The following is a 54,761-nucleotide window of genomic DNA, read 5'->3' as shown; positions in this document are numbered from 1 at the left end:
GTGATAGGCTTAAGCTCGTGAACGAACTGCTTATCGGCTGGGAAACAGTTGAGGGCGAAGACTACTCTGGTAGGCGATGGCGTGAGATCGCTGTCACTGAAAGCAATGTCCTAAACTGCAACTTCAGTGGGATCATCATGAGCCGCTCGGCCACTCTAGGGAATGGACGAAAGCCGAGCACATATCTAGACTGCGTGTTCGACGAGTCTCGCTGGGATCGAGTCCTCCCGGGTCGGGCTACATTTATTGGCTGCTCGTTCCATAATGTCCATATAAGTAACGTTACATTCATAGATGCCGAATTCGTCAATTGCGTTTTTAGTGGAACGCTTGAGCATGTAACATTCTCCGCGCGCCCTCGCGAACTAGATGCGGATTTGGGTCGGCAGGTTAACGCCTATCGCGGCAATGATTTCTCGGGGGCTCAAATGATTGATTTCGCTTTTCGTGGAGGAATAGATCTGGATCAGCAAATACTTCCAGGGCCTCCGAATTATGTCACTATCCGGAATGCCAGAGCAGCCCTAGCTCGCACGAGGAGTGAGATTCAACACCTGCCCTCCATTGCGAACAACCGCCAATGGCAAACAATGCTTATGACGCTGAACGATGAGATGCAGACCGGCCAGAAAGATCTTTTCATTCCAAGGAGTTTTCTGGAAGAGAATCTTCCGCCTCATCTGGTTAACCAATTGATTGCTATATTGACTCGGTCGGGCACTGGCTCTGCATCTGACGGCGTGTCTTAGCGGGTGTTAGCCTCGATTCTTCAGCTGGTCGGGGTGCGTGAGTGGCTCCGCGGGTTTCGCCCGTAATGTCCCCGAGGCGGTTGGGGCGGGCCGTCGCATGACGCTGCGGGGGCGCCGGGTTCCACGGGCCCGGAGGAGGCTCCTTCCTGGATCGTCGTGGTCGGGTCCGGCTCTCAGGTGAGAGCGGGCAGGTTGGTGAGGCGCTGCCAGGCCAGGACGAATGCCTGGGCCCAGGGCCAGGTCCGCTCGATGCGCAGGTGGCGGCGGCGGGCGTGGGCGGCCAGCCGGGCGGGCAGGTGATAGGGCCGGTAGCGCATGGTGTCCGGCTCGGCGCGGTCCAGCCCGGGCTGGTCGTGCAGGGTCAGCAGACGCAGCCAGCAGTCCAGGTCGTGGCCGAGGTTGGCGGCCAATACCCATCCTTGGTTGACGGTCCAGTCCTTGCTGGGCAGATTACGCAGGCCCATCGCCTTACCGACGCGGACACGGTCCTCGACTACGGCGTGGGCACGGGCCAGCGCGTCCAGCCATTGCGGGTGGTGAGAGCCGGCGATGCCCCACATCCGGCCGATGTTGGTCACGATGATCGAGTACTTCCAGCCGGTCCGGGTTTCGAAGGCGGTCAGGTTCTTGCGGTGGCGGGCCGAGGGGCGGACCCGGCGCACCAGCAGCCGCATGCCCTCGGGCCAGCCGGTGCGCTGGTTGAGGCCGGTGAGTTCGGCCACGTGGTAGCCGGGCTGCAGGTCGCCGTCCTGGTCGAGGGAGTCGGTCCAGGCGGTGGCGGGCAGCCGGGCGATGGCCTGCTCGTCGAGGTCGGTGATCATCCAGCCGACCAGGTACCGCACCGTGCGGCGAGCGGTGTTCAGGCTTTCCAGATGAACCAGCAGATCGTGAGTGGCGCCCGCGCCGTCCACCCGGACCAGGATCTTGGCCTGGCAGGAGTTCGGGATCTGGGCCAGCGCGTCGGTGAGCACCCGCAGGTGGTCGGCCACGGTGTTGCTGCCGGCGTTCCCGGGCCGCAGCAGCATCGCCAGCGCTTCCTGGGTGTTGGCGCACCAGCAGGCCAGCGGGTGAAAGCCATACGTTTTCTTGAAGGTGACCGCCGCGCCGTGCTTGTCGGAGGTGGCGGTGATGACGGTGGCGTCGATGTCGATGACGATCCAGCCGCGCAGCCGTTTGCCGGCCACCGTCAGCCAGGGAAAGCCGCTCGGCCGCAGGTGGTGCCCGTCAGGTCTTCCGACTTGGTGTTCCGTTGATCTTCGCGCGGGTCTGGCTTGGGAAAAGGCCCAAATCGGGGTCCGGAACACCCGGCCATGTGCCGGAACCGTGCCGAAGAGCAACCAGCGAGCAACCAACGGTGTGTCTCGGCCTCGCCGGAGGCCCTCGAAATCGAGAAATCGCAGGTCGAATGGGTGTGGGGTGGTAGGGCGCCCGGGGCTCGAACCCGGAACCTACGGATTAAAAGTCCGCAGCTCTGCCAATTGAGCTAACGCCCCATGCACAGCAAGGGTACAGAGATTACCGCCAAGTACGCGACGCGGTTCCCGCCCCTCACAGTAACGGATCGAGATGCCCGCCTGTTTCCTGACCAAGCCAGGACACGGCGCTCAGGCCCAGGTCCACCGGTACGCGGCGGTGCCCCGGGCGTACGCCACGATCAAGAACGTCAGCTCAACGATAGGCGGCGATCCCGGTGAGCGCCTCGCCGAGCACGAGCGTGTGGATCTCCTGAGTTCCTTCGTACGTCAGGACGCTCTCGAGATTGTTCATGTGCCGGATGACCGGATACTCCAGGGTGATCCCGTTCCCGCCCAAGATCGAACGAGCCTGTCGGGCGATGTCCAGCGCTGCCCGTACGTTGGCCAACTTGCCGAAGCTGATCTGCCGCGGCTCCAGGCGCCCCGCGTCCTTCAGCTCACCGAGATGCAGCGCCGTGAGGCCGGCCTGGGCCAGTCCCACGTACATCCATGCCAGCTTCTCCTGGGTCAGCTGGAAGGCTCCGATCGGCTTGTCGAACTGTACGCGGGTCTTCGCGTACTCGACGGCCGCCTCGAGGCATGCGCGGGCGGCGCCGACGACGCCCCAGATGATGCCGAAGCGGGCCTCCGAAAGGCACGACAGCGGTCCCTTCAATCCGACGACCCCGGGGAGCACGGCGGACTCGGGGAGGCGCACGTCGTCGAAATAGAGGGATGAGGTGATGGAGGCGCGCAGGGACATCTTCTTGTGGATCTCCGGGGCGGAGAACCCGGGGGTGGAGGTGGGGACGACGAAGCCGCGGATGCCCTCGTCGGTCTGGGCCCAGACCACGGCCACGTCGGCGATCGAGCCGTTGGTGATCCACATCTTGGAGCCGTTCAGGATCCAGTCGGATCCGTCCTTTTTGGCGTAGGTCCGCATGCCGGCGGGATCAGACCCGTGGTCCGGCTCCGTCAGGCCGAAGCAGCCGATGACCTCGCCGGCGGACATCCGGGGCAGCCACTCCTCCTTCTGCTCATCCGAGCCGTACCGCCAGATGGGGAACATGGCCAGCGAGCCCTGGACGGAGACGAACGAACGCAGCCCGGAGTCGCCTGCCTCGAGCTCCCGGCAGGCCACGCCGTACGACACCGCGTCCGTCCCGGCGCAGCCGTACCCGTGCAGGTGCATGCCGAGCAGGCCGAGCGAGCCGAGCGCGGGCGCGAGGTCGCGCGCGGGGAAGGCCGCCTCCTCGAACCAGTCTCCGACGTGCGGGAGGATGCGGTCGGAGACGAAGGATCTGACCGTGTCGCGGATCAGCCGCTGGTCGGCGTTGAGCCGCTCGTCGAGGCGAAGCAGGTCGTCCATCGCGGATCCTCTCCTTACACGTAAGGGGTTACCAGGGTTCTACCAGGGGGAATCCCGATGTGCTAACACCGGGTACGCGGGCAGTCTTGAGACATGAGCGAATACCACGAGCACAACGTCAAGAAACTCCGCCGTACCCAGAAGGGCCGGATCGTCGCGGGCGTCTGCTCCGGCATCGGGGAGTACGTCGGGATCGACGCGAACATGATCCGCATCGCACTGGCGATCGCCACGCTGTTCGGCGGCCTGGGCGTCGGCGTCTACGCGATCGGGTGGCTCCTCATGCCGGACGAGCACAGCGACACCTCGATCGTGCAGGACCTGATCAGCAAGCAGCAGAACCGCGGTACGAACACCGACTGGAGCGGCGAGCACAAGCCCCAGCCGTGATCAGGCCGCGGCCTGGGCACGCACCCGGGCGGTCCTTTCACCCCGAGACTCGGTCCAGATCATGGCGAGCACGGCCGCGCAGGTGACCCCGGTGATCCCGGCCAGCGCGACCACCGGCTCAGGGCCGAGTCTCTCCGCCGCGAACCCACCAACCAGGATCCCGATCCCCTGTACGGCCATCAGCCCCGACTGCACGATCCCGAACGCCTGGGCGCGACGTTCGGGCGGAACGGACTGGACGAAGGCGGCATTGGCCGCGAGCTGGTAAGCCCCGCCGATCCCCGACAGAACCCACGCCGCCAGCACCACGGCCAGCGGCGGTCGCATGGCGGTCACGACCAGGGGCGCGCAGCTCAGCATGGCCATCCAGCCCATGAGCCGGAGCCGCCGCGGCGGTGACACGAACCTGCTGAAAAGGAACGCCCCCACCACCGTCCCGGTCGGCATCGCCGCCATCAACAGCCCGGTGATCACGGGGACCGGCAGCGTGCCTGTGTCGAACGTGGCCGCGTACGGCACGGCGATGCCTTCGGGCAGCACGTAGAAGCCGCACAACCAGGCGAACAGGACCAGCGTCCGGAGCTTCCTCGACCCGAAGACCAGCTTGGCCCCCGCCCTGGTCATGGTCCACATGGAGGGCTTCGACTCGCCGTTGGCGGCGGGGCGGCGGCGCACGCCGGAGATCAGGATCAACGCGGAGCCGAGGAACGTCGCCGCGTTGATGGCCAGCGCCCGGTACGGGCCCATGGTGGCGATGAGCGCTCCGCCCGCCGCGAAACCGAGCATCTGAACGGCCTGGTTCGTCATGTTCTGGAGGGCCGAGCCGATGACGTACCTGTCGCCTTCCAGGATTTCGGGCACCAGTGCGGCCCGCGCGGCCGAGAACGGCGCGCTGAGCAGCACCACGACGAACACCAGCGAACACAGCGCCCAGAACGGCAGACCGGGCACCGCCATCGCGGCCACCAGCCCGGCCCGGATGAGATCGCAGGTCAGCATGACGGCCCGGCGCGCGAACCGGTCCGCGAGGCCCGCCAGCAGCGGCCCGCCGACGATCGACGGGAGGTACGTCAACGCGTACACGCCCGCCGTGGCGAGCGGCGATTGTGTGCGGTTGTAGACCAGCACGGCGAGCGCGACCTGTGCGAGCTGGTCGCCGAGGAGTGACAGGCCCTGGCCGTACCAGAGTGCCCGGAACTCCCTGATCGCGATGACTTCTCGATAGGTGGCTTGTGGTGCGTCCGCACGTCGATGTCGTCCCGGCGCCCGTCGCGCCCGCATGGCCCCCATTGGACTCCGATGTGCCTGACTCACAGTGTTCGCTATGTCACCTAAGGTGCCCGATCACTTGGTCAGCCGCAACCCAAAGAAGCCAACCAAAAGCAAAGGGTTACCACCCCAGCTCGTGGAGCCTGGCGTCGTCGATCCCGAAGTGGTGCCCGACCTCGTGGACGACCGTGATGCGCACCTCGTCGATCACGTCTTCCTCGGATTCGCAAATTTGGCATATGGGATTGCGGTAGATCTCGATGGTGTCGGGCAGGACTCCTGAGTACCAGTCGCCGCGTTCCGTGAGGGGGACACCGGTGTACAGGCCGAGCAGGTGGGGCTCCGGCGGATCATCGACCACGACGACGACGACATTGCTCATGGCTGCCGTGAGATCGGCGGGAATCGTGTCCAATGCCTCGGCCACGAGTTCCTCGAACTTCTCCCGCGATACCTCGATCACACTTGCCATTCTGCCCCTACGGTCAGGTAAGCAAGAAACTGTATGAAGTTCGTCCACAGGTCAACGGCAATTCTCCGATCCAGGCCGGCGCGCGCGGCGGCCGTGCTACTCGTGGCCGCTGCGGGTGCGTGGCTGGGGATCTTCTTCAGCGGCACCGTACGTGCCCAGGTGGGTCCCGTCGAGACTGGTATGTCCCTCCGACCGGCCTGGAACGGCGAGACGGTCGTGGACGCCAGCCCGCTCGGCACACTCACGTTCCGCACGCATGACGCGCCGCTCCGGCTCCGCATCACACTCGAGAACATCGACCAGGAGCGCGCGAGGGCCTTCATCGAGGATCCGCGCCTGGCCGACCGGCTGCCCGAGCTCATCGAGAACGATCTGCTGGACGGCGTGCGGGACCTCGTCATCCGATCGCTCCTGTGCGCAGGCGCCGGCGCGCTGATCGCCGTCCTGATGGTCTACAGGCGCCCGCGCGTGGCCCTGCTGGGCCTCCTGGCGGCCTCCGTGGCGCTCGCCGGGACTGGCGTGGTCGCCGCGGTCACCTTCCGCCCGAACTCGCTCGTGGAGCCCCGCTACTCGGGTCTGGTCGCCGCCGCGCCGTCCCTGGTGGGCAGCGCGGAGTCGATCATGACGCGCTTCGAGTCGTACCGGTCGCAGCTCACCAAGCTCGTGACGAACGTCTCGAAGCTTTACGACACGGTCTCCACCCTCCCGCTGTACGACGTCGACCCCAAAACCATCCGCGTCCTCCACGTCTCCGACATCCACATCAACCCGATCGCCTGGAACGTCATCCGCTCCCTCAAGGACCAGTTCGCCGTGGACCTGATCGTCGACACAGGCGACATTTCCGACCATGGCACCAAGGCCGAGAACAAGTTCATGGACGAGATCAGCCGCCTCGGGGTCCCGTACGTGTACGTACGCGGCAACCACGACTCCATGGCCACCCAGAAAGCCATCGAGAAGCAGAAGAACGCCGTCGTCCTGGACAACAGAACTGAGACGGTGGCCGGCCTGTCCATCTACGGCCTGGGCGATCCCCGCTTCACCCCGGACCTGTCGGTGCCCGTCGACTCGAACCCGGCGACTCTGGCGCGATTCGCCCGCGCCCACCGCGCCAAGGTCGGCAAGGCCGATGTGGTGGCCGTACACGACCCGGACGTCGGCAAGGGCTTCACCGGCGCAGCGCCCATGATCCTCGCCGGCCACACCCACGAGCGCAAAACGACCATGCTCCGGTCCGGCACCCGCATGCTCATCCAGGGCTCCACCGGCGGCGCCGGCCTCCGCGCCCTCGAACACGCCCAGCCCACCCCGGTCCAGGCCTCGGTCCTGTACTTCGACAAGGAGACCAAGCGCCTCCAGGCCTGGGACGACATCACGCTGGGCGGGCTGGGGGAGCAGTCCGTGTACATCCAGCGTCACGTGGAGCCCCACCCACAACGTATGATTTCTCCAGAGCCAACGGACGCCCCGTCGCCAACGGGACCGGTCACTGGCACGGCATCACCGTCCGCCGGTCCGCCGCTTTGGCATCAGGGGCAATCGTCCCCTATGCTTCAGAGGTCTCCGACGGAAGGCGACAGGGAATCCTGAGCCCCCATCGTCTAGCGGCCTAGGACACCGCCCTTTCAAGGCGGCGGCACGGGTTCGAATCCCGTTGGGGGCACCGCGAGCGTTTAGCGCACCGCACAACGGCTGGTCGAAGACCACCGAAGAGCTGGTAAGCTAAGCGAGCGCAAACAGCAAGAAACGCAAGGTCCTGTAGAGCAGTTTGGAGTGCTCGCCACCCTGTCAAGGTGGAGGTCGCGGGTTCAAGTCCCGTCAGGACCGCTCTGGGTCAGGTAGCTCAGTTGGTACGAGCGTCCGCCTGAAAAGCGGAAGGTCGGCAGTTCGACCCTGCCCCTGACCACCAGTTTTGAACAGCAGGAACGCCCCGGACGGATCGTCGTACGGGGCTTTTTGATTTGCTGTGGCAGCAACAGTGACTGCTACGTCGCCCGTCGCTTCATCGGATGGTCGGCCCTTGCCGTGGCGAATGATCGTTCTGGTCTACTTGGTGGTCCGACTTGTAGATCTTGTGTAGACGCATAGCTCCTGAACGGCGCTCCGGCCCGAAGACAAGGTGGACATCTTGCTGGCGGGTTCGGATACCGCGGGCATTGTCATCTACGACGATGCCAGGGGCTTCTTCCCGATCACATCCAGCCGTGTCCAGGGCGTCAAGGACGTCTGGCAGGTTGAGCCCAGCGGGGACGGCTCGCTCCCAGCCGGACAGCGCGGTGGGGAGGGCAACCTTGTCACGCCACAGGGGTACTCCGATATCGATCACAAGCCCATGGCAGATCAGGATCTCAAGGTCGTCCCAGAAGTAGAGGCGGGGCCGCCATCGGCGAGGCTTGGAGTCGTGCAGGCGGTCGTGGAATGGCCCGATCAGGGTTTCTATCTCCTGCAAGGGCATGCCGCAGTGCAAAGGGCCGACCTGGCCGCTCATGGCGAATCGGACGACGAAGTCAAGAGTTTGGGCCATGTCGGCAGTGAAGCAGCCCTTCAACGATCTCTCACATCAATAAAGGGTCCGGAGCGGCGGTACGGAGGCCACCGACCCGAGGGTGCGTCGCGCACGTCCTGAGACCCGACAGTGGAGCAATGCTTGCGACCTGTGGATCGGTTCGCCGCGCGAGGTTCATGAGCACGGCGGCGGGACGTGGGAGGGTCGTGGAGGGGCTGCCGCCGCACCGGCTGAAGCCGCCACGTGTGTCGATCTCTGAGGGTCGAGATCTATTGCCTCCGAAGGCAAGCCGATTTCGGGGAGGTCCCGTGAGCCTCCCCGAAACAACGCCCGTCAGGTCGCCGCCAAGGCCTCCGTGGGTGACAGGCGGGCCGCGCGGATCGCCGGGTACAGGCCCGCGATCGCGCCGATCACCACCGTCGCGCCGACGCCACCCGCGAGGACCCACAGCGGCACGACCGTGGGCCACTTCTGCGTCGTGGCGTACATTCCGGTCACCAGATAGCCGAGCAGCGCTCCGAACGCGCCGCCGAGCAGCGACAGGAGCAGCGACTCCGCGACGAACTGCGTACGGACCTGGCCCTTTGTGGCGCCCTGCGATCTGCGCAGGCCGATCTCCGAGCGCCTTTCCAGCACCGAGATCACCATCGTGTTGGCGACGCCGATCCCGCCCACGAGCAGCGCGACCCCGCCCAACCCGAGCAGCAATGCGTCAAAGGCCGCGTTCGTGGCCCGGCGCGCGGCCAGCGCGTCGGACGGCTTCGACACCTGCACCGCGCCCGGCGCCGACGGGTTGGCCGTGGGTGCGAGCACCGCACGCACCGCCTCCACCCGCGACTCCACCGACCGCGTGTAGACCGTCGTCGGATGCCCGTCAAAGCCCAGGTACGTCGTGGCCGCCGGCCATCCCATGAGCACCGCCGAGTCGAGCTCCGGCGCGAGCAGCACGTTCTGCAACACCCCGACCACGACCCACCATCGGCCACCGATGTAGACGGCGGGCACGTTCCCGAGCCGCTCGGCCGCCGTCGCGCCGAGCACCACCGCCGGATACCGGTCGGTCGCCGCGTTGAGCCAGGCGCCATGGTCGAGCGTGCCGCCGACCGTCTTGAGCAGGTCGAGCTTGGCCGCGAGCACGGACAGGCCGCCGGACTGCGCCGCCGGGATCCGGTCGTTGCGATAGGCGTACGTGTCACTGAGCATGCCGGTCGCGGTGGCCGACTGCACCGGGCCGATCCGCTTGATCATCGCGACCGACTCGTCGGGCAGCGTGGCCTGCTTGCCGAACATCGTGTTGCCGGGAGACACGGTCAGCATGTTGGTGCCGAGTTGCGCGAGCTCCTGGTCGAGGTCGGCGCGGCTGGAGGCGGAGATGCCGACCACCGCGGTCATCGCCGCGATGCCGATCGCGATGCCCAGCGCCGACAGCACGGCGCGCAGCGGGCGTGAGCGCAGGCCGTATCCGCCGAGCCGGGCCAGGTCCGACAGGCGCAGCCGGGCGGGCCGCAGCGACATCTCAGATCACCTGCCCGTCGCGCATCGGCACCTGCCGCGGCAGGCTGTCCGCGATTTCGCGGTCATGCGTGATGACCAGGATCGTCGTGCCCGCCTCGTTAAGCTCGCGCAGCAGATCCATCACCCCGGCGCCGGAGACCGAGTCGAGGTTGCCGGTCGGCTCGTCCGCGAGCAGTAGCGGCGGGTCGCCAGCGACCGCGCGGGCGATGGCCACCCGCTGGCGCTCGCCGCCGGAGAGCTGGTACGGGCGGTGGGTGAGCCGCTCGCCCAGGCCGACCCGCACCAGCGCGGCCTCGGCGCGCTGCTCGCGTTCCCGCTTGCCGACGCCGGTGTAGAGCAGGCCGTCGGCGACGTTGCCCAGCGCGTCCCGCCCCGGTGCGAGGTGGAACTGTTGGAAGACGAAGCCGATACGCCTGGCGCGCAGCGCGGAGAGCTGCCGGTCGGACAGCGACGCCACGTCGTGCCCGTCGATTCGCACGGTGCCCTGCGACGGCCGGTCCAGCGTGCCGACCAGGTTCAGCATCGTGGACTTGCCCGAGCCCGACGGCCCGACGATCGCCAGCAACTCGCCGTAGTCGACGACCAGGTCGACCGAGCGCAGCGCGGTGACCCCGCCGGGGTAGGTCTTGGTGACACCGGCGAGCTCGATCACCGGGTGGCCGACGAGGGTGTCCGGGGCGGTCACGACGGTTTCGAGGGGATTCGCGACGGTTTCGAGGGGATTCGCGACGGTTTCGGGGGGATTCACGACGGTTTCGAGGGGATTCGCGACGGTTTCGGGGGGATTCACGACGGCACCGCCACCTTCATGCCGGCCTGCAGCCCGTTTCCGGTGATCTCCACCTTGCCGTCGGCGAAGAGCCCGGTCTCCACCGCCACGATTCGCGTGGTGCTTCCGTCGACGATCTGCACCCCGTATCCGCCCTCCGCGAGCGCGAGCAGCGCAGCCACCGGAACGGCCAGCACGTTCGGCCGCTCGCCGGCGGTGAAAGCGACGGTGACGGCAGCCGCGCCCATGCTCTTGACCGCCGAGGTGAAGCGGATCGTCACCTGGATCCTGGTGGTGTCCGCTTCGCCGTTCTCGCCCTGGCTCACGACCGTGGCGACCTTGATGATCTTGCCTGGGGCGATCTTCCCGTTGGGAAGCGTGACCTGCACCGTGGCGCCCTTCTTGGCGAGCCGCCCCGAGCTCGTATCCAGTCTGACCGTGGCCAGCGGAGAGGTGCCGGTGACCTTCGCCACGGTGGCGCCGGGCCCGACCACGGTCCCCACCTGCGTACTCAGCGAGTCAACGCGCACCGCGCCGGCGGCGTACACGATCTGGCTGGGATCCACCGCGCCGATCTCGGTCAGACCGAGGTCGTCCTGCCAGTGTTTGACCGCAGAGGCGGTCGCCCAGCTGTAGGTGCTGTCGACAGTGAAGCCGCGGTAGCCGAGCGCCCGGAGGTTCTGCTCGAACTGCTTGACGTCGGCGCCCTTGACGCCCGTCGAGAGCGTGCGATAGGCGGGGAGCGAGCCGTAGAGCAGAGTGACCGGCTTGTTGTCGAGGTGGTAGATCGCCTTGCCGCGGGTGACCGTCGCGCCCTCCGCGGGCAGCCGGGTCACGGTGCCGTCGCCGCGCGACGAGATCGACGTGGTGTCGCCGTGGCCGAGCGTGCCGTCGTGGTTCTCCCGGTCCACCAGCGTCAGCTTGGCGATCTCGACAGTGGACACCGGCGTGCTATTGGCGGAGCTGGGGCTTTCCTCCGCCACCGGTAGGTTGAAGACCGTGATCGCGGCGGCCACGGCACCGGCCGAGAGCACGCCGGCGACCACGCCCGTGGTGCGTCGTGCACCCATCAAGAGTTTCCCTTGCCCTGCGGAGCCGGCATGTACTTATCGCACTCCTGCCGCGCCTTCTGGAAGGCCGGGTCGTCGGGCTTGAAACCGGCTTCGGAGTCGATTTTGATGGAGCCATTCGCGTCGGGGTCGGGATACTTCGCGAATCCGTGGTCCCGCATGCACTGCGACACCTTCCGCAGCTTATTGAGATCCTCTGCGCTGATCTGCTGGCCTTGCCGGCCCCTCCAGGGGGAGTACGCCTTGCACGCCTCCTCCGCTTTATCAACCTTGCTCTGGTCGACGCCGTCGGGGGCGTGCACCCCTAGATTGCCCTCGGCATCGGGGTCGGGGAACCACGTGAGGCCCTGATCGCGCATGCACTGCGAGAATTTCAGCGCCGAGGTTTGGTCGTTTCCCGCCGCCGCGCTGGCGCCGGCCTTGGGCTCGCCGGAGCCGGCGGTCGCCACCGTTGGGTCATGATGACGGGCGCAACCCGCCGTTCCGACGGCAAGCAGCAAAGCAACCGCGGAAAGAGTTTGTCGCATCGCCGTCTTCTTCGCCGACGGCTTATTCGTATTCGTGGACATGCGTTATGTTCTACGCTTCGACCGGTCACACGACGGGCACAGAAAATGCTTAACCGCTCTTACTCGGTTTCTACAGCCGGGAAAAGCACCCTGATCGCGAGGCCGCCCTCCGGCCGGGCACGCACGGTCAGGTCCGCCGAGTGGGCAGCGGCGATCGACTGGACGATGGACAGCCCGAGGCCGTGATGACCGTCGTCGGCCGTCCGGTTGAGCCGCTGGAACGGGCTGAGAAGCTGGTCCACCATCTCCGGCGGGACGGGCGGCCCGGTGTTGGTCACCGACAGGAAGGAGCGCGCGCCCTCGGTGCCCGTCGCCACCTCCACCCGCCCGTCCGGGACGTTGTGACTCATCGCGTTGTCGACCAGGTTGGCCACCAGTCGCTCGATGAGGGCGGGGTCGCCGGTGACTCGGGCGGGCCGGACCTCCGCTGCGACGGCCAGGTCTTGTCGTCGCGCCTCCGGGTCGGCGGCCCGCAGCACGTCACGGGTCAGCTCGGACAGCTCAACGCTCTCCAGGCGGTCCAGGCCGCGTTCGCTGGTCGCCAGGACGAGCAGCGATTCGAGGAGCCGGGCCTGCTGCTCACTGACGGCCATCAATTGCTCGAACTGCTCCCGGAACGAGTCCGCCGTCGCGTCCGGGTCGATGACGGCTTCCTCCAGCAGGGCGTGCTCCAGCGTCAACGGCGTACGCAACTCGTGTGCGGCGTTGGCGACGAACCGCTTGTGCGAGTCGAGTGCCGCCTCCAACCGGCCGAGCAGCCCGTCGACGGTGTCCGCGAGATTCTTGAGCTCGTCGCGCGGCCCGGTGACGGCGAGCCGCTCGTACACATTTCGCGCCGAGATGCGCTGGATGCTATGTGTCATGGTCTGCAGCGGCCGCAGCACCCGCCCGGCCACCAGCCAGCCGAGCACGGCCGCGAGCACCGACATGATGGCGAGCGCCACGCCCGACTGCACGAGCAGCTGATGCATCATCTCCGCCTGCTGCCGGCGGGCCTGTTCCCTGACCGCCTCGGCGATGCGCCGCTCCGCTTCGGGCAGCTGGACTCCCGCCGGCAGGCTCTCCCCCAGGTAGATGCTGACGCTCCGCCCACCGGACGGTGTCGTGCTGGTCGTGGACATCGCGACGTTCGGCCCGCTGTGTGCGACCAGAAGATAGGTGATGGCCAGCAGAACGGCGCCGGAGAGCAGGAAGAGCACGCCGTACAGGAGGGTAAGCCGCAGCCGGACCCGCATACCGGCGATCTTGGACTTCAGGCCCATGAGGATCCCGCCCCGTTCAGATTCGATAGCCGGCCCGGGGAACGGTCTCAATGACGGCCGGCTCACCGAGCTTCGACCGGAGGCGGTTCATGGTCGCCTTCACCGTCGTCGTGAACGGGTCGGTGGCCTCGTCCCACACCCGTTCCAGGAGTTCCTCGGCGGAGACGACCCGGCCCTGCGCGGTGAGCAGGTATTCGAGGACGGCCAGTTCCTTGGGATTGAGTGCCAGCCGCGTCCCGGCCCGGGTGGCGACCCGCTGGGCCGGGTCGAGCACCAGGTCACCGTGCACCAGCACGGGCGGCACGGCGGGCTGGGAGCGCCGGCCGAGCGCCCGGATGCGGGCCACCAGCTCGGGATAGGCGAACGGCTTCGGCAGGTAGTCGTCCGCGCCGATGGTGAGGCCCCGCACCCGGTCGGCGATGGTGGCGGCCGCGGTCAGCATGAGCACCCGGGTGCGCCGCGGCTCCCGCATCAGCCGGCGGCACACCTCGTCGCCGGGCACACCCGGCAGATCCCGGTCGAGGACCACCACGTCGTAGTCGACCTCGACGGTGCGGTCGAGCGCCGCCGTCCCGTCATACGCCACGTCGACCGCCATGCCCTCGCGCCGCAGAACCCGCGCCACCGAATCGGCGAGCCGGGCGTGATCCTCCACCACCAGGACCCTCATCCGTCTCTCTCCCGTCCCCCGCGCCCGCCTCCGATCCGGGACGCCAGCGTACGGGTGAGACGGTCACATAGTTGTCACAACTGCCCCCGGCCAGGCCGTGCGCGGGGCGACGGTGGATGACATACGGGCGAAGCGCTGCACCGGAAGCAGATCGCCCACGTGCCGGACCGTGGCCGGCGCGTTCGGCGCCGAGGCCCTCGCTCGCCGGGACTCGGCGCCGGCTGACTTCTCCTGGCGTGACAGCAGCGTTGACAACAACGTCCCTACACTCCGGCGCGTCTGAACGCTGCCCCGGCTCATACATTTCGCCCAGGGCAGCGCTTTCCATGGAGTCAGGGATCTCCTTGCCTCAAAGGATCACGGACGCCCTCGGACCGTGACGTTGTGTGTGCCGCGTGTGTACATGAAGACGTTCGTGCCGTCCCACCGGACCTCATACATGTGCTCACCGCCCACAGTGGGGGTGTCGACGAAGCCGAACGATCCGTCGCTGTTCGTGTTCACCGTTCCCACCAACTGCAGGTTTCCGCCAGAGACGGCCCGGTACACCACGAGCAGGGCGCCCGATGGAGGAGTTTGATCGCCTGCGTCCAGGCCGCCGCTGAACGAAAGTTGTTTGCCGACCACCCCCGTCGTGGGTCCGGACAAGGTGATTGTGGATGGGTGCCTGGCCACGGTGACGGTCGCGGAGGTCCGGCTCCATCGGAAGTCCGCGTTTCCGTCCCAGAGCACCTCGTACGTGACCGCCCCAGAGATCGGCGGGGCGTCGGTGAAGGTGAACGCGCCGTCCGCGGAGGTTGTCACGCCCGGAATCGTCGTACTGGTGCCGTCGGGAAGTTTCCGGGCCACCACGAGTGGTTGCGGTCCGGGAGCCGAGCCGTCTGGCAGCGTGAGCGTGCCGGTCGCGGTGACCGGAACGAGGGCGGTGCCTGTGGACGGAGCCGTCAGCTTCAGCGTGGATCCCGGAAGTGCGGCGCCTTCCGCCCGCCACAGGCGCAGTCGCCGTTGGGACGTCGTCTCCTCCAGCACGGTGAAGACGTCGGTGCCCGAGAAGGCGAGCGTACCGATGACCGGGCTGGCGTAGGAGGCGAAGACCCGGTAGGTCCGCGTCGTCGTCCCCATGTCGTACGTGGTGATGTCGTTGCCGGTCGTCCCCGTGGCTGCCAGGTGAGCGCCGTCCGGGCTGATCGCGACGGAGCCGGCACCGCCTTCGAAGGAAAGCGTCTTGGTCAGGCTGGTGGTGTCCCATCCGTCAAGATTGTTCAGGATGACCATCGAGCCGTCCGAGGTGATCGCCAGGTCGTACATGACCAAGGAATGCTCGAAGCCGTTGACGATGCCTCGCTGGACGGCAGTCGTGCCGCTCACGTCGTACACCATGAGGTCGCACGCGCTGAGGCCGGTCTCGCCGACGACGAGGGTGCCTCCGGCGGCGTCGACGAGCGGGGCGTTGTAGATGTTGCCCACAACCGGCGCCGGCTCCGGTGCGGCAGCCGACAGATCGAGGCCGAAAACGCCGCCGTTGAATGTGTTGCCGCAGCCGTAGCCGACCCACAGCCGATCACCGGACAACGCCAGGTTCGACGGACACGGGTGCGGAGCCACGTCTATCCGCCGGATGACGGTGAGGGAGTCCGTGTCGAGCTCAATCACCTGTTGTGCGCCGCTCAGCGCCACGAACATGCGCGTGCTGTCCGGCGTCATCGCGAGGCCGGACGCGCCGGGGAGGTCGGTGATCGTGTCGGTGATGGTGCCGCGGGAGTCGGTGACGATGATCTGGTCATCCCCGGAGACGAAGACCTGGCCACCGCCTGCGGCCACATCGCGGGCCTTTGTCATCCCGTCGAGGTATGTCATGGAGTCGGCGGCCGACACCGCGGGGGCGACGGCGACGGTCAGGCCGGCGGCGATGGCCAAGGCACTACTGAGAGCGATCAAGCGGGTGATCAACGAGGTGCCGGCACGAGCCAGCTCTGGAGGTAATGGGCGCACATGAACTCCACTTTGGGGGGAACGAAATTGCGGCTACAGGACCGAGCCGGTCCACAGCTTGCCCGCGGCGTCGTAGACCTCCCGGACGTCACCGTCGAAGTACGGAAGGCACTCGTGTCGTCCTGATCGCAGCTGGCCTGCGGCTGACACGATGATCCACGCCTCCTTCGCCGCTTCCCGATCCGCTCAAGATCTCCAAGCTGAGCCACCCCGCAATGACGCCACGGCCTGACCTATCAGTCAAATGAGCGCAAAGTGACCTTCCTTCAGATCCGAACATACGCTCTAAAGGCTCCAGGCAAGCGCTCTCCGCTGCGGAGATCCGCTTTGGCGCCGATCACGGAGCCCTGCCGGGCGATGATTACATTCCGTGAAAACAGCAGGTCGCTGATGATGATGAGTGACCCTATTGTTATTTGATCACCGTGGAACCGAGATGCATGTCCCCGCCCGGACAATCATTCCGATATGCCGGCGGCATGAGCGCCGGGTTACGTACAGGTGGCCATGGCTGGGGTGACAGCAGTGCTGACAGCAATGTCCACACGCGTCGGCGAATCTGTGGCACCGTCCACCTGTGCCTGACCGGGGTCTCAATCCAAGAGCGATCATCGCTCCGGGGTGTCTTATGCCCGCTGGCGGCAATATGGGAAGCGGACGGTCATCTGCAGGCGGGTGAGCACCGGATGAACGGCTGGCAGATCACTACGGCCGTCGCGCCTGTGCATCGCCATGTGACCGCTTGATCTCTTCTGGGCCGAAGTCAGTGAGTTTCTTGAGAGCAAGGGCACGCTTCGACTCACCGCGCAGGAGCCGACCTCATCAGATAATCTGATTGCATGAAGGTGATGACTGCCACGGAAGCGTCTCGGAGCTTCGCCACCGTCCTGGACGAGGCGGAGCGCGGGGAGACCATTGTGGTGACTCGTGGCGGGAAGCAAATCGCCGTGATCGGCCCCGCGCCCACCGCACCAGGACGTATGGTCAAGGCGTTTCTGGCCAGAAGCGCGGGGACGCTGGACGCGGATTTCGAGGCTGATGTGGCGGCGGCCCGCGAGGCGATCGAGGACGAGACGAGGGGCACGTGGCCCGACGCCTGATCCTGGACACGGGTGTGCTCATCGCGGCGGAGCGGGGCAAGGCGTCCGTGGACGCGGTGATCGAAGATGCCGACGATGTGGCGATCGCGGCGATCACTGTGGCGCAGCTGCTCGTCGGTGTGGAAATGGCCGATGCGGCTCGCCGGCCCAATCGGCAGGCCTTCGTGGATGAAGTTCTGGCGTTGATTCCAGTCGAGGAGTACACGACAGACGTCGCCAGGGTTCACGCTCGTCTTGTGGCGCATGTTCGACGAGAAGGTAAATCTCGTGGCGCGTACGATCTCCTGATTGCGGCGACGGCCGCGGCCACCGCGAGAACGGTGATCACGATGGACGCCTCGGCAGCATTCGATGATCTTCCAGGCGTCCGTGCTCAGGCGGTGCCCCGCTGAATGTCGACGGCAACGTCAGCCACCAGGCCAACACGGAAGGCACCGCAGGCGGCCCAAACATCCTGGTCGCGGCCTACCAACAGGCTGATTTCGACCCTGACCGTCAGTCCTGAACGGCCAAGATGCCCGAAGCGAAGGCCGCTCCGGGGCTTTTTATTGCTCTGACGAGAGTAGTCATGGAAGTCACCTGTGAGAGGCTGCAGAATCCCTTCTGTGAGCCGGACGGACAACACGATGCCGCTGCGAGTACAGAAGCAGGACGGCCGTCGCTACAGGCATGACGCGGGCGGGTCCTATGAGGGCATCGGCAGAGACACGAACATCGCTGAACGGAAAGCTCGGCAGCGCGTTCGCCTGATCCTGCTGCGGGGTGAGGAGCCGGAGCCTACGAGGCACCGCCATAGCGAGAAGTGGCTCTACTAGGGAACATGAGGAAGCGTTCCAGGAGCCCCCTGACACGCTTCCCCGGTGTGGCGTGATCATGTAAGTTCAGTGCTTCGCCTAGCTCCTTGCCCCTGAAAAGCGGTCACATGATCTCTGCTGACCGGGGGAATGCCTGCGGTGGTGATGGTGGTGCCGGGAGAATGACCTTGATGTCATCGCGCCGGAGGTAGCCGCTGCGCGGCCGCAAGCTGCGCATCGACACCACGGTGGTCGAGGCCGATATCGACCATCCCACCGACGCCGATCTGCTGGAGCACGGCGTCCGCCGAAAACGTCGAGCAACCGCACGTTAGGCGAGACGTCCGAGGACGTCGCGCATGTAGGCAAGGGCTTGACGGTCGTCGAGACGGTCCCCTGATGCTCCGGCCCGGTCCGTGCTGGACCGGGCGGCCACCTTGTGTGCGGCTTCTGCGACCAGGGTGCGGGTGGCCAGGGCGCCGAAGTCGTTGATCGCCTCCAGATAATCGATCACGTACACCGCCTCCGGGAGACGGTCGATCGCGGCCATCATGTTGATGAACTCGATGGAGACCACGCTGGCGGCGATCACGTTGCCAGTCTCGATGAGCTCATCGATGTACGAACGGAGCAGTTGGAAGGCCTGCGCCCGATGGCCTCGCCGGAACGCCGACCGGGCTTCGATGGCCTTGTTGGCGGAGAGCGCGCCCTCGGGGAGGTCGACGCCGGCCGCGTCGTCGAAGTACCGCTCGGCCTGGTCGCGGCGACCTTGAAACGAGGCGGAGTATCCGAGGGCAGGCACAGGGACGTACCACTCATGGCCGACGTTCCTGGACGCCTCCGACGTCCCCGCCGACGTCCCCACCGACCTCCCCACCGCGGGCACACCGGCGGCCAACTGCCTGCCCACTCCGCAAGGGCATCGTTGGCCCAAAGTCACGTGGCAACTCAGATGGCGGCTGCGGGTCCGGTCACTGGGCCGGTGGCGTGGGACGAGGGAGTAGCGGAAGTATGCAAAAGCGCACAACGGCACGGGTCGTGGGCATGCTGTTCGTCATCGCGACGGCCGCGGGAGTACTCAGCGTGGCCCTATTAGGACCATCGGACCACATCTCCGCGCCACACGACCTCGCCAAGATCCATCACCAGGTAGCGGCGGGTGCCCTCATGGTGCTGGTCATGGCCGCCGGATCGCCATGATCCCCCCGATGCTCTTTCCTGTTCTCAAGGAACACAACGAGGCGCTCGCTCTCGGCTACGTCGTCGCTCGGAGTATCGAGGTAGTTCTGCTGCTTCCGGCCGCCATCGGTCCGCTCCTGCTGCTCTCGATGGCCTCACCGCAGTCGGCACACGACCCCGAACGGTTCAGCAGCGTGCGAGCGTTGTCACAGGCGTACGACACTTGGGGCTATTCCACTAGCGTCGTCTTCTTCTGCCTGGGCGTCCTGCTCCTGAACTATCTGCTATACCGATCACGGGCCGTTTCCCGGCTGATCTCAGGCTGGGCTCTCGCCGCTGTGCTGCCCTACCTGGCGGACGGCGTTCTGGTCATGTTCGGTCTGCTCGCCACCTCCTCAACGTTCCACACTCTGCTGATCCTGCCGTTGGCCATGAACGAAATGGCCCTGGCACTGTGGCTGCTCGTGAAGGGATTCAGACCTGCAACGGTGCCGCCGGCTCGCGAGTCGATCCACTGATCCCTGCCGCTCGCCGGCCTCGCCCTCAAGCAGCCGGGCGCCATCGGGTCCACGTCCCGGGTCGGCGTCGTGCTGGACAATCGCACGAGGCTCCAGTTGGCCGTCGAAGTACCCCGGCCCGCACCCTCGGCCACCCCGACCTCGACCGCTACAGTCATCGATGCCACCTTTGCTCGAGATGGAGAATGGGTAGTGGACGAGGATTTGTTCCATCCGAGTGGCCATCTTGAGGTCCTGCCCATCCATCCAGTCCATATCGGCGGCGATGACACCTTCGTCCCAGCCAGGCGCCCCCGATGACGCCCAGCCTCAAAGCGGCTCAATTCATCATCACGATCGAAGTGGCATTTGGCCTGGTGGGCCTGGCGATCACGTTGGCCGGCTTCTTCTCCACCTTTAAATGGGGCCTCCTGCCTGGCCTGGCCTACGCCGCAGGAAGCACTGCCCTTCTTGGGTGGCTGCTGAGCCGATGGTCGAGTCGCCGAACGTACTTGCGCTGGGCGATCATCGCCGCGCACCTGCTGGTGATCGGCGCCACCACCCTCGACCTGGCCCTCTTCTCGACCCTGACCAGGGATGCGGTGTTCGGCACTCACATACTCACCTGGGCCGTGATCGTCCTGCTCCTCCTGCCCTCGGCTGGGCGCTGGTTCAGCGAGTCCCGCGCCTGATGCCGCGGCAGGTCCTACGCCTGCGCGTTCAGCCACCTACGCCTGCGCGTTCAGCCGCCGCTCCCACTCCAGCACGGCTGCGTGGACCTCCTCAAGGTCGTATCCCTTCAGGACGACGTCCAGGCCGCGCTCCTCGATCTCCCTGCGCAACCCCGCACCGGTCAGCTCACCGGACCCGGCCACCGACCGCTCAACCCGCTCGGCCAGCTCATCAACCTGGCGCCGGCTATAACCACGAAGTCGCACGGTGAAAGTTGTCATGGGCAGATCCTTGCGGTCATCCTGATCTCAATCCAGGACGTTCTGGTGTGGTGTGCGCAGGCGTAGCCAGGCTGTCGGCTGCCTTTCTGATCTGGCCCCATGGTCACCCACAATGAAGATCAAAAATTGTGCCGCCAACCACGCTATCGGCGCGCTAGTGCCGGGCTAGCGGACCGAAAGAGCATCTAGGGTCATGGCGCACGTTCTGGTGGCGAGTCAAGTCTTGCTCACCACGGTCTTCGTTGTCTCCGCGTACTCGAAGCTGCGCAGCCGTGCCGCACTACAGTCGTTCGCCGCCACCCTGCGATTGCTGCCAGGCCCGGTCCGGTTCCCGGCTGCCATGGCAACGGTGGCCATGGAACTTGTTGCTGCGGCCACCTTGATCGTGCTTCCACATACGGGGCTGGCCGCCAGCGGGATGTTGTTGATCGCGTTCTCCATATGGATCGCTGTTTCCCTCCGCTGGGGGCGGCGCGAGCCATGTCAGTGCTTCGGCGTGTCCGCGACCCCGCTCGGCCCGGTGCATCTGATCCGCAACGGGGTTCTGCTACTCGTTGTCGCGCTGGGTTGGGTGACGCTGATGTTTCCTGGCGGCCCGGTAACCGTGGTCGGCCTCGCCCTGGCGGTGCCGGTTGGGCTGGTTGGCGCCATCCTCTTGATCGTCTTCGACGATATCGCCGATTTGTTCATGGAAGTCTCGGGGAGTGCGTGATGCCGTATCTGATCGTTGCCGTCGTCCTGGTCGGCGTGCTGTGCATGCTGAATCTCCTGCTGACGGTGGGAGTGATCCGCCGGCTGCGGAAGCAGGCCGCGTCAGCGGCGTTCTTGCCGCCCATGGCGGAAGGGCTCGCCATCGGGGAGAAGTTGCCGGAGTTCTCCGCCACCACCACCGATGGCGAGCCGATCTCCGATGAGCTGCTCGGAGGGCCTGCCCTGATCGGCTTCTTCTCTCCGTCCTGCCAGCCCTGCAGGGAACTGATGCCGCGCTTCATCGACCATGCCCGCCAGTCCTCGGCCGCGGTGCTCGCCGTCGTCGTCACCGACAGCGCGGAGGAGGCCGTCGCCGACGTCGAACGCCTCACCGAGGTGGCACGTGTGGTGGTCGAGGAACCTCAGGCCGCCATTCAGAGCGCCTTCCAGGTCGTCGGCTATCCGACCGTCTTCCTGATCGGTGCGGACGGCAGGGTAACCGACAACAATCCCTTGTTGCCTACCACGGTCAGCGCATGATCGGAACGGCGAAGGCCGCCGCGGGGGTCGCCCTGCGCGCGGCCCCGGGATTGATGGTGGTCTACGTCCTGGTGATGCTCGCTGAGGCGATCGCGCCGATTGCGGTGGCGTGGCTGACCAAACTGGTGGTCGACTCCTTGGCGGGCGAGGGATCGGCGGCCGAGCTGACTACCCTCGCGGTGGGGCTGGCCGCCGCGGGCGTTCTGGTGTCGGCACTGCCCCAGCTCATGCAGTACCTCACCAGCGAGATGGGCAGGTTGTTCACCGCCCAGACCACCGCACAGCTGTTCTCCGCGACGCTGCGGTTCGCCGGGTTGCGACGGTTTGAGGACCCCAACTTCCACGACCAGTTGCGGATGGCGAGGAACAGCCTGTCGACAGGGCAGGAAGTCGTCACCGGATCCCTGGGGATCGTGAGCGCGGTGATCACGCTTACCGGAATGGTCGGCTCCCTTCTGATGGTCAGTCCGGTTCTCACGGGGATCGTCCTGGCAACCGGGGTTCCCGCGCTGTTGGCGCAGTTGCGGCTGTCGCATCGTCGCGCCGCGATGATGTGGGACATCGGCCCGGCCGAACGACGGCAGATGTTCTACGGCGATCTGCTCACCACGGTCGCGGCGGCAAAGGAGATCCGTCTGTTCAACAGCGGTCGTTTCCTGCGGGGCCGCATGATGACCGAGTTGCGCACGTCCAACGCCGCACGCCGCCGGATGGACATCAAGGAACTGTCCGTCGAGGGCCTGCTGACGCTGCTGGGCGCGTTGGTGGCGGGTGGTGGGCTGATCTGGGCCGTTGTCTCCGCCGGCTCCGGTGCGTTGAGCGTCGGCGACGTGGCCCTTTTGATCGCCGCCATCGGCGCGGTGCAGGCCGCCCTCAACGGTCTGATCGTCGGTATCGCCGCTCTCCACCAGGATCTGCTCATGTTCGGCCATTACGTGGCCGTGACGTCGGCCGAACCCGACCTCCCCATTCCCGCCGAGCCCGTGCCACTGCCCCGGCTGAAACACGGTATCCAGCTGACCAACGTGTGGTTCCGCTACAGCGAGGATCACCCTTGGATCCTGCGTGGCCTGAACCTGTTCATCCCGGCCGCCGCGGCGGTCGCCATCGTCGGTCTGAACGGTGCCGGCAAGTCCACCCTCGTCAAGCTCCTGTGCCGGTTCTACGACCCGCAACACGGAAGCATCACGTGGGATGGCGTCGACATCCGTGACGTGCACCCCGATGATCTGCGGCACCGCATCAGCGGAGTGTTCCAGGACCATATGGCCTACGACATGTCCGCAGCCGACAACGTCTCCATCGGATTCGTCCCCGCCCGTGAGGACGAAGGCCGAATCCGTGGGGCTGCTCACGAGGCCGGGATCGATGACAAGCTCTCCTCCCTTCCTCGCGGGTACGACACCCTGCTCACGCGGATGTTCTTCAGCGATGAGGACAAGGACGACCCCGACACGGGTGTCGTGCTCAGCGGCGGGCAGTGGCAGCGCACGGCCTTGGCCCGCGCGATGTTCCGCGGCCACCGCGACCTCGTGATCCTCGACGAGCCCTCCGCCGGGCTGGACCCGGAGGCCGAGGCCGACGTGCACGCTCGGACCCGACGCCGCCGCCACGGCGCCACCAGCTTGCTCATCTCCCACCGGCTCAACACCGTGCGCGACGCCGACCTCATCATCGTTCTGGAGAACGGCACCATCCGGGAAGCCGGAAAGCACCACGCCCTCATGGCCGCCCGCGGCCCCTACGCACGGCTCTTCAACCTCCAGGCGACCGGGTACCGCGAGCCGGAGGAGGCGGTGGCCCTGTGATGTGGGTGCTCCTCGTGGTGATCTGCGCGATTGCGACTTCGGCCTTGTTGATCTCGCGGCTGCGCACGACGTATTCCGTGATCCGTGTCGACGGCAACAGTATGGCCCCCACCCTGATCGACGGCGACCGGCTTCTGGCCCGGCGAGTGGCCCCGGCGGCCCTGCGAAGCGGCCATATCGCCGTGGTGCTCAGCCCACTGCCGATGGGCGGCCCCTTCCTCATCAAGCGCATAGCCGCGCTACCCGGTGATCCCATCCCCGAACCGGTGCGGCCACTCGTCCCCGATGCCCGTGTACCCGACGGACAACTCATCCTGATCGGCGACAACACCGACGCCAGCTTCGACTCTCGCGATTTCGGCTACTTCCCCATCGCCGGTGTCCACGCCATCACCCTTCGAAAGCTAACCCCTGCCAGAGACCCCAGCAGAACGGAGAGCGAGCCAGTAAGAGAATTTTGCGACAGAAATCGAATCGGCAACAAAGAAAGAGAACAAACGAAGTGATGCGGTTCATCGAAAATATCGGCGATCGTCTTCTCGCGCTGGTCGTTCCAGAACACCGCGCTGCGGCGGACGAGTGCTACACGCAATATCGCTGCGGTCCGTACGCCTGTAACCCCGGACTCATGAATTACAAGGTCAGGAGGCAGTGGAGAACTGTCTGCGTGTCCCATACACAGCCGTGGCGGAATACAAATTATTGCTGCTACATCTGATTGCCGACTGGGCTGTTGGAGCACCTGGAGACGTGCGCGCAGGTGTGTTTGCAGGCGCCTGGCCCTATGCCTGGATCCACGACATGAACATGGGAGCCAGGGTCCGATAGGCAAGCGAGGCGCCCTTTGAGCTGGGAGGATGGGAATTCTTGACGCTTCCATCCGCCCGATCCAAGGGCCACTTCGCACTAATCAGAAATGATCACAATAAGTCAAGCCGTGGACTCAGACTGAGGCCGCAACGAAGAAATGGATTTAGAGCGTGAAGATCCTAACCAGTCTCGCGGACCGTGTCGTGTCCAGGGTCCTTCCCGAGGACTCTGCCGGTGCCGTCGTCAAGTGCTACAACAGGCCCATTGGGGGCTATTGGTGGGGGCGGTGCTATTACAACCCCGGCTGCAAGAGCAGGTCAGAGCAGACGAAGTACGCGTGCAACTGGGGGCCGGGAAGCACCTACGGGGTGCGGAGTATTCTCGGTCGCCGGTGTTGCTAGCCGCGTAGCGACCACCCAGGGGCCGGACGGCGCAACGGAGGAATGCCCGGCCCCTGCGCCGTCCAGACCTGAGACGGCAGCAGCCGGAACGGCCGACCGTCACGCGGTTGCGGCAAATGCATTCGCTCGAACAGCTGATCAGCTCTGACGCCGGCCGCCCGAGAGGATCAGGCTGCCAGGGTGTCCGTGAAGGATGTCCTGGTAAAGCCGCTGCACTTCGGCGTTCGGCTGAATGCCGAGCTCCTGGTCGAGGACCCGGTAAAGCCTCCGATACGCGGCGAGGGCTTCCATGCGACGGCCTCCGGCGTGCAGGGCTCGCATCAACTGGGCCCACAAGGTCTCCCTGAACGGCTGGGCGGCGATGAATTGCTCCAGTTCGGGGACGACGTGGATGTTGAGTCCGAGCCGCAGCTCCGCCTCGAGGCACATCTCATAGGCGTTCAGGCGGATCTCTTCCATTCGGCGGCGTTCCTGGCGGACGACCTCGACATCCACATCGGCCAGCAACGGCCCGCGCCACATCCTGAGCGCATCTCGCAGGAACCCGGCTGCTCCGCAGGGGTCTCCCGTGCTCAGGGCTTCGGCGCCGGCGGTGGTCAGTCTCTCGAATGCCCAGAGGTCGACGACGCCGTCCGGCACGGCCAACAGGTATCCGGAGCCTTGGGTTTGGAGCTCGACGCCTCGCGCGGCGAGCGGGGCGATCGCCCGCCGTAGGCGGTAGACGTATGTCTGCAGGCTCGTCTTCGCCGTGGCCGGTGGACCGGCTGCCCACAATTCCGAAGTGAGAAGGTCGGAGGTGACCACCCGATTCGAGCTCAGCAGAAGCATGGCCAAGATGGCCCGCTGCTTGGCAGCCTGAACAGGGATCTCTCTCGCGGAGTCCACCACCCGCAACGGCCCCAGCAACGAGAACATCCATCCGCCTCCAAGCGTTCCGAGCACCTAACGGACGGCGCAGCCGTAACCGGCCAGAGACGAGCGGTGCATGTACACCGGCCGCCGATGCCGCAAGATTGGCGCGTACTACGCTACGTTGAGTCGGTTTACTGTTGGTATGTCGCCGGTATGCCGCAGCCTGGGCTCGTCAACGACGTCGAAAAGTGGGGTCTGGCGCGAATTTCGTGAGTGGGTGCCACACCGCGAAAGCGGAGGCTGCCCGTCTGACGCTGCCCCCTGGCCACCAGAATGTCCCATGTGAGTCCGCACTGACAACACGATGCCGCTGCGCATCCAGGAGCACGACACAGCGCCCCAGGAGATCCTGGGGGCGCTGCGTCGCCGTCCCATCGGGAAGTCCGTCCTGGCCCACTCCTCCTTGGTCCGGTAGTTGTTACTCGAATGGTGTGACGGATTCGTCGAGGGTGACGTGGAAGTCGTGGTTGAACGTCGGCCCTCGAACAGATCCAGCAGGCAACCCCTGCCATGCGGCCCTTCGAGCTCGTACTCCTTGTCGATCTCGACCATGGACCGCCGGCGACGTTCGACCGAGAGCGCGTCTCGGGCCCGGGTGAGTTCTTTCTCCCGGACCAGCGATTACCGCACTGAGCGCGCTGAGGACCGGGGCGGGGTCGTGCAGAGACGGCTGCTCTGAACGCGCGACGGCAAGCCCCACCAGGGGATCGGGGTGCAGCCCGGAAATCCGCCTGATCGCGACTGTCGTGTGATCTCCGGATGTCATGATCCGGGCTCGTGATCCGTCACTCACTCGCGTCCGCGTGCCTGGTCGGCGCCGTTCTGGGGTGCGCCGAGGCTCCTGCCGCTCCCGTCCGATCGGTACACCCCGCCGCGGAGCAGTATGACGCCATGGAGTTGCGGCCGGGCGACTGCATCGAGCCCTTTCCCGAGGACTTCGCGGTGACGGTGGTGCCGTGCACGGTGCCGCACGCGGCGGAGTTCGCCACCACGTACGTCGTTCCCGACGGTCCCTGGCCAGGGATGAAGGAGTTGGGGCGGGTCACCCAGAGCGGGTGCGGGCCCAGGATGCGGTACGTGCCGGAAAGGAAGGACGAGGTGAAGGTCGCCGGGCTCGTTCCGAGCGAGGAGGACTGGCCGAAGCGCCGAACGGTGTACTGCCTGGCCGTGCCCGCGGCCGGTGGAAAGCTCGTCGGCCGCGTGATCCTCTAGGGCGCCGACCGAGAGCCCTTAGGGACCGGGAGCCCTGAGGAGGCGCTCCCGGTCGGGTTCGGTCAGTGTCGTGGAGTGACCGTCACTGGGTTCCGCAGACGGTTCCGTTGAGGGTGAAGACGGACGGCAGGACGTTCGGGCCGCTGTAGTTGCCGACGAAACCGATCGTGGTGGACGCGCCCGTGGCGAGTGCGCCGTTGCCGGCCTCGTTGACGGCCTTGACGTCCGACCCGGTCTGGGTCCAGACGGCGCTCCAGCCGCTGCCGAGACTCTGCCACGACCTGGGCCAGGTGAAGTTGAGTGTCCAGCCGTTGATCGGCGCGCCGTTGTTGGTGATCTCGATGGCGCCGACGTAGCCGCTGGCCCAGTCGGTCTGGTTGGTGAGTTTCACGGTGCAGGAGCTGGCGGCGGGGGTGCCCGTGGTGAAGGTCAGAGGTGGTGAGGACCAGGAGAGGCCGCCGCCGCTGTCGCGGGCGATCACGTTGACCGTGTAGCGGGTGCCCGGCCTGAGGTTGTTCACGGTGAACGACGTGCCGGTGGTCTCGCCGAGTTGTTCGGTGATGGCGCCGTTCTGGCGGTGGATCTCGTACTTGGCGATCGGGCGGGCGCCGGGGGAGGCGGCCGGCCAGGAGATCGTGGCGGCCTTGTCCGTGATGTTCGAGGCGGCCGGCTGGCCTGGCGCGGCCGGGAGGCCGGTCTGGGTGGCGGCCGGGCGCAGGACGAGGGTGGTGAGGGAGAGCGGGGGCAGCGTCGGGCTTTCCGCGGTCGAGGTGGTGATGCTCGTGGCGCCGTTGGTGTGGGTCAGTACGGTGGCCGGACCCGACGCCGGGCGGAAGCCGGAGTAGTCGAGCGCGATCGGGTACGACGTGTCGGACGACGTGTTGATCAGCATGACCGCCAGGTCGCCGTTGGGCCGGCGGGCGGCGTGGGCGGTGACCTTCGGCTGGTCGGTCGCGGCGCGGACGAACTGGTCCCCGGGGCGGGCGAACTTGCTCATCATCTGGAGCGCGTAGTACGGCGCGAAGGGGGTGTTCAGCGCCGGCTCGCAGACCGTGCCGTCGGAGGTGCACGTGCCGCTCGACAGCAGGCCGAAGTCGCCGTAGTCGGTGTGCCCTTCGACCTGGGTGACAGGGCCGATGCCGTTGTGCACGTTCCACCAGTCGACCGTGAACACGCCGTTCGCCAGCAGCGACGCGTACGCGTCGGCGGCGGCCAGCGCACCGGGCTGGGTGGTCGTGCCGGCGCTGCTGCTGCCGGTGTTGAACTCGGTCATCGCGATGCCGATCCGCTCGGATCCGGGTCCGGCGTACTTGGCGATCTGCTCGCGGGTGAGCTGGATCATGTCGGGTACCTGGCCCGTCTTGTCCAGGGCGCCCGGATACCAGTGCAGGATGACGAAGTCGATCTTCGGGCCGGCCATGGACAGGACGACCTTGTTCCAGGTTCCGGCGTCCCCTTCGGCCACGATGGCGTCGGGCCAGTTGGCCGAGGTGGTCAGCACGGCGCCGATCTTGATGGTCGGGTCGACCGCCTTCATGGCGTCGGCGTAGGAGACGACGTGGCGGGCGTACTCGGCCGGGCTCTTGTCGGCATGATTGTCCGCCTCCCAGGCGGAGCCGTAGTGGCCGTTGCCGTAGTTCTCGTTGCCGATCTCCCAGTATTTGATGCCGTAGCCCTTGGTGACGTTGGCGTGGCGTACCCAGGCCGCGGCCTCCTCGGCGGTCCCCGTGCCGTAGTTGGCGGTCACCATCGGCTGGGCGCCGGTGCGGCGCACGCCGCTCATGAAGGTGTCGAAGTCGGTGTTAGGGGCGACATATCCGCCGGGGGCGGTGTGGTCGGCCCAATGGTAAATGTCGGAGTACGAGCCGCCGGGATAGCGCAGCACCTTCGCACCCATGTCCTTGAGCAGGTCGGCGGTCTCATTGGTGCCCAGGTTCGTGTCCCAAATCGCATGGTTCGTACCGATGCCAGTCTCTGGAACGGTGGCAAGGGCGGCGCGGGCGTTGACGGTCACCGCGACAGGGTCGATCTCGGCGGCCGCGGGGGCGGACATGACGGTCAGCGACAACACGATCGCGGACGCGGTTCGTAACAGGGCCTTCGGCATCGGCGCTCCTCGCCATGGATAGCGGTCACCACTCGACGCCCCCTCCTGACCAGGAGGCACCATGATCCTGAGGGCCCCCGCCGGGCTCGTCAACCAGGAGTGAAACTTTCAGGAGGGCCGGAACCGTCACCGGTGCCGGGCGCATTCGACGAGGCCGAAGCGATGAAGCGGGTCCTGCCCCGGATCGCGAAGACGTCGAGGTCGCTCATGCCGGACGGAGGCCGACGGCGGGCAGGATGGCCTGGTCGACGATGGCCTTCAGGTCGGCGTCGCTCGGCGGTGCCCCCGTGTCGATCAGCCGCTTGGTGACGAGGGCCTCGCCGATGTCGGCCACGACCGGCGTCAGCAGTTCGGCGGGGAAATGGCCGCGTTCGGCGTAGTGGCGGAGCACGGTGCTGGTGAACGTACCGCCCCGGTTGGCGAAGACCCGCTCGAAGAGCGCCTCGTGCACGCGTGGCGAGCCCTTGGGGTCGGTGAGGATGGACGCGACCGCGCGCCCTGCCGGGGTGAGCGCCCAATCGACCATGAGCCGGAGGGCGCGGACCAGGTCGCCACGCAGGTCGTCGGCTCCCGGGGTGGGCTCTTCGACCGGGTGCATGTGGTAGAGCGCGTCCAGGAGCACCTCGATCGGGTCGGACCAGCGGCGGTACAGCGTGGTGCGGGGCGTCGCCGCCCGCTTGCCGATCCCCTCCATGGTCAGCCGCGCGACCCCGACCTCGGCCACCTCTTCGAGCACCGCGGTGTGGATGGCGTTGATCAGCTCTTCGCCGCGGCGGCGGCTCCGGGCGTTGTGCTCGCTCATCCGCGACCCCGCTTGCTCAGATACACGGCTGTAGCTTACCGTGGGGCCCGTAAGCTACATTCTGTGTATCTAATCCTCGAGGGATGAACCATGTCCATCGCCCCATCCGCCCCGCCTCGGGGTGCTGTGCCGCTCGATCAGCGGTCTCTCGCCCCAGACCTCGCACGCGGCCTGATGCTGCTGCTCATCGCGGTGGCGCACGCGCACATGTACCTGTCCGGTCACCAGACCGGCTTCCGCGGTTACGCGCTCGACGGCGGTCCGGTGGACCGGCTGGTCGCCGGGGTCCAGATCCTGTTGGTGGACGGGCGCGCGCTGCCGATGTTCGCCGCCCTGTTCGGCTACGGCCTGGTCCACCTGGCGAACCGGCAGCTCGCCGCGGGCAGGAGCTGGGCGCAGGCGCGGCGGGTGTTACGGCGCCGGAGCCTGTGGTTGCTGGCGTTCGGGTTCTGTCATGCGCTGCTGCTGTTCTTCGGGGACATCCTGGGTGCGTACGGGCTGGTGGGGCTCCTGCTCATCGGGTTCGTCCGGCGTAGTGACCGGGCCGTGTTGCGGGCCGCCGGGGTCGGGCTCGTTCTGCACGTCGTGGTGCTCGTCGGGTTCGGGTTCCTCACCGTCTCCGCGCCCAAAGAGGACACGCCGGCCGCGATGGCCGATCCCGTCGCGGCGATGGTGATGCGGATGATCGGCTGGGCCGGGATGACGCCCACGTACTTCGCGGTCAGCGTCGTGCCGGCCTTCCTGTTCGGGATCTGGGCGGCGCGCCGGCGGTTGCTGGACGAGCCGGACATGCACCGGGCGTTGCTCTCCCGGATCGCCGTCATCGGCGTGGGCGTGTCGGTTGCCGGCGGGGCGCCGTTGATGCTGGTCGACACGCAGGTCTGGGCGCCTTCGACGGCGATCTCCGTGGCCGCGTACGCGCTGCACAGCGTGACCGGCATCGCCGGCGGCCTCGCGTACGCGGCGATCGTCGGACTGGCCGCGCGGCGGTCCCCGGTGGTGACCGCCCTGGCCGCGTGCGGGCAGTGGTCGCTGACCTGCTACCTGCTGCAATCGGTGGTCTTCGTCGCCGTGTTCGCCCCGTACGCCGGAGGCCTCAGCACGCGGGTCGGCGATGCGGCGGCCTCCGGGATCGCCGTGCTCACCTGGCTCGCCACCGTGGTGCTCGCCGCGCTGCTGGCGCCGGGCGGACGCAGGGGACCGGCCGAGGCGCTGCTGCGACGGCTGACGCACGTCAAGTAGACGTCCGCCGCAGCTTCGTCGCCTGTCCGGATGCCTCCGGCCGTGGTTATGATCACGGCCGGAGGCCTGACCGGACGAAAGGGCACTATGCCTTTCCATCACAATGATCACTACCACCGCACGCTCCTGCGCCACGTGCCGAACGGTTGCCGGACCGCGCTGGACGTCGGTTGCGGGACCGGCAAGTTCGCCCGGCGGCTGGCGAGCCTCGGGATCGAGGTCGACGCCGTGGACCCGGCGGCGGAGGTGATCGAGGCCGCCGAAGCCGAGGGCGGGGGCCCGCGTTTCCACCACGCCGACATCACCCGGATGGAGCTGCCCGAGAGGCGCTACGACTACATCTCGTGCCTGGCGAGCATCCATCATGTGCCCTTCGGCACCGTGGCCGGGCTGCGTGACGCGCTCGCGCCCGGAGGCGTGCTGGCCATCCTGGGCTGCTACCCGGAGCGATCGGCCGTGGATTACGCGTGGAGCCTGGCCGCTGTCCCGGCCAACGCGGCCGCGCGGATCGCCGTCGCCGCCACGGAGCCTCGGGAGCGAGCGGAGAGCACGCAGGCGCCGGTCAAGCCCCCCGAGATGTCGTTGGCGGACATCCGGCGGGAAGCCGCCATCCTGCTGCCCGGGGCCACCATCCGCAGGCTGCTCTTCTGGCGGTATCTGCTCGTCTACCGGAGGCCGAGCTGATGGATCCGCTGCTGGCCCGGCTGCGCGCAGCCGGATTCGACGCCGTGTCCGCCGACCCGGCCCCGGGCGGGGTGGTGGCCACGGCAGGCATGGCGACCCTGCGGGACGGCTCCCGGGTGTTCGCGAAGACACTGCACGACGCCGGCGCCGACCTCTTCGAGATCGAAGCCGAAGGGCTGCGCGTGTTGCGCGAGGCCGGTGCCACGACCCCCGGCGTGCTGGCGGTGACACCCGACCTGCTCGTCCTGGAGCCGTTCTGCCCGCGCGCGGACGAGGACGAGCGGTTCTGGGAGGATCTGGCCCGTACGGTCGCCACCGTGCACGCCGTCACCGGCGAGCGGTTCGGCTGGCACCGGGACGGCTGGCTCGGGCGCCTGCGCCAGCACAACACCTGGGAGGAGGACGGGCACACCTTCTTCGCTCAGCACCGCATCCTGCGCTGGCTGCCGGAGCCGCTGGTGGAGGCCGCCTTCGACGCCGAGGAGCGCCGATCGCTCGAACGGCTCTGCGCCGCGCTGCCCGACCTGCTGCCACCCCAGCGGCCGGTGCTGACGCACGGCGACCTGTGGCGCGAGAACATCCTCACCGACCCGGCGGGCGGCCCCGCCCTCATCGACCCCGCCGTCTCCTACAGCTGGGCCGAGGCCGACCTGAGCATGCTCTGGTGTTCGCCACGCCCGCCGGCCTCCGAACGTTTCTTCGCCGCGTACGCCGAGGCGGCGCCCCTGGCCGACGGCTGGCAGGACCGCATGCGGGTGTTCCACCTGCGGGAGCTGCTGAGCGACATCGCCCACGACGACGGCGGCTGGGGCGCCGCACAGGAGGTACGCGGGATCATCGCGCCCTTCGCCCGCCGGTAGCGTCAGTTGTACCGGTAGAGCTGGTCGGCGACCCGGCGCTTGTCGTTGAAGACCGCGGTGCGATACATGCTGATGGCCAGATCGCCGTGCTCGGCCTTTCCACAGGTGTTGACCCCGGCCAGCTGGTGGATCTCGAAGCGCGCGGTCGGGTCGCCGCCCACGAAGTACTCGGCCCGGGCCTGATACTTGTCGGCCTGCGTGTCGCAGGCGAAGATGTACGTGTTCCGCTCGGCGAAGCAGGTCAGGGCGCCTCGGATCGTGGTGCAGACCTTGGCCCGGGCACGGGCGGCGGCCGGGGTGACCCGCGTCTCTCGCTTGACCGGATATTTGGCGATATTTCGCACGGTCTTCCACCGGCCGTATCGGACCTGGTGATTCCCCTCGTAGATCGCCGCCCGGAAGGTCACCATCTTCCCGATCTCGCGGCTGCCGCGTACGTCGCCCTCGCGGCCCAGATTGTGGATGACGTACTTGGTGCCGAGGTAGCCGTTCAGGTAGTACTCGACGGCCGGATGGAGCTTGTCACGTGCCGTGTCCTCGATCGTGATGCCCGGCCGATCGCTCCCGTCCGGCCCCACGCACGCCTCCGCCCCCTTGATCCGGACGCACACGGGCTCGTCCTCGGCCTCGCTCACGGACGCGGGGGCGGACGCGGGGACGGCCGCCGGGACGGCCATGGGAGCGGTCTGCGCGACCGCGCGGGATGCGACCGCGCGGGGCTCCACCGTCGCCGCGGCCCCATCGGCGCTGATCGCGACAGCCGCCATCACGACCACTGCGAGGAATGTACGACCTAATGCCACTCGAACCTCACCAGTCTCAGAAGTCACATCGGTTGTCTGAGTGTGACGCTGATCTCGGCCGATAAGTTCGAATGCGGATAGATCGTGTTCAGCGGGCGTTCAGAGTGCGGTTTCCGCTTCAGGCGCCGAGCCCGGCTGGTTCCCGCCTCTTCGACGTCAGGGAGGCCAGCAGCAGCATGAGCGCGCTCTGGGCGAGCATGCCGGGTGCGAGCGGCGGGGCGAAGCCGACGGTCTTGGTGGCCGCGTACCACCACTGGGTGAGCGGCGAGAGCGTGCTCCACTCGGAGTCGGACCCGCCGGCGCCGTAGTTGACCGAGACGTGCACGAAGCCGCCGTACGCCGCCGTGAGCAGCACGACCAGGGCCAGGACACGGACCACGGTGACCGTACGCGGGGAGCCGCCGAAGGCGAGCAGGATCAGGGCGAGCGTGAGGACCCCGAGGGCCGCCCAGGGGATCAGCTGGGTCGGGCTCTCCCAGTGGCGTTCGAAGGCCAGCTCGAAGGTGGCGCCCGCGATGCCGATCGCGACCAGTGCCAAGAGTCCGAAACGCAGCGAGATCGTCCCTGTTTGGGCGAGCCGGCGGCGACCCGGCGCCCGCTCCGAGGTTGAGATCATGGCATCGACCCTTACCTGGCTGTGTCAGAGGACCCTGTGCGAACTCTGAAGAACGGGTAAGAACCTCAGTCAGCCGGTCGTGCGCCGCAGGACCTGCTCGAAGATCTGGGCCAGCTCGGCCGCGTCCTCGCCCGCGTGATGCGTGTGCGGCAGCCCTTCGAGGCCCAGCTCACGCTTGAGGTCCCCCTTGCGCGTCTCGGACCACTCGCAACCGGTCCGACCCATCCAGTAGCTCCGCAGGTCGACCCCGGACCCGGTCACGCCGAACGGGCTCTTGCCGGTGAAGCGCATGAAGTACCAGTGCACGAACATGCCGTCCCAGACCGCGGGCGCGGCCAGGAAAACGGGCCGCCCGATCTGCCGCAGCCCGTTCACCCACCGGGCGGCCGCCGTCATCGCCTCCTCGGGCGAGGGCGCCTCGCGCAGCAGCCTGTCGCGATCGAGCCCGGAGACGGCCAGCGCCGCGGGCACGTACTCGTCGGAGATCGGCCGCAGCTCCGTGTAGAACGTCAGATCTGCCCGCCCGGCCACGGCCATGCCCAGGGAGATCATGCTGTACGGGCCGGGGATGGGCCCGTCGGCCTCGACGTCGACGGCGACGTACAACTCGAGAAGTCGCGACACGGCCCCCAAGAATAGCTGCACGACATCTTCACGACATCCGCACACGAGCCTGGTGGATCGGCCGGGTTCGGCGGGGTGTGCTCGAAGGGACGTCTCCGGTGTCCACCCGACGGAGGTGGTGTTGCCCATGGGCGACTGGGTCGATGAGCCGATCGTGGATCCCACCATGCCCGTACGGGACCGGTCACGCTTCTTCGGTACGCCGTGGCCGCTGCTCGGCCCGTCCGACCACGACACGCCGCGATGGGCGCGGTGGCTCTTGGGCGGCGGCGCGGTGGTCACGGGCGCGGGGGGAGCCCTGTTCACCATCGCGGTCTACCGGACCGACATGGAGGCGGCCGGACTGGCGGTCGTGATGGTCTTCTGCATCATGCTGCTCCTGTTCGGCATCTCGCGGCCCGACATGGGACACCGGCAGCGCCGGTACGCGGGCCGCTACGTCGTCCCGGCCCAGTTGGACAGCCCCGCGCTCGACCTGCTGGCCCGCGCACGGCAGGCCGTCATGGAGGTGTCCGGCTCCCGGGTGCACCGGCTGGGGCTCCTCGACGCCATCGCCAACGACGTCGTGCTGCCCGAACGGCTGTGGGAGATCGCCTCCCTGCTGCGTACCCACACCGAGCTGCGGGCCGAGCAGGCCGCGGCGCTGGCCGAGGTGATGACGCCGGAGCTGACGGCGGTGCTGGAGGCCCAGCGGGAGGCGCTCGGCCGGTCGGTCGCGGCCGTCGCGGGCCGGGTGCGGGAGCTGGAGGCGTACGCGAGCCGCGTCCGCGAGGCGGATGCGGCGCTGCGCGCGCAGGAGCTGCAGAAGAGCCATCACAGGTACCGGGACCTGCTGGCCCAGACCGGCGACACGGAGGGCCTGCGTCACCTGATCGGCCAGGCCGGCGCCCTGACGAAGAGCCTGCACGAGGAGATCGCCCTCGGCACGGAGACCATCGCCGGAGATCCCGAGCCCAGGACGGGGGATGCCTAGTTCAGAACTCGCGCCAGTCGTCGAACCACGCCCCCGCCTCCGTCGCCGGCACCCCCGCCCGCTTCGCCAGCCCGAAGAACGCCTCTCCCGCCTCCTCCCGCCGCAGCGTGTCGATCATCTCGTGCCGCTCGTCGATCGAGTTGAGCTCCTCGACGAACCGCAGGAGCACGCCCCGCGCGTTCGCCACCGCCCCTGGGTCCTCCGCGCTCAACGCGCCGATGGCCCGTGCCGCCTCGGCGTAGGCCTTGCACGCCGCGGTCCCGCCACGCTTGTCGTCGTCCACCCAGTCGCGCAGCGGATTGTCGATGTTGCCGGCCAGCCACCGGTCCGACTTGGCACCCCGAACCTCGACCACCACGTCGGCGCCCTGGTACCGCTGCCTGACGGCCCTCGAGCGGCTGCTCCGCAAACCGTTCACGCGGAGATACCGGAGGGACTCGGGCAACGTCGACGCCTCCACCCCGTAGGCGTCGATCAGCTCAAGGCTGTGCAGCCGGGGCAGCACGACGGCTCCAGGGAACCCGCCGTAGGGCCCGGTCCAGCGCACCAGCAACGACTCCAGCTCGGTCAGCCCGTCCAGCACCGCGCCAGGCAGATCGCGCGCCACGTCCAGCGTCAGGTCCCGCACCCCGTGTAACCCGCTCGGGACGCCGCGGTGACAGGACCTCAGAAGCAGGTGGACCCACCGCCCGTCCGCGGCCGCCACGACCTCCTCGGGCGGCTCGCCCAGCAGCTTGAGCCGCATCAGCCCCGGCGGCAGGACGAGCCGGCGCGGCCCGGGACCCTCGATGATCAGGTCGGTGAGGTGCGTCCGGCCGAGGTCGACCTCGCCGGGCGGGCTCGCCCAGCGCAACGCGGCGAGGAGCGGCCGGTCCTCGAGCGCCTCGGCGAGCCCTCGGTCGTCGCCGGACCAGCTCAGCGTCGTCAGGCGCGGCCGCGCGTCCAGGCCCGCCCAGCGGATCTCGCCGCCGTGCTCGCGCAGGTCGAGCGTGGACAACGCGGCCGACCTGGTCATCCGCGCCCCGCCGAGATCGACGTCGACCTGCCCGTGGCCGGCGCGCTTGTAGGCCGCCTTGGCCTCGTCCGGCACCAGGAGGTCCCACCGCCGCTGCAGGACGATGTCCAGGCCGAGGCTCTGCCAGAAACCGTACGCATTGCTCTCGCGCGGCAGGTCGGTTGCGACTCAACGTAATCGGACGGTAATATTCGGTCACAGCCGGGTGCCTGACTGGCGCCCTGTCCCCGCCCCCATTGGTGTCCGCACCAACGGGATAGCGTCCGGCGGGGCGGTGGCCCAAGAGCCGCACTCCATCCAGGAATGCGGAGTCAGGCCCCGACAACGCGGCTCTCAACCACGGTCCGCCCGGCACGCCGGATGGACGCGGCATCGGCTTCCACTGGATCGCTTCCCGGCTCGGTCGGCATGCGACGAGGCTACGCTGATGTCCGTTTTACTCATGTAAATACAGAGAACCGAAGACGCTAGCAAGCGCGGGCGACAGCCAGGGGCGCCGCGCTCTGCTTCCGCAAGTGCGGCGCCCTGGGGCGTCACATGTTGATCATGTGGCCGGCGAGGCCGTGGATCGCTTCCTTGACCGCCTCGCCGAGCGTCGGGTGCGCGTGGACGTTGCGCGCCACTTCGTGCACCGTCAGGTCCCACTGCTGCGCCAGGGTGAGCTCCGGCAGCAGCTCCGTGACCTCGGGCCCGATCAGGTGGGCGCCGAGCAGCTCGCCGTGCGTGTCATCGCTGATGATCTTGACGAACCCGACGGAGTCGCCCAGGCCGTGGGCCTTGCCGTTCGCGGTGAACGGGAACTTCGCCACCTTCACGTCATGGCCCAGGTCCCGGGCCTGCGCCTCGGTGTAGCCGAAGCTGGCCACCTGCGGCTGGCAGTACGTGGCCCGCGGGATCATCACGTAGTCCAGCTCCATGGTCTCCGCGTCCGCGATCGTCTCGGCGGCGATGATGCCCATGGACTCCGCGGCGTGCGCCAGCATCAGCTTGGCGGTGACGTCGCCGATGGCGAAGATGTGCGGCACGTTCGTCCGGAGGCGCCCGTCGACCGCGATCGCGCCCCGGTCGGTCAGCGCCACGCCGGTCTTCTCCAGACCGTAGCCGTCCACCCGCGGCTGGAACCCGATGGCCTGCAGGACCTTGTCCGCCTCGAGCACCTGCTGCTGACCGTTCTTGGTCACGGTGACCTTGACGGAGGCGCCGGTGTCCTCGATGCCGTCCACCCGGGTCGAGGTCATCACCTCGATGCCGAGCCGCTTGTAGCGCTTGGCCAGCTCCGCCGAGACCTCCTCGTCCTCCAGCGGCACGATCCGGTCCAGGAACTCCACGATCGTCACCTTGACGCCGTAGTTGTGCAGCACGTACGCGAACTCCACCCCGATGGCGCCGGCGCCCGCGATGATGATGCTGCGCGGCAGCTCCTCGGTGAGGATCTGCTCCTCGTACGTCACCACCCGCTCGGACAGCTGCGTGCCCGGGATCAACCGGGTGGTCGCGCCGGCCGCGATGATGCAGTGGGAGAACGTGATCGTCTCGCCGTTGACCTGGATGGTGTTCGCGTCCAGGAACGTGCCGCGGCCGTCGTACTCCGTGATGGCGTTCTTCTTCATCAGGTAATGAACGCCCTTGACCCGGCCGTCGGCCACCTTGCGGCTGCGCTGGAAGGCCGCGCCGTAGTCGAAGGTGACCTCGCCGCTGATGCCGAACGTCTTGGCCTCGTTGTGGAAGATGTGGGCCAGCTCGGCATTGCGCAGCAGCGCCTTGGACGGGATGCAGCCCACGTTCAGGCAGACGCCTCCCCAGTACTTCTCCTCGACGACCGCGGTGCGCAGTCCGAGCTGGGCGGCGCGGACCGCGGCCGTGTATCCTCCCGGACCCGCGCCGAGAACGACGACGTCATAGTGAGTGCTCATGAGTCGGACCATACCGTCCGCCCGCACTCTCCTCTTCGCTAGACCTCCACCTTGTACGACAGGGTGAGCTCATCAGCGGGAACACCGCGAATTCCCCAGTTGACCTTGGGCATCTCGATGATGGTGATCTCCAAGTCCTCGGGGTCGTGCGGCCACTTGGCGTAGAGCTCGCGGACCAGCGCCCGTTTGGCGTCGTCGCTGCGCCCGGTGAAGCAGACCACCTCGACGATCAGGTAGCGCTCGCTCCGCTGCGGGCACACGAAGTCGTCGGCGTCCAGCAGCAGGAACCGGTGGAACCGCTTCTCCTCGGGCAGGCCCCACGCGCTCACCAGGCAGGACTGCACCAGATCCGAGATCTCCCGCTGCTGCCCGGACCACACGTCCCGGCGCCCGTACATCTTCACCTGTGCCATGTCGGCCAATATAGAGCTGTGATCCGCATCCTGCTCGCCGACGACGAGGCCATGATCCGCGCCGGGATACGCGCCATCCTCGCGACCGACCCAACGCTGGACGTGGTCGCCGAGGCGGGCGACGGCAGGCAGGCCGTCGACCTGGCCATCCGTCACCTCCCTGACGTGGTGCTGCTCGACATCCGCATGCCGCGGCTCGACGGGCTGGGCGCGGCCGCGGAGATCCGCAGGGTCGCGCCGGAGACGGCCGTGGTGATGCTCACCACATTCGGGGAGGACGACTACATCGCCAAGGCGCTCGACGTCGGGGCCGCGGGCTTTCTGCTGAAGTCGGGCGATCCGCGCGAGCTGATCGCGGGGATCCACGCGGTGGCCGAGGGGGCGGCGTACCTGTCACCCAAGGTCGCGCAGCGGGTCATCGCCCAGCTCGCGGGCGGGAGGATGGCCAGGGGCGCGCAGGCCCGCGACCGCATCGAGGGGCTCACCGAGCGCGAACGCGAAGTGCTCGCCCTGCTCGGCGCCGGGCTGTCCAACGCCGAGATCGCGGCCAGGATGCACATCGTGGAGGGCACGGTGAAGGCGTACGTGAGCGCCATTCTCACCCGGCTCGACGTACGCAACCGTGTACAGGCCGCGATCATCGCCCACGAGGCGGGATTGGTAGCCTGACCCGTGATGTATCGCCTCGTGTTCACGCAGGTCTTGCGGCGTTTCGACGCCGAGGCCGTGCACCATCTGACGGTGAGCGCCCTCGCGCTCCTCGCGCGGCTGCCGCTGGTCAAGCGGCTGCTGCACCGTGCGCTCGCGCCGCACGACCCGGCCCTGCGCGTGACCGCGTTCGGTGTGCACTTCCCCGGCCCGCTGGGGTTGGCGGCCGGGTTCGACAAGGACGCCGCGTGCGCGGAGGGCATCGCGGCGCTCGGCTTCGGGCACGTCGAGGTCGGCACCATCACCGCGCACGCCCAGCCGGGCAACCCGCGCCCACGCCTGTTCCGCCTGACCGCAGAGCACGCGGTGATCAACAGGATGGGCTTCAACAACGCCGGCGCCGTGGCCGCCGCGCGCCGCCTCCGCCGCACCCGCGGCGTGCCCGTCGTGGTCGGGGTGAACATCGGCAAGACCAAGGTGGTGCCCGAGTCCGAGGCCGCGGCCGACTACGTGGCCAGCGCCAAGGAGCTGGCCCCGCTGGCCGACTACCTCGTGGTCAACGTCAGCTCGCCCAACACGCCCGGGCTGCGTAACCTGCAGGCCGTGTCGCTGCTGCGGCCGCTGCTCACCGCGGTCAAGGAGGTCGCGGACGGCACGCCCCGCCGTACCCCGCTGCTGGTGAAGATCGCCCCGGATCTGGCCGACGAGGACGTGGACGCGGTCGCCGACCTGGCGCTGGAGCTCGGGCTGGACGGGATCATCGCGACCAACACCACGATCAGGCACGGCGGCGAGACCGGCGGCCTGTCCGGCCGGCCGCTCAAGGGCCGCTCGCTGGAGGTGCTGCGCCGGCTGCGCGCGCGGGTCGGCGACCGGCTCACGCTGGTGTCGGCCGGTGGGGTGGAGGACGAGGACGACGTCTGGGAGCGCCTGCTGGCGGGCGCGACCCTGGTCCAGGGCTACACGGGCTGGATCTACGGCGGCCCGCTCTGGGCCTCGCGCATCCACCGCCGGCTGGCCAAGCGCGTACGCCGCCACGGCCTGAAGTCGATCATGGAGATCGTCGGCCGCACCGCCTAGCCCACTGCCCACTATCGTGGGACGGTGATCGAAGCGGTGTCACTCACAGACGACGTCGTACTGCGCCTGGCCACCGAGCAGGACGCCGAAGCCATGTTGCGCGCCTACGTCCGCAACCGCGACCACCTGCGGCCGTGGGAGCCCAGCCGGCCCGACGAGTTCTACACGCGGCGCGGCCAGGCCCGCCGGCTCGAGCACGTGCTGGCGCAGCAGGCGGAGGGCCGGGCGGTGCCGTGGGTCCTCGCCGACGGCGACGAGATCGTCGGGCGCATGACGCTCAACAACATCGTCCGCGGGCCGTGGCTCAGCGCCGACCTCGGCTACTGGACGGACGCCCGCTACACCGGCCGCGGCCTGGCCACCAAGGCCGTCGCGGAGGTGTGCCGCATGGCGGACGAGGACATGAGCCTGCACAGGATCGCCGCCGGCACACTGCTCCACAACGCCGCCTCGCAGAGTGTCCTGCTCAAGTGCGGCTTCGAGGCGTACGGTGTCGCGCCGCGCTATCTGGAGATCGACGGCAAGTGGCAGGACCACCGGCTGTTCCAGCGCATACTCAACGACCGCCCGGCTCTTTGAGTCACACGCTCGGCCGGGTGGACTCCGGGTCGTGCGTCATGTCGTCGATGCGCGCCATCACGTCCGCCACCCGCACGCCGCTCGGGCGGTGCGGCCGCCGCCGCTGCCACGGATGCGGCCCGGCGAGCGGCCGATACTCCACCCCGATCGCGTCCAGCCGCCCCAGATGCTCCACCAGCCGCCCGGCGAAGCCCTCCTGGCCGGTGCCCGACCAGGCGACCTCGGCGAGCGCGCAGGCCCGCGGCCACATGCGGTAGTCCACCGTGCGGGCGTCCGGCACCCGCTCGGTCCACAACTGCGCCTGCGCCCCGATGACCCGCGCGCGCTCCTCGTCCGTCCACTCCGCGGGCGCCGGCCGGAACGCCGCCACGTCCTCGACGGTGATCGCGTCCCCGATGGCCATCGGCTCGTCGGTCGAGGCCGACTCGGCGTAGTCGAAGTAGAGCGGGAACACCGGTGTGGCCACCACGTCGTGCCCGGCGGCCGCGGCGCGCCGGCCCACGCCCATGCCGCGCCACGGCATGACGACGGTGTCCTGCCGCAGCCCGCCGCTGACGAACGCCTCGTCCCACACCACGGCCCGCGATCCCCGCTCGGCCAGCGCGTCCGCCAGCCGCCGCAGGAACCACGCCTGCAAGTCATTGGCGGTGGCGAGCCCCAGCGAGTCGCGGTACGCGGTGATCTCCGCCGAGCCGGCCCAGCGGTCGAGCACGACCTCGTCCCCGCCGATGTGCACGTACGGCGTCTCGCCCAGCGCCCCCATCAGCTCGTCGAAGATCGTGGTCAGGAACTCCACGGTCGGCGGCAGCGGCGACAGGATCGCGGGGGAGATGCCCCACTGGTCCAGCACGTCGTGCCGCTCCCCGGTGGCCCCGAGGGCCGGGTACGCCGCCAGGATCGCCGACGCGTGCCCCGGCACGTCGATTTCGGGCACGACCGTGACGCAGCGCGCCCGGGCGTACGCACCGATCTCCGCCAGGTCGTCGAGCGTGTAGTAGCCGCCGTGCGGGACGTCGTCGTACGCCTCCGGCTCCCGGTAGTAGTTGATCGCCGTCCGCGGCCGGTGCGCCGCGACCTCGTGCAGCAGCGGGTAGGCCCGGCTCTCCACGCGCCACCCCTGGTCGTCCACCAGGTGCAGGTGGAGCCGGTTGAGCTTGTGCATCGCCATCAGGTCCAGCAGGCGGAGGATCTCCCGCTTGGGGAAGAAGTGCCGCGCCACGTCCAGGTGCAGCCCCCGCCAGGAGAACCGCGGCGCGTCCTCGATCCGTACGCCTGGCACCAGCCATGACGTGTTCCCCGCCAGCCGGTAGGAGGCAGGGGGTAGCAGCTGGTGCAACGACTGCGCCGCGTAGAAAGCGCCGGCTCGCCCGCCGGCCACGATCTCAATGCCCCGCGAGCCGGCCGTCAGCCGGTACGCCTCCTCGCCCAGGGCCGGATCCTGCCGTACGTCGATCTCCCCGGAGTCGCCGGGACGCAGGTCGAGCACGGGCAGTGCCAGGCGCACGGCGTCCACCAGGTCGCCGGACACGGTCGCGCCCGTGGTCAGTTCAAAGGAAGCGGACAGATCGCTGAGCAGCTCAGGGCGAGGAATCATGCTTCGAGATAGTGCTGCAATCCGTTCGCCAGCGCCAGCGCGATCCGCTGCCGGAACTTCGGGTCCTGGAACTTGGCCGCCTCGACCGCGTTGCGCATGTTGCCGGACTCGATGAAGACCTTCGGCACCGTCGACAGGTTGAGCCCGCCCAGGTCGTTGCGGTAGCTCAGGGCCTTGCTTCCGATGTAGGTCGAGTAGGGCAGGCCGGTGCCCTTCGCGAAGGCGTCGCGTACGGCCAGGCCCAGCTTGTTGGACTTGCCCACGACCTTGTCCACAGGCCCGTTGATCTTCTTGGGGATGATGACGTGGAAGCCGCGGTTGCCCGGGGCCGAGCCGTCGGCGTGCACGGAGATCGCGGCGTCCGCCTTGGCCTTGTTGCCGATCGCGGCCCGTTCGGTGATGCACGGCCCGACGCCGTTGTTGTTCTGCCTGGTCAGCTTGACCGTGGCGCCGCGGTTCTTGAGGATCCTGGCGAGGCGGGTGGAGACGTCCCACGTGAAAGCGGCCTCGCTGTAGCCGTTGTTCGTGGCGGTGCCGGTCGTGTCGCAGGCCTTCCACTGGGTCAGCACGTTGACCTTGCGGTTGATGGCCGCGGGATCGCGGCGGTTGCCGCCGTTGTGGCCGGGGTCGATGACGATGACCTTGCCGTCCAGCGGCTTGCCCTCCGGCGGCGCGTCCTTCGCCGGCGCCTGCTCCTGCACGGCGGTCGCGGGAGCGGCCTGACCTGCCGCGGCGCCACCGGAGCCGGTGCCGCCGCACGCGGAGGCGATCAGGCCGCAGACGGCGAGTACTGACGCTGGTAGAGCACGCATGGGCTCCAACTTACGTCAAACCCGGTACTCGGACCGTCTTTATGAGAACCCCGGTGCGCCGACCTCCTGACGATCCAGCAGGGCGGCCAGCTCCCGCGCGTCCTCGGCGTCGAGACCGAGGACGACGCGGGGGCGGCCCCACGGATGGTCGAGGGAGTGGGCGACGTAGCTGGCGACGGATTCGGCGCCGGCGTCGACGCCGCGCCCCCTGCCCGCGCGCCAGTGCCCCCAGGCGCGCTCGAGCTCGGCCGCCGCCCGCTGGGCGCAGGACACCAGTTCCGGATCACGCATGACTGTTCCCCCGGATCAGATCGTGACCGGATGATCCGGCCACAAATAGCATGACCCTGCCGAGTAAACCGCCGCGCGGGCGCCACGCCACGCTGCTTGACCCAGCCTTGGGAGAAACGTGCGCTAGCGGCCTCCCGTACCGGCAGCGCGCTTTACGGCTGGCATACGAATGAGAAACCTGCTCCAGCAGGCTGCCGCCCTGCTGCCGTGTGCGGGTCCAGGCCGCAGCGGCGGTCCGCCTTGCGGATTGCTCATTCGACCTTTCCCGTGCTGCGACGGACGATCAGCTCGGGGCGGACTTCGCGCATGCGGGCGCCCTTGCCGGGGTCTCCGATCCTGTCGCTCAGCAGCGCGGCGGCTGATCGGCCCATCGCACGGCGGGGCTGATCGACCGAGGTCAGCGAGATGTGCCGGGAGGCCGACAGATGTGTGTTGTCGTACCCGACCACGGAGAGGTCTTCCGGAACACGCAGGCCCAGTTCGTCGGCGGCGGACAGCACGCCGAGCGCGACCACGTCATTGGCGGCGAAGATCGCCGTGGGCCTGGGGTCGCGGGTGAGCAGCGCGATCGCCGCCTGCCGGCCGCCGTCCTCGGAGGAGTCCGCGGCCTCGACCATGATGTACGGCGCCAGCGAGTGCCTGCGCATTGCCACGAGGTACCCCTCGCAGCGCGAGGAACGCGGGCCCTCGATGTGCGCGATGCGCTTGTGGCCGAGCTCGACCAGGTGGTCGATGGCCAGACGGGCGCCGAGTTGGTCGTCGTCGACCACGATGTCGACGCTGTCGAGCTCGATGTCACGTTCCCCGACGACGACGGTCGGCGTGTAGGCGGTGGCCTCGATCAGCGTCTCGCTGGTCGGCGGTATGCCCAGCAGGACCAGCCCGTCGACCCTGAGCTCGAGGAAGGCCTCGACGGCCTCGTCCTCGAACGCCGGGTCCCACTGGCTGTTCCCGATCAGCATGCGCAGGCCGTCGCCGTGCAGGCTCTCCTGCAGGCCGTCAAGGAACTCGGCGTAGAACGGGTTGTGCAGGTCGGCGACGAGCGCGCCGACGAGGTGGGTACGGCCTTCCACGAGGCTGCGAGCGACCGCGTTCGGCCGGTAGCCGAGCTCACGGGCGGCGGCGAGCACCGCCTGGCGCCGGTGCTCGCTCACGTGCGGGGATCCGCGCAACACGAGGGAGACCAGCGATTTCGAGACGCCGGCTCGCTCGGCGACGTTGCGGATGGTGGGTCTGGGCCGAGGCAGGGCGTCTACCTCTCTGAGCTCAGCGATAGTTGAAGTGTTGACGGGCGGTCCTGACATGTGTCTCCCCCGCGGGGCGGATACGGGCACCTGTCTGACCAAACGATCGAGTTAGCCGCAGGGTACGGCCTTCGTCACGGATTGACTCACTAGTTCGTCACGGGTTGACAGATCAGATGCCGATATTGACCGGATATCCACACGTCAGCCATTCGATACTGTGCAGGTGTGACACCCGGGAAGTCAGCCGAGACGGCACGGCCGGCGCGGCGCAGGCTCAGCGTGGACCGCCGTCGCGAGGAGCTCATGGCGGCAGCCCTGGAGCTGTTCAGCACTCGCGACGCCGAGGACGTCTCGATCGACGACGTGGCGACGGCGGCAGGCGCCTCGCGGGCCCTGGTCTACCACTACTTCGGCGGCAAACAGGAGCTCTACGTGGCCGCGCTGAAGAGCGCGGCGGAGCAGTTGGAGTCCCGGCTGCGCCCGGCGGAGGGCGGACGGCCGCTGGACGAGCTGGCCTCGGGGCTCAGGCGCTATTTCGACTTCGTCGAGGAGCACGCGGCCGGATTCGCGGCCCTGCTGCGCGGGGGTCCCGCCAACAGAACGGGCGAGGTCGGCGAGATCGTGGACGGCGTGCGCCGCCGGCTTTTCCGCCTCATCCAGAAGCAAATGGGCGTCGAGGAGCCCAGCCCGGTGTTGCGCACGACGCTGCGGTCGTGGATCGCCTCCGTGGAGACCGCCGGCCTCGACTGGCTGGAGCATCGCGACATCGAGCGTTCGACGCTCGAGCGCATGCTCGTCGACCACATGGTGGCGCTGCTCGGGGTAGCCGCCACCCATGACAGCGACGTGGCCGCGTTGATGCGGGTCTATGGCCTCACTCCGTGAGGCGGGCTCGGTCGCCCTATGCCGCCGCCTGTTCATGGCCTCACTTCGTGAGGCGGGCTCGGTCGCCCTATGCCGCCGCCTTCCTCCGCTCTGGTCGCTACGCTCCCGCCGCTCCTCCAGGCGACGGCGCTCCCTCGCGAGGTAAGAAGGATGGCGCCGGGCGGGCGGCGCCAACTTCCGACGGTGGTGGACCGGGCCCAGCCTCGGCCTGGTCCACCCCTCACCCCCCTGAGGATCGTGAGTGACGACCCTCTGGTTACTCGGAACGCTGCTGCGGAATGCCCGCGAGCAGTGCCCGAACCTCGGTCTCCCGGTAACGCCGATGACCGCCCAGGGTGCGAATCGACGTCAACTTGCCCGCCTTGGCCCACCGCGTGACGGTCTTGGGGTCGACCCTGAACATGGTGGCGACCTCAGCGGGCGTAAGCAGTGGCTCGGCCTCGGGTGTACGAGCTGACATTTGTGCGGCCTCTCCTCCGTGTGGACCGGCTTCGCGATCCTGTGACTGCCTTTGCGCGTGTCACGGATGTCCACCTATGGCCCAGAGCGTGCGGCTTTTCTGAGCCATATGCGGCATCACCCGATGTGACCATACCGCCACGCAGAGCGATTGGCGAGCCCTTCTTTGACCCGACTGCCTGCCTACGTGGCCATGTCACGCTCGGTGATTCTAGCGACACGGTTCGTGGTATCGCAGTGAAAACGGCAAACTACTCAGTTCGCAGAAGAGAGCAGCCGTGAGACGTGACCTACTCATGCAGGTCAGACGGCCGCATTGGGGCTCAGTTGGCAGATTCCAGCTGTTGCATTGACTTCCACCGGAGGATCACCCTCTGGTACATGGCGTAGGCAAGTTCTTCTTGACCCGTGTCCAGGCCCGTCAGAGCCGCCGCGAGCTCCGCCACCGACTGGTCGGCCTGCAGCGCGTCGTCGTCCATGAGGTGCACGAGGCCGCCGTAGTCCAGCTCGACCAGCGAATGAGGGTGGAACTCCTCCAGCCACCGCGCGATGTCCTCCACGTCGAAGTTGGCCGCCACGTCCCCCAGGTGCCTGCGCAGCACGTTGAGCGCACGCGCCGCCCGCCTCCTGGCCTGCGCCATGGAGGTGACGTAGATGAGGTTGCGTCCGGTCGCCGTGGTCTTCACGTCCTGCCCAGGAGTGGAGGAGCCGAGCACCAGCCAGCGCTCGTTCCCATCAAACGGCACGAACCACGATGGCGGCACATGCCACGCCGTAGTGCGAATGTGCGTGCGCAACGCGGACGAGTCGGCCTGGCGTTTGAACCGGTCGAAGTCGTCGGCGATCTGCTCGGCGACGCCTTTGGGCACGAGGCGGTCCATCAGCTTCACGGGAGTGTTCCCGCGCAGCCTTGAGAACGCCAGCCATGAGCGCAGGCGGGTCTGCCAGGGGCAAACGTACAGACGGTCTTCAACGCGCCGTAGATAGGCGTTGGGGCTCTCCTGGGCGGGAACGGGTTGAGGGGGCATGCCGAGCAGGCGCATGACCGACTCGCCGTGCTCCGCATTGAGCGCGTTCGCGCGGCGCGGGCGGTCACGTGAGTCGGCGTAATCGGCCCACACCTTGCGCTCGGACTCGGCGAACGCGGTCAGTGGCTCATAGACGCGGAGGTAGGCGGCATAGGGCAGCACGGAGGCATCGTGTCACGAAGCGACCCTGCATGCACCGTTGAGGCTTACTACGCTGTGAGGTGATCTCCGCCGCAACGGTGCGGCGGACCGGACAGGGAGTCACTACCGTGACCGACGTCTTCGGCTCGTCCCACAAGGACGTCCATGAGCAGGTCGTGTTCTGCGCCGACGAGCAGAGCGGCCTGCGTGCCATCATCGCCATCCACAACACCGCACTCGGACCGGCGCTGGGAGGCACCAGGTTCTATCCGTACGAGAGCGAGCAGGCGGCCCTCGCCGACGTGCTCAACCTGGCCAAGGGCATGGCCTACAAGAACGCGCTGGCCGGCCTGGACCTGGGTGGCGGCAAGGCCGTCATCATCGGCGACCCGGCCAAGGACAAGAGCGAGGCGCTGCTGCGCGCGTACGGCAGGTTCGTCGAGTCGCTCGGCGGGCGCTACATCACCGCCTGCGACGTCGGCACCTACAGCGAGGACATGGACATCGTCGCCCGTGAGTGCCGCTTCGTGACCGGCCGCACGCCGGCCAACGGAGGGGCGGGTGATTCGTCCATCCTCACGGCGTTCGGTGTGTTCCAGGGCATGCGGGCCTCGGCCGAGCGGGTCTACGGCACACCGTCGCTGCACGGCAAGCGGGTCGGCGTCGAAGGGGTCGGCAAGGTGGGCCACCGCCTGGTCGAGCTCTTGCGCGAAGACGGCGCCGAGGTCGTGATCTGCGACGTCAGCCCCAAGGCGATCGAGCGCGTCCGCCTGCGACACCCCGAAGTGGACGTGGTGCCCGACGCCCGGGCCCTGGCGTCGGCCGACATCGACGTGTTCGCGCCGTGCGCGCTGGGCGGCGCGCTCGACGACGACACCGTGGCTCGGCTGAACGCGAAGATCGTGTGCGGCGCGGCCAACAACCAGCTCGCCCACCCGGGTGTGGAGAAGCAGCTCGCCGAACGCGGGATCCTCTACGCGCCGGACTACGTGGTCAATTCCGGCGGAGTGATCCAGGTCGCGGATGAGATCAAGGGGTTCGACATGGATCGGGCCAGGTCCAAAGCCGCCCAGATCTATGACACGACTCTGAAGATCTTCCGAATCGCGGCCGATGAGGGCGTTCCTCCCGCGGTCGCAGCGGATAGGCTAGCTGAGCGCAGAATGTCGGAAGTCGGGCGTATTAGGGCTATTTGGCTGGGCCACTGACGCCCCACGCCCATACGACGTACCGAGCTGGGCACAAAACAGGTACGGTAATAGGCGAACGATAGGCTGACGTCCAAAGTCAGGCGGCGTCAGTGTGTGGTGCGTTAGCGACGAGGGGTCGGGGACGACCCCACACGAGGGGGTCGAGCCAATGGGGCGCGGCCGAGCAAAGGCCAAGCAGGTCAAGGTTGCTCGCCAGCTGAAGTACAACAGCGGTGGCACGGATCTTGACCGTCTTCGCGACGAACTCGGGGTCGGAGACTCCAGCCGCAATGACGACGCCGACGACCTCAACGATGAGCTGGCGGATCGCTATGCCGATTACGCCGATGACTATGACACCGGAGACGACGACGATGGCCGTCCGTCCGGCCGTCGATAGCCACTCTCCGGGTTGACGTGCCGAGGGCCCGGCCGCACCCTTCGTGCGCCGGATCCTCGCTCACGTTCGTCGGGCCCCACGGGCAACCGTGGGGCTTTCGTCACGCTTGCCGGGCAAGAAAGCCGGCGATGAGTGGGGCGATCTCCGGAAGTTTCTCCTCCAGTGCGAAGTGCCCGGTGTCGAACACGTGTATCTCGGCCTCGGGCACGTCGCGCCTGTACGCGTGCGCGCCGGGCTCGGGGAAGAACGCGTCTCCCCGTCCCCAGAGCACCAGCGTGGGCGGGCGGTGCTCGCGTAGCCATGCCTGCCAGGCGGGATAGAGCTCCACGTTCGACCGGTAGTCCAGCGCGAGCGCCAGTTGTGCTTCCTTGCGTCCGGGCAGGTCGAGGAAGTGCTGGTCGAGCGTCCATCCGTCGGGCGCGATCAGTGCCGGATCCGTCGTGCCGCCCTCGTACTGACTCCGCGTGACCGGCAGCGTGAACAGGTCCTTCACGGGGGAGTCGATGGTCTTGCGCGCCAGCTCGGAGAGTCCCTCGTCGTAGGCGTTGGCGTTCTGGACGATCAGGGCGGCGATCCACTCGGGATGCCGGGTGGCGACCCGGAAGCCGACCGGGCCGCCGAAGTCGAACGCGTACCACACGAACCGCTCCAGGCCGATCGCCCGGACGAATCCCTCGATCACGTCGGCGAGGCGGTCGAAGGAGTAGACGAAGCCGTCCGGCGCCTGTGTGTGCCCGAAGCCGGGGTAGTCGGGCGCGATCAGCCGGTAGCGGTCGCCCAGCGCGTCCATCAACCGCCTGTACTGGTGTGAGGCGGACGGGAAGCCGTGCAGGAGAAGCACCGGCAGCGCGTTCCGCGGCCCGGCCTCGCGGTAGAAGACCCGCACGCCGTCCACGTCCACGAACCCGTGCCGTACCTGAGGAATGTCCATAACTAATGTCTCTTTCGATGGAAGATGCATTAGTTATAACCAGTTTCCGGCTAATGGGTCAAGTATCGGATGTACCATTAGTTGGCATGGAGCTCCTGATCGGTGAGCCGCTCGCGCTGGACCTGGTCAACACGCGTGCCCGCGACTTCGACGCCCTTGACGCGCCCGGGGACTTCCAGACGTGGCTCGCCCGCCAGACCGACCGGCTCACGGCGCCGTCGGCCCCGCTCACGGCCGCGGGACTGGCCGCCGTCCGCCGCCTGCGCGGCCATGTGGAGTCGGCGCTGAACGCCGTGCGGGAGGGCGCTTCGCCGCCGGACGCGGCGGTCGCCGCCCTCAACGAGGCGGCCCGCGGCGCTCCGCCCTACCGCGTGCTGGAGTGGCGGGACGGGACGTTCCGCACGGGCATGGGACGGGACGGCGACGACCTGGCGCGGCTGCTCGCCCAGCTCGCCGAGGCCGCCGCCGACCTGCTCACCGACCCGGCCGTCGGCCGGATCCGCGGCTGCGAGGGCCCTCAGTGCCGCATGTTGTTCCTGCCCGCCCACCCCCGCCGCCGCTGGTGCTCACCGGAGCTGTGCGGCAACCGTGTCCGCGTGGCCCGCTACTACCAGCGGCACAAGACCACCTGAGTCAGAGCTGCCGGCCGATCGCGTGGTTGGACGGGCCCTCGGCGGCCAGGCGGGCGATCTTCAGCTCCTGCGGCGCTCGACACCCCGGCCGATCGCCGCGCTGCGCGTGAGGGCCGCGGCCCGGTCCCCGGGCCGGGCGGCTTAGCGGTAGTGGGCCGAGCCGGTGCCTGGGACGACTTCGCCCAGGACCCAGGCGGGCAGGCCGCGGTCGGCCAGTAGGCGGATGGCGGCGTCGGCGGCGTCGGGGGCGACGATGGCGGCCATGCCGACCCCCAGGTTGAACGTGCGGTCCATGTCCTTCTGGGCCACCCGCCCATGCCCGGCCAGCACGCCGAAGATCGGCGGTGGGGTCCAGGAGGAACGGTCGAGCAGGGCGTCCAGGTGGTTGGGGAGGGAGCGCGACACATTGCCCTCGATCCCGCCGCCCGTGATGTGCGCGAAGGCGTGGACCGAGCCCGTACGGGCCAATTTCAGGCAGTCGAGCGAATAGATGCGGGTCGGCTCCAGCAGTTCCTCGCCCAGGGGGCGGCCCAGCTCGGGCAGCACCGTCTCGAGCGACAGCGAGGCCTCGCGCAGGATGTGGCGCACCAGCGAGTAGCCATTGGAGTGCACGCCCGAGGAGGCGAGCCCCAGCACCACGTCACCCTCCTGGACCTGGGAGGGCCCGAGCATGGCGGACGCCTCCACGACGCCGGTCCCGGCTCCCGCCAGGTCGTACTCGTCCGGCCCCATCGCCCCCGGGTGCTCGGCCGTCTCGCCGCCCACGAGCGCGGCCCCGGCCAGGCGGCAGCCCTCGGCGACGCCGCCGACGATCTCGGCGATGCGCTCGGGCACCACCTTGCCGCAGGCGATGTAGTCGGTCATGAACAGCGGCTCGGCCCCGCACACCACCAGGTCGTCCAGGACCATGCCGACCAGGTCGATGCCGATCGTGTCGTGCTTGCCGTACTGCTGAGCGATCATGACCTTGGTGCCCACCCCGTCGGTGGAGGTGGCCAGCAGCGGCCGCTCATATCGCAGCAGGGCGGAGGCGTCGAACAGGCCGGCGAAACCGCTGGCGTCGTCGACCACCTCGGGCCGCCGAGAGCGCGCCACCTTGTTCTTCATCAGGTCGACGGCCCGCTCGCCGGCCGCGATGTCCACACCGGCGGCTTCGTACGTGCTCACGCAGCCTCCTTCGTCGGCAGCGTGAGCACTTGCACTGCTGTGTCCATGGTTCGCTCGATCACGCCTTGGTCTCCAACACGAACTTGCCCACGTTGTCCTGGTCGATGGGGATGGGGTACGAGCCGTCGAAGCAGGCCCTGCAGAGGCGGTCGGCCGGAATCGTGGTGGCCTTGGTGAGGCCCTCCAGGGAGATGTAGCCCAGCGAGTCCGCGCCGAGCGAGGCCCGAATCTCCTCCACCGTCAGCGAGCCCGCGATCAGCTCCGCCCTGGTGGCGAAGTCGATGCCGTAGAAGCACGGCCAGGCCACGGGCGGCGAGGAGATGCGTACGTGCACCTCACGAGCTCCCGCCTCGCGCAACATCTTCACGATGGCCCGCTGCGTGTTGCCCCGCACGATCGAGTCGTCCACGACCACCAGCCGCTTGCCCTCGACGACCTCGCGCAGCGGGTTGAGCTTGAGCCGGATGCCGAGCTGGCGGATGGTCTGGGAGGGCTGGATGAAGGTGCGGCCCACGTAGGAGTTCTTGACCAGCCCCTGCCCGTACGGGATCCCGCTCTCCTGCGCGTAGCCGACGGCGGCCGGGGTGCCGGACTCCGGCGTGGGGATGACCAGGTCAGCCTCCACAGGGTGCTCGCGGGCCAGCACGCGGCCGACCTCGACCCGGGTGACCTGGACGCCGCGGCCCGCGATGGTGGTGTCGGGGCGCGCGAGGTAGACGTACTCGAACAGGCAGCCCTTCGGCTCGGCCAGCGCGAAGCGGCGCGATCGCACGCCGCGCTCGTCGATGGTGAGCATCTCGCCCGGCTCGATCTCGCGGACGAACGTGGCGCCCACGATGTCGAGCGCGGCCGTCTCGGAGGCCACCACCCAGCCGCGTTCGAGCCGGCCGAGCACCAGCGGGCGGATGCCCTGTGGGTCGCGGGCCGCGTAGAGCGTCTTCTCGTCCATGAACACGAGCGAGTAAGCGCCCTTGACCTGCGGGAGCAGCTCGGCGGCAGCGTCCTCGACGGAGCGGGTGCGGTCCTGGGCCAGGAGCGTGGTCAGGACCTCGGTGTCGGTGGTGGCTCTGGTCGACCCCGGGGCCAGGCGCTGGGCCAGCTCCGGGGTGTTGATCAGGTTGCCGTTGTGCGCGAGCGCGAGGCCGCCGACGTCGGTGGAGCTCAACGTCGGCTGCGCGTTCTCCCACACACTCGATCCGGTCGTGGAGTAGCGGCAGTGGCCGATGGCCAGGTGGCCGCGGAGGGTGCCGAGCACAGACTCGTCGAAGACCTGGGCGACGAGGCCCATGTCCTTGTAGACGAGAATGCGGCTGCCCTCGCTGACCGCGATGCCCGCGGACTCCTGGCCGCGGTGCTGCAACGCGTACAGCCCGTAGTAGGTGAGTTTGGAAACTTCCTCGCCTGGCGCCCACACGCCGAAGACGCCACAAGCGTCTTTTGGAGCGCGGTCGTGGGGGTCCAGGTCATGGCCGAGCCGGCCGTCGCCCTTCAGCACATGCCTCAGTCTAGGTTGGCCGAATCCGTGCTCGCACACCCGGGGGCGAGATCACACTGCGTGTGATGACCTGCCCGCATTCGACCCGTCGCGAACGAACTCCCCGGTGACGTTACGGTTGGCGGCGGAGCCGAGGAAGACGATCAAGGCGGCCAGGTCGTCGGCCGTGGACAGCCGGCGGCTGGGTGTGCGGGCGGCGATCTCGTCCAGGACCTGCTGCGAGACGGGGCGGGCGACGTCGGTGACGGTGAGGCCGGCGACCGCCACGTTCACCAGGATGCCGTCCCTGCCGGACTCCCACGCCAGGGCGCGGGCCATGCCGTGCAGGGCCATCTTCGCGGTGCCGTACGGGCCGGGGCCCGGCAGCCCTTCCTCGGCCGCCCCCGACGACACGAACACGATCCTGCCGAACTTCCGCCGCCGCATCCCGGGCAGGACGGCTTGGGCGAGCAGGGCGTTGCCGACGACGTTGGCGTGCAGGGCGGCCGTCCACTCCGTGGCGGGCACCTCCTCGAACGGGATGCTGTTGGGCATGATCGTGCCCCAGCGGACGGCGTTCGCGACGAGCGCGTCCACCGGGCCGGCCTGGGCGACGGCGGGTGCGATCGTCGTATGGTCCTCCAGGTCCAGATGGACGGCCGCGGCCTCGCCGCCTTCCGCCTCGATGCGCTTGACGATCTCGGCGGCCCGGTCCGCGCCGGAGTTGTAGGTGATCGTGACGCGTGCCCCGGTCTTGGCGTACGCGAGCGCGGTGGCAGCGCCGATGCCCGACGAGCCACCGGTAACGAGCACATGCATGGAAAAATCCCTCCAAGATTTGGATTAGCCGACTAATTAGCCAGCTAACTCTATGGGAGGCCGCCAGGCAAGGGGGTTGTTGGGTCGGACCGGGGCGCCCTGCCGGGATTGCTCCCGGTGGGTTTCCCCGGCCCGCCCGCCGAACCCGCCGTGCCCATTACTGAGCAACGGGCTCTCCACGAGATCATGCCGTTGAGGTCGGGCCGATCAGGGCCTCCGGCCAGGGGCTGGGGATGGCGTTACCCCGGTAGAACCGGAAGCCATGATCGGCTAACGCCCAACGGTGCAGCTTGGTCTGCATCTTCCGTACCCGCGCCTCAGCGGTGAACACCGACGGCCACGCGACCGGGGCATCCACCCCGGATTCTCCGGACATT

58 protein-coding genes, 4 tRNA genes and 1 pseudogene are annotated in these 54,761 nt (G+C 68.0%); 28 read left to right on the top strand and 35 right to left on the bottom strand.

The window, feature by feature from the left end:
• The first annotated feature begins 17 nt into the window (after nt 1-17).
• Entirely contained in the window at nt 18-749 is a 732-nt protein-coding gene (locus ETD86_RS11935; RefSeq protein ID WP_138666197.1) for a pentapeptide repeat-containing protein, read from the top strand.
• Between the two features lie 173 nt (nt 750-922).
• On the opposite strand, the gene ETD86_RS11930 is transcribed toward ETD86_RS11935, so the two are convergent.
• The 3 genes from ETD86_RS11930 to ETD86_RS11920 all read right to left on the bottom strand — a co-directional run bounded on the left by ETD86_RS11930 (nt 923) and on the right by ETD86_RS11920 (nt 3,572).
• Complete coding sequence (locus tag ETD86_RS11930) at nt 923-1,933, bottom strand: IS1380 family transposase (RefSeq protein WP_246147860.1); 1,011 nt, start codon at nt 1,931-1,933, stop codon at nt 923-925.
• Nucleotides 1,934-2,166: 233 nt separating this feature from the next.
• A tRNA-Lys gene (locus tag ETD86_RS11925) sits at nt 2,167-2,242 on the bottom strand.
• Between the two features lie 175 nt (nt 2,243-2,417).
• Nucleotides 2,418-3,572, bottom strand: a complete 1,155-nt coding sequence (locus tag ETD86_RS11920) for an acyl-CoA dehydrogenase family protein (RefSeq protein ID WP_138666196.1) — start codon at nt 3,570-3,572, stop codon at nt 2,418-2,420.
• A gap of 93 nt (nt 3,573-3,665) precedes the next feature.
• Between ETD86_RS11920 and ETD86_RS11915 the strand changes: the two genes are divergently transcribed.
• Nucleotides 3,666-3,962 (top strand): PspC domain-containing protein, encoded by a 297-nt coding sequence (locus tag ETD86_RS11915; RefSeq protein WP_138666195.1) that lies wholly within the window; start codon nt 3,666-3,668, stop codon nt 3,960-3,962.
• On the opposite strand, the gene ETD86_RS11910 is transcribed toward ETD86_RS11915, so the two are convergent.
• Together ETD86_RS11910 and ETD86_RS11905 are read right to left on the bottom strand one after the other, a co-directional pair.
• Nucleotides 3,963-5,243, bottom strand: a complete 1,281-nt coding sequence (locus ETD86_RS11910) for an MFS transporter (protein WP_342779260.1) — start codon at nt 5,241-5,243, stop codon at nt 3,963-3,965. It lies immediately after the preceding gene.
• 109 nt (nt 5,244-5,352) lie between these two features.
• A complete protein-coding gene (locus tag ETD86_RS11905; protein ID WP_425465627.1) occupies nt 5,353-5,703 on the bottom strand; it encodes a metallopeptidase family protein in 351 nt (116 codons plus the stop codon).
• Nucleotides 5,704-5,883: 180 nt separating this feature from the next.
• Here ETD86_RS11905 and ETD86_RS11900 point away from each other — a divergent pair, with 180 nt between their 5' ends.
• The 5 genes from ETD86_RS11900 to ETD86_RS11880 all read left to right on the top strand — a co-directional run bounded on the left by ETD86_RS11900 (nt 5,884) and on the right by ETD86_RS11880 (nt 8,332).
• Nucleotides 5,884-7,296, top strand: a complete 1,413-nt coding sequence (locus ETD86_RS11900) for a metallophosphoesterase family protein (protein WP_246147859.1) — start codon at nt 5,884-5,886, stop codon at nt 7,294-7,296.
• Nucleotides 7,297-7,369, top strand: a tRNA-Glu gene (locus ETD86_RS11895).
• Nucleotides 7,370-7,458: 89 nt separating this feature from the next.
• A tRNA-Asp gene (locus tag ETD86_RS11890) sits at nt 7,459-7,533 on the top strand.
• Between the two features lie 5 nt (nt 7,534-7,538).
• Nucleotides 7,539-7,615 (top strand) — tRNA-Phe (locus ETD86_RS11885).
• A 210-nt stretch (nt 7,616-7,825) separates the two neighbouring features.
• Complete coding sequence (locus ETD86_RS11880) at nt 7,826-8,332, top strand: hypothetical protein (RefSeq protein ID WP_138666191.1); 507 nt, start codon at nt 7,826-7,828, stop codon at nt 8,330-8,332.
• Between the two features lie 213 nt (nt 8,333-8,545).
• Here ETD86_RS11880 and ETD86_RS11875 read toward each other — a convergent pair whose 3' ends face one another.
• The 7 genes from ETD86_RS11875 to ETD86_RS11845 all read right to left on the bottom strand — a co-directional run bounded on the left by ETD86_RS11875 (nt 8,546) and on the right by ETD86_RS11845 (nt 16,005).
• Nucleotides 8,546-9,727 (bottom strand): ABC transporter permease, encoded by a 1,182-nt coding sequence (locus ETD86_RS11875; protein WP_138666190.1) that lies wholly within the window; start codon nt 9,725-9,727, stop codon nt 8,546-8,548.
• Nucleotide 9,728: 1 nt separating this feature from the next.
• On the bottom strand, nt 9,729-10,517 hold the full coding sequence (locus ETD86_RS11870; RefSeq protein WP_425465626.1) for an ABC transporter ATP-binding protein: 789 nt from the start codon (nt 10,515-10,517) through the stop codon (nt 9,729-9,731).
• Nucleotides 10,514-11,566, bottom strand: a complete 1,053-nt coding sequence (locus ETD86_RS11865; protein WP_138666189.1) for a peptidoglycan-binding protein — start codon at nt 11,564-11,566, stop codon at nt 10,514-10,516. Before ETD86_RS11865 ends, ETD86_RS11870 begins: the two co-directional genes overlap by 4 nt.
• Nucleotides 11,566-12,135: a hypothetical protein gene (locus tag ETD86_RS11860; protein ID WP_138666188.1), complete on the bottom strand. Its 570-nt coding sequence runs from the start codon at nt 12,133-12,135 to the stop codon at nt 11,566-11,568. Before ETD86_RS11860 ends, ETD86_RS11865 begins: the two co-directional genes overlap by 1 nt.
• A gap of 59 nt (nt 12,136-12,194) precedes the next feature.
• On the bottom strand, nt 12,195-13,397 hold the full coding sequence (locus ETD86_RS11855; RefSeq protein WP_211369986.1) for a sensor histidine kinase: 1,203 nt from the start codon (nt 13,395-13,397) through the stop codon (nt 12,195-12,197).
• Between the two features lie 16 nt (nt 13,398-13,413).
• Nucleotides 13,414-14,067, bottom strand: coding sequence for a response regulator transcription factor (locus ETD86_RS11850; protein ID WP_138666187.1), 654 nt, complete (start codon nt 14,065-14,067; stop codon nt 13,414-13,416).
• Nucleotides 14,068-14,424: 357 nt separating this feature from the next.
• Nucleotides 14,425-16,005, bottom strand: coding sequence for a YncE family protein (locus ETD86_RS11845; RefSeq protein ID WP_211369985.1), 1,581 nt, complete (start codon nt 16,003-16,005; stop codon nt 14,425-14,427).
• 893 nt (nt 16,006-16,898) lie between these two features.
• On the opposite strand from ETD86_RS11845, the gene ETD86_RS11840 reads away from it, so the two are divergent.
• Together ETD86_RS11840 and ETD86_RS11835 are read left to right on the top strand one after the other, a co-directional pair.
• Nucleotides 16,899-17,159, top strand: coding sequence for a type II toxin-antitoxin system Phd/YefM family antitoxin (locus ETD86_RS11840; RefSeq protein ID WP_138666185.1), 261 nt, complete (start codon nt 16,899-16,901; stop codon nt 17,157-17,159).
• Complete coding sequence (locus ETD86_RS11835) at nt 17,144-17,551, top strand: PIN domain-containing protein (protein WP_138666184.1); 408 nt, start codon at nt 17,144-17,146, stop codon at nt 17,549-17,551. The genes ETD86_RS11840 and ETD86_RS11835 overlap by 16 nt, the downstream gene beginning before the upstream one ends.
• 733 nt (nt 17,552-18,284) lie before the next feature.
• On the opposite strand, the gene ETD86_RS11830 is transcribed toward ETD86_RS11835, so the two are convergent.
• The gene (locus ETD86_RS11830; RefSeq protein WP_138666183.1) at nt 18,285-18,863 is read right to left on the bottom strand and encodes a hypothetical protein; all 579 of its coding nucleotides are present in this window, start codon (nt 18,861-18,863) and stop codon (nt 18,285-18,287) included.
• A gap of 101 nt (nt 18,864-18,964) precedes the next feature.
• On the opposite strand from ETD86_RS11830, the gene ETD86_RS11825 reads away from it, so the two are divergent.
• The 3 genes from ETD86_RS11825 (at nt 18,965) to ETD86_RS11815 (ending at nt 20,321) form a co-directional block, all read left to right on the top strand.
• Entirely contained in the window at nt 18,965-19,153 is a 189-nt protein-coding gene (locus ETD86_RS11825) for a hypothetical protein (RefSeq protein ID WP_138666182.1), read from the top strand.
• Nucleotides 19,154-19,161: 8 nt separating this feature from the next.
• Entirely contained in the window at nt 19,162-19,650 is a 489-nt protein-coding gene (locus ETD86_RS11820) for a DUF4386 domain-containing protein (protein WP_170223025.1), read from the top strand.
• Nucleotides 19,651-19,946: 296 nt separating this feature from the next.
• A complete protein-coding gene (locus ETD86_RS11815; protein ID WP_138666180.1) occupies nt 19,947-20,321 on the top strand; it encodes a hypothetical protein in 375 nt (124 codons plus the stop codon).
• A 36-nt stretch (nt 20,322-20,357) separates the two neighbouring features.
• Here ETD86_RS11815 and ETD86_RS11810 read toward each other — a convergent pair whose 3' ends face one another.
• Nucleotides 20,358-20,582 carry a hypothetical protein gene (locus ETD86_RS11810; RefSeq protein ID WP_138666179.1) on the bottom strand — a complete coding sequence of 75 codons (225 nt, stop codon included), beginning with the start codon at nt 20,580-20,582 and terminating at the stop codon, nt 20,358-20,360.
• A 193-nt stretch (nt 20,583-20,775) separates the two neighbouring features.
• Between ETD86_RS11810 and ETD86_RS11805 the strand changes: the two genes are divergently transcribed.
• From ETD86_RS11805 to ETD86_RS11790, 4 genes are read left to right on the top strand one after another with little or no spacing between them, the layout of a single operon-like run.
• Nucleotides 20,776-21,294 carry a MauE/DoxX family redox-associated membrane protein gene (locus tag ETD86_RS11805; RefSeq protein ID WP_138666178.1) on the top strand — a complete coding sequence of 173 codons (519 nt, stop codon included), beginning with the start codon at nt 20,776-20,778 and terminating at the stop codon, nt 21,292-21,294.
• A complete protein-coding gene (locus ETD86_RS11800; RefSeq protein ID WP_138666177.1) occupies nt 21,294-21,812 on the top strand; it encodes a TlpA family protein disulfide reductase in 519 nt (172 codons plus the stop codon). Before ETD86_RS11805 ends, ETD86_RS11800 begins: the two co-directional genes overlap by 1 nt.
• A complete protein-coding gene (locus ETD86_RS11795; protein ID WP_138666176.1) occupies nt 21,809-23,620 on the top strand; it encodes an ABC transporter ATP-binding protein in 1,812 nt (603 codons plus the stop codon). Before ETD86_RS11800 ends, ETD86_RS11795 begins: the two co-directional genes overlap by 4 nt.
• Nucleotides 23,620-24,126 carry a S26 family signal peptidase gene (locus tag ETD86_RS11790; protein WP_246147863.1) on the top strand — a complete coding sequence of 169 codons (507 nt, stop codon included), beginning with the start codon at nt 23,620-23,622 and terminating at the stop codon, nt 24,124-24,126. Before ETD86_RS11795 ends, ETD86_RS11790 begins: the two co-directional genes overlap by 1 nt.
• An 843-nt stretch (nt 24,127-24,969) precedes the next feature.
• Here ETD86_RS11790 and ETD86_RS11785 read toward each other — a convergent pair.
• Nucleotides 24,970-25,719: an AfsR/SARP family transcriptional regulator gene (locus tag ETD86_RS11785; RefSeq protein WP_246147862.1), complete on the bottom strand. Its 750-nt coding sequence runs from the start codon at nt 25,717-25,719 to the stop codon at nt 24,970-24,972.
• A 507-nt stretch (nt 25,720-26,226) separates the two neighbouring features.
• A pseudogene (locus ETD86_RS60030) lies at nt 26,227-26,361 on the bottom strand (DUF899 family protein); the annotation flags it as partial.
• A 159-nt stretch (nt 26,362-26,520) separates the two neighbouring features.
• Here ETD86_RS60030 and ETD86_RS11775 point away from each other — a divergent pair.
• Nucleotides 26,521-26,955 carry a hypothetical protein gene (locus ETD86_RS11775; protein WP_138666173.1) on the top strand — a complete coding sequence of 145 codons (435 nt, stop codon included), beginning with the start codon at nt 26,521-26,523 and terminating at the stop codon, nt 26,953-26,955.
• An 82-nt stretch (nt 26,956-27,037) separates the two neighbouring features.
• Here the strand turns inward: ETD86_RS11775 and ETD86_RS11770 are convergent, their stop codons facing one another.
• Both ETD86_RS11770 and ETD86_RS11765 read right to left on the bottom strand, forming a co-directional pair.
• Nucleotides 27,038-29,062 carry a cellulose binding domain-containing protein gene (locus ETD86_RS11770; RefSeq protein WP_138666172.1) on the bottom strand — a complete coding sequence of 675 codons (2,025 nt, stop codon included), beginning with the start codon at nt 29,060-29,062 and terminating at the stop codon, nt 27,038-27,040.
• 205 nt (nt 29,063-29,267) lie between these two features.
• Nucleotides 29,268-29,864, bottom strand: a complete 597-nt coding sequence (locus ETD86_RS11765) for a TetR/AcrR family transcriptional regulator (protein WP_138666171.1) — start codon at nt 29,862-29,864, stop codon at nt 29,268-29,270.
• A gap of 90 nt (nt 29,865-29,954) precedes the next feature.
• On the opposite strand from ETD86_RS11765, the gene ETD86_RS11760 reads away from it, so the two are divergent.
• The 3 genes from ETD86_RS11760 to ETD86_RS11750 all read left to right on the top strand — a co-directional run bounded on the left by ETD86_RS11760 (nt 29,955) and on the right by ETD86_RS11750 (nt 32,650).
• On the top strand, nt 29,955-31,106 hold the full coding sequence (locus tag ETD86_RS11760) for a DUF418 domain-containing protein (protein WP_138666170.1): 1,152 nt from the start codon (nt 29,955-29,957) through the stop codon (nt 31,104-31,106).
• Nucleotides 31,107-31,193: 87 nt separating this feature from the next.
• Nucleotides 31,194-31,790, top strand: a complete 597-nt coding sequence (locus tag ETD86_RS11755; RefSeq protein ID WP_138666169.1) for a class I SAM-dependent methyltransferase — start codon at nt 31,194-31,196, stop codon at nt 31,788-31,790.
• The gene (locus ETD86_RS11750) at nt 31,790-32,650 is read left to right on the top strand and encodes a fructosamine kinase family protein (RefSeq protein ID WP_138666168.1); all 861 of its coding nucleotides are present in this window, start codon (nt 31,790-31,792) and stop codon (nt 32,648-32,650) included. Before ETD86_RS11755 ends, ETD86_RS11750 begins: the two co-directional genes overlap by 1 nt.
• Nucleotides 32,651-32,652: 2 nt before the next feature.
• Here the strand turns inward: ETD86_RS11750 and ETD86_RS11745 are convergent, their stop codons facing one another.
• From ETD86_RS11745 to ETD86_RS11735, 3 genes are all read right to left on the bottom strand, one after another.
• On the bottom strand, nt 32,653-33,426 hold the full coding sequence (locus tag ETD86_RS11745) for a hypothetical protein (RefSeq protein ID WP_138666167.1): 774 nt from the start codon (nt 33,424-33,426) through the stop codon (nt 32,653-32,655).
• A gap of 145 nt (nt 33,427-33,571) precedes the next feature.
• Entirely contained in the window at nt 33,572-34,069 is a 498-nt protein-coding gene (locus tag ETD86_RS11740; protein WP_246147858.1) for a hypothetical protein, read from the bottom strand.
• A 69-nt stretch (nt 34,070-34,138) separates the two neighbouring features.
• Nucleotides 34,139-34,693 (bottom strand): 3'-5' exonuclease family protein, encoded by a 555-nt coding sequence (locus ETD86_RS11735; RefSeq protein ID WP_138666166.1) that lies wholly within the window; start codon nt 34,691-34,693, stop codon nt 34,139-34,141.
• Nucleotides 34,694-34,820: 127 nt separating this feature from the next.
• Here ETD86_RS11735 and ETD86_RS11730 point away from each other — a divergent pair, with 127 nt between their 5' ends.
• Nucleotides 34,821-35,666 carry a hypothetical protein gene (locus ETD86_RS11730; RefSeq protein ID WP_138666165.1) on the top strand — a complete coding sequence of 282 codons (846 nt, stop codon included), beginning with the start codon at nt 34,821-34,823 and terminating at the stop codon, nt 35,664-35,666.
• Between the two features lies 1 nt (nt 35,667).
• Here ETD86_RS11730 and ETD86_RS11725 read toward each other — a convergent pair whose 3' ends face one another.
• From ETD86_RS11725 to ETD86_RS11715, 3 genes are all read right to left on the bottom strand, one after another.
• On the bottom strand, nt 35,668-36,756 hold the full coding sequence (locus ETD86_RS11725; protein WP_138666164.1) for a hypothetical protein: 1,089 nt from the start codon (nt 36,754-36,756) through the stop codon (nt 35,668-35,670).
• A gap of 458 nt (nt 36,757-37,214) precedes the next feature.
• Entirely contained in the window at nt 37,215-38,594 is a 1,380-nt protein-coding gene (gene lpdA / locus ETD86_RS11720; RefSeq protein ID WP_138666163.1) for a dihydrolipoyl dehydrogenase, read from the bottom strand.
• A gap of 38 nt (nt 38,595-38,632) precedes the next feature.
• Entirely contained in the window at nt 38,633-39,007 is a 375-nt protein-coding gene (locus tag ETD86_RS11715) for a tautomerase family protein (protein ID WP_138666162.1), read from the bottom strand.
• A gap of 18 nt (nt 39,008-39,025) precedes the next feature.
• Between ETD86_RS11715 and ETD86_RS11710 the strand changes: the two genes are divergently transcribed.
• From ETD86_RS11710 to ETD86_RS11700, 3 genes are read left to right on the top strand one after another with little or no spacing between them, the layout of a single operon-like run.
• Complete coding sequence (locus tag ETD86_RS11710) at nt 39,026-39,676, top strand: response regulator (protein WP_138666161.1); 651 nt, start codon at nt 39,026-39,028, stop codon at nt 39,674-39,676.
• Nucleotides 39,677-39,682: 6 nt separating this feature from the next.
• Complete coding sequence (locus ETD86_RS11705) at nt 39,683-40,735, top strand: quinone-dependent dihydroorotate dehydrogenase (RefSeq protein WP_211369984.1); 1,053 nt, start codon at nt 39,683-39,685, stop codon at nt 40,733-40,735.
• A gap of 24 nt (nt 40,736-40,759) precedes the next feature.
• Nucleotides 40,760-41,314 carry a GNAT family N-acetyltransferase gene (locus ETD86_RS11700; RefSeq protein ID WP_138666159.1) on the top strand — a complete coding sequence of 185 codons (555 nt, stop codon included), beginning with the start codon at nt 40,760-40,762 and terminating at the stop codon, nt 41,312-41,314.
• A gap of 1 nt (nt 41,315) precedes the next feature.
• On the opposite strand, the gene ETD86_RS11695 is transcribed toward ETD86_RS11700, so the two are convergent.
• The 4 genes from ETD86_RS11695 to ETD86_RS11680 form a co-directional block, all read right to left on the bottom strand.
• Nucleotides 41,316-42,908, bottom strand: a complete 1,593-nt coding sequence (locus ETD86_RS11695; protein WP_138666158.1) for a beta-N-acetylhexosaminidase — start codon at nt 42,906-42,908, stop codon at nt 41,316-41,318.
• Entirely contained in the window at nt 42,905-43,720 is an 816-nt protein-coding gene (locus tag ETD86_RS11690; protein WP_138666157.1) for an N-acetylmuramoyl-L-alanine amidase, read from the bottom strand. The genes ETD86_RS11695 and ETD86_RS11690 overlap by 4 nt, the downstream gene beginning before the upstream one ends.
• Before the next feature lie 39 nt (nt 43,721-43,759).
• Nucleotides 43,760-44,011, bottom strand: a complete 252-nt coding sequence (locus ETD86_RS11685; RefSeq protein ID WP_127937030.1) for a hypothetical protein — start codon at nt 44,009-44,011, stop codon at nt 43,760-43,762.
• 251 nt (nt 44,012-44,262) lie between these two features.
• The gene (locus ETD86_RS11680; RefSeq protein ID WP_425465625.1) at nt 44,263-45,315 is read right to left on the bottom strand and encodes a LacI family DNA-binding transcriptional regulator; all 1,053 of its coding nucleotides are present in this window, start codon (nt 45,313-45,315) and stop codon (nt 44,263-44,265) included.
• A gap of 168 nt (nt 45,316-45,483) precedes the next feature.
• Here ETD86_RS11680 and ETD86_RS11675 point away from each other — a divergent pair, with 168 nt between their 5' ends.
• Nucleotides 45,484-46,143, top strand: coding sequence for a TetR/AcrR family transcriptional regulator (locus ETD86_RS11675; protein ID WP_246147856.1), 660 nt, complete (start codon nt 45,484-45,486; stop codon nt 46,141-46,143).
• A gap of 256 nt (nt 46,144-46,399) precedes the next feature.
• Here the strand turns inward: ETD86_RS11675 and bldC are convergent, their stop codons facing one another.
• Together bldC and ETD86_RS11665 are read right to left on the bottom strand one after the other, a co-directional pair.
• On the bottom strand, nt 46,400-46,603 hold the full coding sequence (gene bldC, locus ETD86_RS11670; RefSeq protein WP_013133571.1) for a developmental transcriptional regulator BldC: 204 nt from the start codon (nt 46,601-46,603) through the stop codon (nt 46,400-46,402).
• A gap of 322 nt (nt 46,604-46,925) precedes the next feature.
• Nucleotides 46,926-47,792, bottom strand: a complete 867-nt coding sequence (locus tag ETD86_RS11665) for a DUF8083 family protein (RefSeq protein ID WP_138666156.1) — start codon at nt 47,790-47,792, stop codon at nt 46,926-46,928.
• Nucleotides 47,793-47,899: 107 nt separating this feature from the next.
• On the opposite strand from ETD86_RS11665, the gene ETD86_RS11660 reads away from it, so the two are divergent.
• A complete protein-coding gene (locus ETD86_RS11660) occupies nt 47,900-48,979 on the top strand; it encodes a Glu/Leu/Phe/Val family dehydrogenase (RefSeq protein WP_138666155.1) in 1,080 nt (359 codons plus the stop codon).
• Between the two features lie 151 nt (nt 48,980-49,130).
• Nucleotides 49,131-49,361 carry a DUF3073 domain-containing protein gene (locus ETD86_RS11655; protein WP_138666154.1) on the top strand — a complete coding sequence of 77 codons (231 nt, stop codon included), beginning with the start codon at nt 49,131-49,133 and terminating at the stop codon, nt 49,359-49,361.
• Between the two features lie 100 nt (nt 49,362-49,461).
• On the opposite strand, the gene ETD86_RS11650 is transcribed toward ETD86_RS11655, so the two are convergent.
• Nucleotides 49,462-50,292, bottom strand: coding sequence for an alpha/beta fold hydrolase (locus ETD86_RS11650; protein WP_138666153.1), 831 nt, complete (start codon nt 50,290-50,292; stop codon nt 49,462-49,464).
• Nucleotides 50,293-50,378: 86 nt separating this feature from the next.
• On the opposite strand from ETD86_RS11650, the gene ETD86_RS11645 reads away from it, so the two are divergent.
• Complete coding sequence (locus ETD86_RS11645) at nt 50,379-50,924, top strand: CGNR zinc finger domain-containing protein (RefSeq protein ID WP_138666152.1); 546 nt, start codon at nt 50,379-50,381, stop codon at nt 50,922-50,924.
• Between the two features lie 141 nt (nt 50,925-51,065).
• Here the strand turns inward: ETD86_RS11645 and purM are convergent, their stop codons facing one another.
• From purM to ETD86_RS56865, 4 genes are all read right to left on the bottom strand, one after another.
• Nucleotides 51,066-52,091: a phosphoribosylformylglycinamidine cyclo-ligase gene (gene purM, locus ETD86_RS11640; RefSeq protein WP_138666151.1), complete on the bottom strand. Its 1,026-nt coding sequence runs from the start codon at nt 52,089-52,091 to the stop codon at nt 51,066-51,068.
• 58 nt (nt 52,092-52,149) lie between these two features.
• On the bottom strand, nt 52,150-53,586 hold the full coding sequence (gene purF / locus ETD86_RS11635; protein WP_138666150.1) for an amidophosphoribosyltransferase: 1,437 nt from the start codon (nt 53,584-53,586) through the stop codon (nt 52,150-52,152).
• Between the two features lie 51 nt (nt 53,587-53,637).
• Complete coding sequence (locus ETD86_RS11630; RefSeq protein ID WP_138666149.1) at nt 53,638-54,384, bottom strand: SDR family NAD(P)-dependent oxidoreductase; 747 nt, start codon at nt 54,382-54,384, stop codon at nt 53,638-53,640.
• A 184-nt stretch (nt 54,385-54,568) separates the two neighbouring features.
• Nucleotides 54,569-54,761: hypothetical protein (locus ETD86_RS56865; protein WP_211369983.1), on the bottom strand; the 193-nt coding region annotated here is incomplete at its 5' end.

The sequence above is a fragment of the Nonomuraea turkmeniaca genome (assembly GCF_005889735.1).
Classification (GTDB): domain Bacteria; phylum Actinomycetota; class Actinomycetes; order Streptosporangiales; family Streptosporangiaceae; genus Nonomuraea; species Nonomuraea turkmeniaca.
Note: the sequence above shows the minus strand (reverse complement) of the source record. Positions and strands in the feature narration are given on the sequence as shown.

Bases quoted from the DNA above. Each gene is read 5' to 3' on its own strand.
- ETD86_RS11920 (WP_138666196.1), bottom strand. From the start codon at position 3,572: ATGGACGACCTGCTTCGCCTCGACGAGCGGCTCAACGCCGACCAGCGG.
- ETD86_RS11915 (WP_138666195.1), top strand. From the start codon at position 3,666: ATGAGCGAATACCACGAGCACAACGTCAAGAAACTCCGCCGTACCCAG.
- ETD86_RS11910 (WP_342779260.1), bottom strand. From the start codon at position 5,243: ATGCGGGCGCGACGGGCGCCGGGACGACATCGACGTGCGGACGCACCA.
- ETD86_RS11905 (WP_425465627.1), bottom strand. From the start codon at position 5,703: ATGGCAAGTGTGATCGAGGTATCGCGGGAGAAGTTCGAGGAACTCGTG.
- ETD86_RS11900 (WP_246147859.1), top strand. From the start codon at position 5,884: ATGTCCCTCCGACCGGCCTGGAACGGCGAGACGGTCGTGGACGCCAGC.
- ETD86_RS11875 (WP_138666190.1), bottom strand. From the start codon at position 9,727: ATGTCGCTGCGGCCCGCCCGGCTGCGCCTGTCGGACCTGGCCCGGCTC.
- ETD86_RS11865 (WP_138666189.1), bottom strand. From the start codon at position 11,566: ATGGGTGCACGACGCACCACGGGCGTGGTCGCCGGCGTGCTCTCGGCC.
- ETD86_RS11860 (WP_138666188.1), bottom strand. From the start codon at position 12,135: ATGTCCACGAATACGAATAAGCCGTCGGCGAAGAAGACGGCGATGCGA.
- ETD86_RS11855 (WP_211369986.1), bottom strand. From the start codon at position 13,397: ATGGGCCTGAAGTCCAAGATCGCCGGTATGCGGGTCCGGCTGCGGCTT.
- ETD86_RS11850 (WP_138666187.1), bottom strand. From the start codon at position 14,067: ATGAGGGTCCTGGTGGTGGAGGATCACGCCCGGCTCGCCGATTCGGTG.
- ETD86_RS11840 (WP_138666185.1), top strand. From the start codon at position 16,899: ATGAAGGTGATGACTGCCACGGAAGCGTCTCGGAGCTTCGCCACCGTC.
- ETD86_RS11825 (WP_138666182.1), top strand. From the start codon at position 18,965: ATGCAAAAGCGCACAACGGCACGGGTCGTGGGCATGCTGTTCGTCATC.
- ETD86_RS11820 (WP_170223025.1), top strand. From the start codon at position 19,162: ATGCTCTTTCCTGTTCTCAAGGAACACAACGAGGCGCTCGCTCTCGGC.
- ETD86_RS11815 (WP_138666180.1), top strand. From the start codon at position 19,947: ATGACGCCCAGCCTCAAAGCGGCTCAATTCATCATCACGATCGAAGTG.
- ETD86_RS11810 (WP_138666179.1), bottom strand. From the start codon at position 20,582: ATGACAACTTTCACCGTGCGACTTCGTGGTTATAGCCGGCGCCAGGTT.
- ETD86_RS11805 (WP_138666178.1), top strand. From the start codon at position 20,776: ATGGCGCACGTTCTGGTGGCGAGTCAAGTCTTGCTCACCACGGTCTTC.
- ETD86_RS11800 (WP_138666177.1), top strand. From the start codon at position 21,294: ATGCCGTATCTGATCGTTGCCGTCGTCCTGGTCGGCGTGCTGTGCATG.
- ETD86_RS11795 (WP_138666176.1), top strand. From the start codon at position 21,809: ATGATCGGAACGGCGAAGGCCGCCGCGGGGGTCGCCCTGCGCGCGGCC.
- ETD86_RS11790 (WP_246147863.1), top strand. From the start codon at position 23,620: ATGTGGGTGCTCCTCGTGGTGATCTGCGCGATTGCGACTTCGGCCTTG.
- ETD86_RS11770 (WP_138666172.1), bottom strand. From the start codon at position 29,062: ATGCCGAAGGCCCTGTTACGAACCGCGTCCGCGATCGTGTTGTCGCTG.
- ETD86_RS11765 (WP_138666171.1), bottom strand. From the start codon at position 29,864: ATGAGCGAGCACAACGCCCGGAGCCGCCGCCGCGGCGAAGAGCTGATC.
- ETD86_RS11760 (WP_138666170.1), top strand. From the start codon at position 29,955: ATGTCCATCGCCCCATCCGCCCCGCCTCGGGGTGCTGTGCCGCTCGAT.
- ETD86_RS11755 (WP_138666169.1), top strand. From the start codon at position 31,194: ATGCCTTTCCATCACAATGATCACTACCACCGCACGCTCCTGCGCCAC.
- ETD86_RS11750 (WP_138666168.1), top strand. From the start codon at position 31,790: ATGGATCCGCTGCTGGCCCGGCTGCGCGCAGCCGGATTCGACGCCGTG.
- ETD86_RS11740 (WP_246147858.1), bottom strand. From the start codon at position 34,069: ATGATCTCAACCTCGGAGCGGGCGCCGGGTCGCCGCCGGCTCGCCCAA.
- ETD86_RS11730 (WP_138666165.1), top strand. From the start codon at position 34,821: ATGGGCGACTGGGTCGATGAGCCGATCGTGGATCCCACCATGCCCGTA.
- lpdA (WP_138666163.1), bottom strand. From the start codon at position 38,594: ATGAGCACTCACTATGACGTCGTCGTTCTCGGCGCGGGTCCGGGAGGA.
- ETD86_RS11715 (WP_138666162.1), bottom strand. From the start codon at position 39,007: ATGGCACAGGTGAAGATGTACGGGCGCCGGGACGTGTGGTCCGGGCAG.
- ETD86_RS11705 (WP_211369984.1), top strand. From the start codon at position 39,683: ATGTATCGCCTCGTGTTCACGCAGGTCTTGCGGCGTTTCGACGCCGAG.
- ETD86_RS11695 (WP_138666158.1), bottom strand. From the start codon at position 42,908: ATGATTCCTCGCCCTGAGCTGCTCAGCGATCTGTCCGCTTCCTTTGAA.
- ETD86_RS11690 (WP_138666157.1), bottom strand. From the start codon at position 43,720: ATGCGTGCTCTACCAGCGTCAGTACTCGCCGTCTGCGGCCTGATCGCC.
- ETD86_RS11685 (WP_127937030.1), bottom strand. From the start codon at position 44,011: ATGCGTGATCCGGAACTGGTGTCCTGCGCCCAGCGGGCGGCGGCCGAG.
- ETD86_RS11680 (WP_425465625.1), bottom strand. From the start codon at position 45,315: ATGTCAGGACCGCCCGTCAACACTTCAACTATCGCTGAGCTCAGAGAG.
- bldC (WP_013133571.1), bottom strand. From the start codon at position 46,603: ATGTCAGCTCGTACACCCGAGGCCGAGCCACTGCTTACGCCCGCTGAG.
- ETD86_RS11655 (WP_138666154.1), top strand. From the start codon at position 49,131: ATGGGGCGCGGCCGAGCAAAGGCCAAGCAGGTCAAGGTTGCTCGCCAG.
- ETD86_RS11650 (WP_138666153.1), bottom strand. From the start codon at position 50,292: ATGGACATTCCTCAGGTACGGCACGGGTTCGTGGACGTGGACGGCGTG.
- ETD86_RS11645 (WP_138666152.1), top strand. From the start codon at position 50,379: ATGGAGCTCCTGATCGGTGAGCCGCTCGCGCTGGACCTGGTCAACACG.
- ETD86_RS11630 (WP_138666149.1), bottom strand. From the start codon at position 54,384: ATGCATGTGCTCGTTACCGGTGGCTCGTCGGGCATCGGCGCTGCCACC.